The sequence below is a fragment of the Nocardioides sp. CPCC 206348 genome, assembly GCF_048654705.1.
Classification (GTDB): domain Bacteria; phylum Actinomycetota; class Actinomycetes; order Propionibacteriales; family Nocardioidaceae; genus Nocardioides.
This window is the reverse complement of sequence record NZ_JBMCZA010000215.1, coordinates 29453-85886: the sequence shown is the minus strand read 5'-3', so window position 1 is coordinate 85886 and position 56434 is coordinate 29453. Positions and strand designations below refer to the sequence as shown.

Annotated in this window: 55 protein-coding genes (1 of these 55 only partly in view); 10 read left to right on the top strand and 45 right to left on the bottom strand. The window is 68.7% G+C overall.

What is annotated here, in order from left to right:
* The 4 genes in view from ACOADB_RS23215 to ACOADB_RS23200 are tightly spaced (at most 13 nt apart) and all read right to left on the bottom strand, a layout consistent with a single transcriptional unit that may run on beyond the window.
* Window positions 1–1101, bottom strand: the 5' portion of a protein-coding gene (locus ACOADB_RS23215; protein ID WP_378604282.1) for a pyruvate, phosphate dikinase. The gene continues 342 nt to the left of window position 1, outside the view; 1101 of the gene's 1443 nt are visible here — the first part of the coding sequence; it begins with the start codon at window positions 1099–1101; its stop codon lies off the left edge, out of view.
* Window positions 1098–1715, bottom strand: a complete 618-nt coding sequence (locus ACOADB_RS23210; RefSeq protein WP_378604279.1) for a hypothetical protein — start codon at window positions 1713–1715, stop codon at window positions 1098–1100. Before ACOADB_RS23210 ends, ACOADB_RS23215 begins: the two co-directional genes overlap by 4 nt.
* Before the next feature lie 13 nt (window positions 1716–1728).
* A complete protein-coding gene (locus tag ACOADB_RS23205; RefSeq protein WP_378604276.1) occupies window positions 1729–2658 on the bottom strand; it encodes a DUF7065 domain-containing protein in 930 nt (309 codons plus the stop codon).
* Entirely contained in the window at window positions 2655–4307 is a 1653-nt protein-coding gene (locus tag ACOADB_RS23200; protein ID WP_378604273.1) for a PEP-utilizing enzyme, read from the bottom strand. The genes ACOADB_RS23205 and ACOADB_RS23200 overlap by 4 nt, the downstream gene beginning before the upstream one ends.
* A gap of 100 nt (window positions 4308–4407) precedes the next feature.
* Here ACOADB_RS23200 and ACOADB_RS23195 point away from each other — a divergent pair, with 100 nt between their 5' ends.
* The gene (locus tag ACOADB_RS23195; RefSeq protein WP_378604270.1) at window positions 4408–5022 is read left to right on the top strand and encodes a TetR/AcrR family transcriptional regulator; all 615 of its coding nucleotides are present in this window, start codon (window positions 4408–4410) and stop codon (window positions 5020–5022) included.
* A gap of 54 nt (window positions 5023–5076) precedes the next feature.
* On the opposite strand, the gene ACOADB_RS23190 is transcribed toward ACOADB_RS23195, so the two are convergent.
* The 13 genes from ACOADB_RS23190 to ACOADB_RS23130 all read right to left on the bottom strand — a co-directional run bounded on the left by ACOADB_RS23190 (window position 5077) and on the right by ACOADB_RS23130 (window position 18979).
* Window positions 5077–5694: a TetR/AcrR family transcriptional regulator gene (locus ACOADB_RS23190; protein WP_378604267.1), complete on the bottom strand. Its 618-nt coding sequence runs from the start codon at window positions 5692–5694 to the stop codon at window positions 5077–5079.
* Window positions 5691–6734: a spirocyclase AveC family protein gene (locus tag ACOADB_RS23185; protein ID WP_378604264.1), complete on the bottom strand. Its 1044-nt coding sequence runs from the start codon at window positions 6732–6734 to the stop codon at window positions 5691–5693. The genes ACOADB_RS23190 and ACOADB_RS23185 overlap by 4 nt, the downstream gene beginning before the upstream one ends.
* On the bottom strand, window positions 6731–8362 hold the full coding sequence (locus ACOADB_RS23180) for a phytoene desaturase family protein (protein WP_378604261.1): 1632 nt from the start codon (window positions 8360–8362) through the stop codon (window positions 6731–6733). The genes ACOADB_RS23185 and ACOADB_RS23180 overlap by 4 nt, the downstream gene beginning before the upstream one ends.
* 5 nt (window positions 8363–8367) lie before the next feature.
* Entirely contained in the window at window positions 8368–9501 is a 1134-nt protein-coding gene (locus ACOADB_RS23175) for a spirocyclase AveC family protein (RefSeq protein ID WP_378604258.1), read from the bottom strand.
* Window positions 9498–10340 carry a CbbQ/NirQ/NorQ/GpvN family protein gene (locus ACOADB_RS23170; RefSeq protein ID WP_378604255.1) on the bottom strand — a complete coding sequence of 281 codons (843 nt, stop codon included), beginning with the start codon at window positions 10338–10340 and terminating at the stop codon, window positions 9498–9500. Before ACOADB_RS23170 ends, ACOADB_RS23175 begins: the two co-directional genes overlap by 4 nt.
* Window positions 10340–12079, bottom strand: coding sequence for a nitric oxide reductase activation protein NorD (locus ACOADB_RS23165; RefSeq protein ID WP_378604252.1), 1740 nt, complete (start codon window positions 12077–12079; stop codon window positions 10340–10342). Before ACOADB_RS23165 ends, ACOADB_RS23170 begins: the two co-directional genes overlap by 1 nt.
* Before the next feature lie 173 nt (window positions 12080–12252).
* Window positions 12253–13530 (bottom strand): NAD(P)/FAD-dependent oxidoreductase, encoded by a 1278-nt coding sequence (locus ACOADB_RS23160; RefSeq protein ID WP_378604249.1) that lies wholly within the window; start codon window positions 13528–13530, stop codon window positions 12253–12255.
* Window positions 13527–13730 carry a ferredoxin gene (locus tag ACOADB_RS23155; RefSeq protein ID WP_378604246.1) on the bottom strand — a complete coding sequence of 68 codons (204 nt, stop codon included), beginning with the start codon at window positions 13728–13730 and terminating at the stop codon, window positions 13527–13529. Before ACOADB_RS23155 ends, ACOADB_RS23160 begins: the two co-directional genes overlap by 4 nt.
* A 99-nt stretch (window positions 13731–13829) precedes the next feature.
* Window positions 13830–15140, bottom strand: coding sequence for a phytoene desaturase family protein (locus tag ACOADB_RS23150; RefSeq protein WP_378604243.1), 1311 nt, complete (start codon window positions 15138–15140; stop codon window positions 13830–13832).
* A 14-nt stretch (window positions 15141–15154) separates the two neighbouring features.
* Window positions 15155–16321 (bottom strand): acyl-CoA dehydrogenase family protein, encoded by a 1167-nt coding sequence (locus ACOADB_RS23145; RefSeq protein WP_378604240.1) that lies wholly within the window; start codon window positions 16319–16321, stop codon window positions 15155–15157.
* Window positions 16322–16323: 2 nt separating this feature from the next.
* The gene (locus ACOADB_RS23140) at window positions 16324–17022 is read right to left on the bottom strand and encodes a hypothetical protein (RefSeq protein ID WP_378604237.1); all 699 of its coding nucleotides are present in this window, start codon (window positions 17020–17022) and stop codon (window positions 16324–16326) included.
* Between the two features lie 16 nt (window positions 17023–17038).
* Window positions 17039–18259, bottom strand: coding sequence for an enoyl-CoA hydratase-related protein (locus tag ACOADB_RS23135; protein ID WP_378604234.1), 1221 nt, complete (start codon window positions 18257–18259; stop codon window positions 17039–17041).
* 120 nt (window positions 18260–18379) lie between these two features.
* Window positions 18380–18979, bottom strand: coding sequence for a TetR/AcrR family transcriptional regulator (locus ACOADB_RS23130; RefSeq protein WP_378604327.1), 600 nt, complete (start codon window positions 18977–18979; stop codon window positions 18380–18382).
* 108 nt (window positions 18980–19087) lie between these two features.
* On the opposite strand from ACOADB_RS23130, the gene ACOADB_RS23125 reads away from it, so the two are divergent.
* On the top strand, window positions 19088–20236 hold the full coding sequence (locus ACOADB_RS23125) for a phosphotransferase (protein ID WP_378604231.1): 1149 nt from the start codon (window positions 19088–19090) through the stop codon (window positions 20234–20236).
* 10 nt (window positions 20237–20246) lie between these two features.
* Here the strand turns inward: ACOADB_RS23125 and ACOADB_RS23120 are convergent, their stop codons facing one another.
* The 14 genes from ACOADB_RS23120 to ACOADB_RS23055 are packed head-to-tail and all read right to left on the bottom strand — an operon-like array spanning window position 20247 to window position 34402.
* The gene (locus tag ACOADB_RS23120; protein ID WP_378604228.1) at window positions 20247–21437 is read right to left on the bottom strand and encodes an acetyl-CoA acetyltransferase; all 1191 of its coding nucleotides are present in this window, start codon (window positions 21435–21437) and stop codon (window positions 20247–20249) included.
* Window positions 21437–22789 carry an OB-fold domain-containing protein gene (locus tag ACOADB_RS23115; RefSeq protein WP_378604225.1) on the bottom strand — a complete coding sequence of 451 codons (1353 nt, stop codon included), beginning with the start codon at window positions 22787–22789 and terminating at the stop codon, window positions 21437–21439. The genes ACOADB_RS23120 and ACOADB_RS23115 overlap by 1 nt, the downstream gene beginning before the upstream one ends.
* On the bottom strand, window positions 22786–24006 hold the full coding sequence (locus ACOADB_RS23110; protein WP_378604222.1) for an acetyl-CoA C-acetyltransferase: 1221 nt from the start codon (window positions 24004–24006) through the stop codon (window positions 22786–22788). Before ACOADB_RS23110 ends, ACOADB_RS23115 begins: the two co-directional genes overlap by 4 nt.
* Window positions 24007–24017: 11 nt before the next feature.
* Window positions 24018–25280: an acetyl-CoA hydrolase/transferase family protein gene (locus ACOADB_RS23105; RefSeq protein WP_378604220.1), complete on the bottom strand. Its 1263-nt coding sequence runs from the start codon at window positions 25278–25280 to the stop codon at window positions 24018–24020.
* Window positions 25277–25498: a hypothetical protein gene (locus tag ACOADB_RS23100; RefSeq protein WP_378604217.1), complete on the bottom strand. Its 222-nt coding sequence runs from the start codon at window positions 25496–25498 to the stop codon at window positions 25277–25279. The genes ACOADB_RS23105 and ACOADB_RS23100 overlap by 4 nt, the downstream gene beginning before the upstream one ends.
* A gap of 10 nt (window positions 25499–25508) precedes the next feature.
* Window positions 25509–26069 carry an aromatic-ring-hydroxylating dioxygenase subunit beta gene (locus ACOADB_RS23095; protein WP_378604214.1) on the bottom strand — a complete coding sequence of 187 codons (561 nt, stop codon included), beginning with the start codon at window positions 26067–26069 and terminating at the stop codon, window positions 25509–25511.
* Window positions 26069–27376: an aromatic ring-hydroxylating oxygenase subunit alpha gene (locus ACOADB_RS23090; protein WP_378604211.1), complete on the bottom strand. Its 1308-nt coding sequence runs from the start codon at window positions 27374–27376 to the stop codon at window positions 26069–26071. Before ACOADB_RS23090 ends, ACOADB_RS23095 begins: the two co-directional genes overlap by 1 nt.
* The gene (locus ACOADB_RS23085) at window positions 27373–29157 is read right to left on the bottom strand and encodes a class I adenylate-forming enzyme family protein (RefSeq protein ID WP_378604208.1); all 1785 of its coding nucleotides are present in this window, start codon (window positions 29155–29157) and stop codon (window positions 27373–27375) included. The genes ACOADB_RS23090 and ACOADB_RS23085 overlap by 4 nt, the downstream gene beginning before the upstream one ends.
* A 30-nt stretch (window positions 29158–29187) precedes the next feature.
* Window positions 29188–30819, bottom strand: a complete 1632-nt coding sequence (locus tag ACOADB_RS23080) for a class I adenylate-forming enzyme family protein (RefSeq protein WP_378604205.1) — start codon at window positions 30817–30819, stop codon at window positions 29188–29190.
* The gene (locus ACOADB_RS23075) at window positions 30819–31619 is read right to left on the bottom strand and encodes an enoyl-CoA hydratase/isomerase family protein (protein WP_378604203.1); all 801 of its coding nucleotides are present in this window, start codon (window positions 31617–31619) and stop codon (window positions 30819–30821) included. Before ACOADB_RS23075 ends, ACOADB_RS23080 begins: the two co-directional genes overlap by 1 nt.
* On the bottom strand, window positions 31616–32419 hold the full coding sequence (locus tag ACOADB_RS23070; RefSeq protein WP_378604201.1) for an enoyl-CoA hydratase/isomerase family protein: 804 nt from the start codon (window positions 32417–32419) through the stop codon (window positions 31616–31618). Before ACOADB_RS23070 ends, ACOADB_RS23075 begins: the two co-directional genes overlap by 4 nt.
* Entirely contained in the window at window positions 32416–33207 is a 792-nt protein-coding gene (locus ACOADB_RS23065) for an enoyl-CoA hydratase/isomerase family protein (protein ID WP_378604199.1), read from the bottom strand. Before ACOADB_RS23065 ends, ACOADB_RS23070 begins: the two co-directional genes overlap by 4 nt.
* On the bottom strand, window positions 33204–33953 hold the full coding sequence (gene fabG, locus ACOADB_RS23060; RefSeq protein WP_378604196.1) for a 3-oxoacyl-ACP reductase FabG: 750 nt from the start codon (window positions 33951–33953) through the stop codon (window positions 33204–33206). The genes ACOADB_RS23065 and fabG overlap by 4 nt, the downstream gene beginning before the upstream one ends.
* Window positions 33950–34402: a MaoC family dehydratase gene (locus ACOADB_RS23055; RefSeq protein ID WP_378604193.1), complete on the bottom strand. Its 453-nt coding sequence runs from the start codon at window positions 34400–34402 to the stop codon at window positions 33950–33952. The genes fabG and ACOADB_RS23055 overlap by 4 nt, the downstream gene beginning before the upstream one ends.
* Before the next feature lie 91 nt (window positions 34403–34493).
* Here ACOADB_RS23055 and ACOADB_RS23050 point away from each other — a divergent pair, with 91 nt between their 5' ends.
* Genes ACOADB_RS23050 through ACOADB_RS23035 form a run of 4 tightly spaced genes read left to right on the top strand, consistent with a single transcriptional unit; the run spans window position 34494 to window position 38530 of the window.
* Window positions 34494–35645, top strand: coding sequence for an acetyl-CoA C-acetyltransferase (locus ACOADB_RS23050; RefSeq protein ID WP_378604190.1), 1152 nt, complete (start codon window positions 34494–34496; stop codon window positions 35643–35645).
* Between the two features lie 14 nt (window positions 35646–35659).
* Complete coding sequence (locus ACOADB_RS23045; protein ID WP_378604187.1) at window positions 35660–36817, top strand: acyl-CoA dehydrogenase family protein; 1158 nt, start codon at window positions 35660–35662, stop codon at window positions 36815–36817.
* A gap of 25 nt (window positions 36818–36842) precedes the next feature.
* Window positions 36843–37541, top strand: coding sequence for a nitroreductase (locus ACOADB_RS23040; RefSeq protein WP_378604184.1), 699 nt, complete (start codon window positions 36843–36845; stop codon window positions 37539–37541).
* Window positions 37538–38530 carry an MBL fold metallo-hydrolase gene (locus ACOADB_RS23035; protein ID WP_378604182.1) on the top strand — a complete coding sequence of 331 codons (993 nt, stop codon included), beginning with the start codon at window positions 37538–37540 and terminating at the stop codon, window positions 38528–38530. Before ACOADB_RS23040 ends, ACOADB_RS23035 begins: the two co-directional genes overlap by 4 nt.
* Window positions 38531–38539: 9 nt before the next feature.
* Here the strand turns inward: ACOADB_RS23035 and ACOADB_RS23030 are convergent, their stop codons facing one another.
* Window positions 38540–39403 (bottom strand): SDR family oxidoreductase, encoded by an 864-nt coding sequence (locus tag ACOADB_RS23030; RefSeq protein WP_378604179.1) that lies wholly within the window; start codon window positions 39401–39403, stop codon window positions 38540–38542.
* Between the two features lie 144 nt (window positions 39404–39547).
* Window positions 39548–39952 carry an SCP2 sterol-binding domain-containing protein gene (locus tag ACOADB_RS23025; RefSeq protein ID WP_378604176.1) on the bottom strand — a complete coding sequence of 135 codons (405 nt, stop codon included), beginning with the start codon at window positions 39950–39952 and terminating at the stop codon, window positions 39548–39550.
* A 156-nt stretch (window positions 39953–40108) separates the two neighbouring features.
* Between ACOADB_RS23025 and ACOADB_RS23020 the strand changes: the two genes are divergently transcribed.
* Complete coding sequence (locus ACOADB_RS23020; protein ID WP_378604173.1) at window positions 40109–40666, top strand: TetR/AcrR family transcriptional regulator; 558 nt, start codon at window positions 40109–40111, stop codon at window positions 40664–40666.
* Between the two features lie 28 nt (window positions 40667–40694).
* On the opposite strand, the gene ACOADB_RS23015 is transcribed toward ACOADB_RS23020, so the two are convergent.
* The 3 genes from ACOADB_RS23015 to ACOADB_RS23005 are packed head-to-tail and all read right to left on the bottom strand — an operon-like array spanning window position 40695 to window position 44911.
* Window positions 40695–42086, bottom strand: a complete 1392-nt coding sequence (locus tag ACOADB_RS23015) for an aldehyde dehydrogenase family protein (protein WP_378604169.1) — start codon at window positions 42084–42086, stop codon at window positions 40695–40697.
* Between the two features lie 24 nt (window positions 42087–42110).
* Window positions 42111–43373 carry a cytochrome P450 gene (locus ACOADB_RS23010; protein WP_378604166.1) on the bottom strand — a complete coding sequence of 421 codons (1263 nt, stop codon included), beginning with the start codon at window positions 43371–43373 and terminating at the stop codon, window positions 42111–42113.
* Between the two features lie 2 nt (window positions 43374–43375).
* Window positions 43376–44911 carry an acyl-CoA synthetase gene (locus tag ACOADB_RS23005; RefSeq protein ID WP_378604163.1) on the bottom strand — a complete coding sequence of 512 codons (1536 nt, stop codon included), beginning with the start codon at window positions 44909–44911 and terminating at the stop codon, window positions 43376–43378.
* Window positions 44912–45094: 183 nt separating this feature from the next.
* On the opposite strand from ACOADB_RS23005, the gene ACOADB_RS23000 reads away from it, so the two are divergent.
* Both ACOADB_RS23000 and ACOADB_RS22995 read left to right on the top strand, forming a co-directional pair.
* On the top strand, window positions 45095–45937 hold the full coding sequence (locus ACOADB_RS23000; protein WP_378604160.1) for an SDR family oxidoreductase: 843 nt from the start codon (window positions 45095–45097) through the stop codon (window positions 45935–45937).
* A gap of 2 nt (window positions 45938–45939) precedes the next feature.
* Window positions 45940–47475 (top strand): acyl-CoA carboxylase subunit beta, encoded by a 1536-nt coding sequence (locus tag ACOADB_RS22995; protein WP_378604157.1) that lies wholly within the window; start codon window positions 45940–45942, stop codon window positions 47473–47475.
* Between the two features lie 434 nt (window positions 47476–47909).
* On the opposite strand, the gene npdG is transcribed toward ACOADB_RS22995, so the two are convergent.
* Genes npdG through ACOADB_RS22980 form a run of 3 tightly spaced genes read right to left on the bottom strand, consistent with a single transcriptional unit; the run spans window position 47910 to window position 50816 of the window.
* Window positions 47910–48575, bottom strand: coding sequence for an NADPH-dependent F420 reductase (gene npdG / locus ACOADB_RS22990; protein WP_378604154.1), 666 nt, complete (start codon window positions 48573–48575; stop codon window positions 47910–47912).
* A gap of 28 nt (window positions 48576–48603) precedes the next feature.
* On the bottom strand, window positions 48604–49638 hold the full coding sequence (locus ACOADB_RS22985) for a phosphotransferase family protein (protein WP_378604151.1): 1035 nt from the start codon (window positions 49636–49638) through the stop codon (window positions 48604–48606).
* Window positions 49638–50816 carry an acyl-CoA dehydrogenase family protein gene (locus tag ACOADB_RS22980; RefSeq protein WP_378604148.1) on the bottom strand — a complete coding sequence of 393 codons (1179 nt, stop codon included), beginning with the start codon at window positions 50814–50816 and terminating at the stop codon, window positions 49638–49640. The genes ACOADB_RS22985 and ACOADB_RS22980 overlap by 1 nt, the downstream gene beginning before the upstream one ends.
* Window positions 50817–50965: 149 nt before the next feature.
* On the opposite strand from ACOADB_RS22980, the gene ACOADB_RS22975 reads away from it, so the two are divergent.
* Window positions 50966–51712, top strand: a complete 747-nt coding sequence (locus tag ACOADB_RS22975) for an SDR family NAD(P)-dependent oxidoreductase (protein WP_378604145.1) — start codon at window positions 50966–50968, stop codon at window positions 51710–51712.
* On the opposite strand, the gene ACOADB_RS22970 is transcribed toward ACOADB_RS22975, so the two are convergent.
* The 6 genes from ACOADB_RS22970 to ACOADB_RS22945 all read right to left on the bottom strand — a co-directional run.
* A complete protein-coding gene (locus ACOADB_RS22970; protein ID WP_378604142.1) occupies window positions 51700–52968 on the bottom strand; it encodes an NAD(P)/FAD-dependent oxidoreductase in 1269 nt (422 codons plus the stop codon). The genes ACOADB_RS22975 and ACOADB_RS22970 overlap by 13 nt on opposite strands.
* A 3-nt stretch (window positions 52969–52971) precedes the next feature.
* Window positions 52972–53298 carry a 2Fe-2S iron-sulfur cluster-binding protein gene (locus ACOADB_RS22965; RefSeq protein WP_378604139.1) on the bottom strand — a complete coding sequence of 109 codons (327 nt, stop codon included), beginning with the start codon at window positions 53296–53298 and terminating at the stop codon, window positions 52972–52974.
* Between the two features lie 74 nt (window positions 53299–53372).
* Window positions 53373–54617 carry a cytochrome P450 gene (locus ACOADB_RS22960; protein WP_378604136.1) on the bottom strand — a complete coding sequence of 415 codons (1245 nt, stop codon included), beginning with the start codon at window positions 54615–54617 and terminating at the stop codon, window positions 53373–53375.
* A gap of 176 nt (window positions 54618–54793) precedes the next feature.
* On the bottom strand, window positions 54794–55561 hold the full coding sequence (locus tag ACOADB_RS22955) for an SDR family NAD(P)-dependent oxidoreductase (protein ID WP_378604132.1): 768 nt from the start codon (window positions 55559–55561) through the stop codon (window positions 54794–54796).
* A gap of 105 nt (window positions 55562–55666) precedes the next feature.
* Window positions 55667–55999 carry a thioredoxin gene (trxA, locus tag ACOADB_RS22950; RefSeq protein WP_378604324.1) on the bottom strand — a complete coding sequence of 111 codons (333 nt, stop codon included), beginning with the start codon at window positions 55997–55999 and terminating at the stop codon, window positions 55667–55669.
* 68 nt (window positions 56000–56067) lie between these two features.
* Window positions 56068–56434 (bottom strand): FAD-dependent oxidoreductase (locus ACOADB_RS22945; protein WP_378604129.1); only part of this gene is annotated, 367 nt, incomplete at its 5' end.

Genomic DNA, 56434 nt, shown 5'->3' with positions numbered 1-56434 from the left:
GGCGTCGGTGACCAGCACACCGGTCGCGATGCCGGGGCAGGCCGGCTTGCCGACCGCAACCGGCGGTGAGGCGAGCAGGTCGGCAGCGGCAAGATGCGGCTGGAGAAGGGCGCTGACGTCCTCGGGACGGATCCGCTCGAGCGCCTCCTCCCGCGTGATGACGCCAGACTCGGCGAGGTGCACGGCCGAGCGAACCGCGGCCTCGGGCGAGCGCTTCGCCGGACGTGACTGCAACAGCCACAACTTCCCGGACTGGACGGTGAACTCGATGTCCATGACGTCACGGCCCTCGGCTTCAAGGGTTGCGGTGGCCTCCATCAGCTGCGCATGCACGACAGGCTGGGACGCGGCCAGCGCGCCGAGCGGCAGCGCGTCGGACCGACCCGACACGACGTCCTCGCCCTGCCCGCGGGCCAACCATTCGCCGTACACCTCGGGGCTGCCGGTGAGGGGGTCACGCGAGAACAGCACCCCGGTGCCGGAGTCGTCATCGAGGTTGCCGAAGACCATCGCCTGCACCGTGACGGCCGTGCCGCCGGTGTCCGGGATGTCGCGCGCGGCGCGGTAGGCGACCGCTCGCTTCGAGAACCAGCTGTCGAGCACGGCGCAGACCGCGAGACGCAGCTGCTCCCACGGGTCCTGCGGCGCCGTCGTACCGACGACCTTGACGAACTGCTCCTCGAAGCGGTGCCGGGTGTCGGCGGCGTACGACGGGCTGCCGGTCTCGGCCGCGAGACGCTCCTCGATGGCTTCGTTCATGCCGAGGTTCAGGACCGTGTCCATCATGCCGGGCATGCTGTTCGATGCCCCGGAGCGCACGGAGACGAGCAACGGCAGCGCGCCGCCGAAGGTCCGACCGACCGCAGTCTCGATGCCGGCGACCGCGGCCACGACCTGCTGCCAGATCTGCTCGTCGAGGCTCCGCCCGGCGCGGTGGTAGTCACGACAGACGTCGGTGGTGACCACGAACGCCGGCGGCACCGGGATGCCCAGGCCGAGCATCTGCTGGATGCTCCATGCCTTGCCGCCGATCTCCTCCCGCGTGTGACTGCCGCCAGCGGCGAGCGCGACGACAGAGCTGGTCAGGGTCGGCGCGTTCACAGCGCCCTCCCGGCGGCGGCCTCGTCGGCGCGGGTAAGCCCGGCCAGACCGATCAGGTCTTCGTGGAGCTCGAACCACACGGTGTGATAGCTGTCGGCAAGGGGCCGCGCGAACCAGCTGTGGTCACCTTCAGCGATCTGTGCGAGCGCGTGACCGAAACGGGCGGGGTAGTGCCCCAGCCGCGGGGCGAGCTCGACGAAACGCGCCAGTAGCGGAGCGAACGCCGCGTCCAGGCTCACGAGGTCATCCACGACGGCCTGGTCGTAGGCCGGGTCGGTGTGGTCGTTCGGGGTCGTCGCGTCCTTGAGCTGCCAGCGGGTCATCAGCCCCTTGAGCGCGTCGTTGTGCTCGTCGAACTCGTGGTAGCCAGCCACGAGTGCCGGGGCGTCCACGCCGGCCCGCTCCTCGGCAAGCCGCGCGTCGAGGGCTGCCCGTCCGCCGGCGGTGAGCTTGAGGCGCTCACGCGCCTCCTCGACGTGCCCGGCGTCCTGCAGGTCGGCCAGGATCGGCGCGGCCGCGTCGGCCGACAGGCCTGCTGCGGCGGCGAGGTCTTCGGGCTTCGCACGGCCCTTGAGCCGGACGGCCTGGAAGAGCCGGAGTGCTTCGTGGTTCATGGGTGTCTCCTGATCAGTACACGCGGTGGACGATGCCCTGCTCGAAGAAGCCGGCACCGGTCCCTCCGTCGAGCTCGAGCTGCATGAAGTCGTCGTAGGTGCCGAAGGCCGGTCCGTCGGTCTCGGCGCCCATCGGCACGAAGAAGCCGGCGAGGCGGTCGGTCAGCGTGACCACCCGCACCGAGCCGTCGGCCAGGGTCAGCGTCCCGGCGAGGAACTGCGCCGCCGCCGTACGACGGAAGCCGATCTCCGTGATCGAGTGCGACCCGTCCGCGTCGATCACGAACCCGTCGGCCTTCATGACGCCGTCGGTGCCGAGGAACTTCATCGCCGTCACGAACACCTGGTCGTCGCCACCGTCGAAGACGCCGACCAGGCCGGCGTACTCGGCCCACTGGGCCGACTCGTCGCGGAAGCCCCAGGTGCGGTCCCGCATGCCGAAGCCGTCGACGTCGTACTGCACGCCCACGGCGTCGAAGGTGCCGACCAGGCGGCAGGCCTGCTGGAAGTGCTGCAGGGGCTTCCCGGGCACGAGCGCCGGGATCAGGTCGGTCGTCGAGTAGTCCGCCGGCTGGTGGATCGGTGAGTTCTGCAGTCGTGCAACCAGGTCAGGGTGGTCAACAGTGATCGTGCCGTCCAGGCCGAACGAAATGCTCTGACTGGTGAAGGTGCCCGGCTCGAGATCCTCGATCACCTCGACGACACGGCCACCCTCGCCTCCCAGCAGGACAGAGCAGCGTGCGCGGCGGGCGCCGGTCCCGTTGGGCGACGTGGACACGTGGAAGGTGCCGAAGACCTGGCGCTCGACGTCCCAGAAGGACAGATAGCCGTTGTCCTTCCACACCGGATCGCCCGGGCCGGCCTCGTCGTTGTGGATCGGCTCGGCGAGCGGTCCCCAGAGGGTGGCGGCGGGACTGGCCGTCGTGGCGGTCGTGGCGGTCATGCGAGTGCTCCTTCTTCTTCGGTGGTGGTCAGCGAGGCCCGTTCGAGGACCTCGACGGTGCCGGCCCGGCCGTCCACGCGGACGACGTCGCCGTCACGCAGGGCGCGGGTGCCGTTGCCGGTGTTCATGACGCAGGGGATGTCGAGCTCGCGGGCGACGACGGCCGCGTGGCTCATCAGGCCGCCGATGTCGACGACGAGGGCGCCGGACAGGAACATCAGTGACACCCAGGCGGGGTCGGTGGTGTGGGCAACGAGGATGTCGCCCTCCTCGATCTCGACATCCGACGGATCGTGGGCAACGACGACCTTCCCCTTGACGATGCCCGGGCAGGCGCCGATGCCGGTCAGGGTCAGCGCTCCGAACGACTCGTCCGCCAGAACGACCGCCTCGGGCTCCGGCTGCCCGGTCCACGCCGACGGCACCGTCAGCTGCTGGAACTCGTGCCGCTGCGCCTTGCGCGCCTCGACGGTTGCCCGGAGGTCGGGTCGGTGGCGGAGGAACGGATCACCGAGCTCCTGGACGGTGAGGTACGTCGTGTCGTCGGCCTCGTCGAGCCGGCCAGCAGCAACCAGGTCGGCGCCGACCTGGCGAGCAGCCGCACGGAGGACGTCGAGGCTCTGCAGGTAGGCCACCTTGCCGACTCCCCGCAGCGGGATGAAGCGCCGTGCCAGGCGCAGGACGAGGCGTGCCCTGAGCCGACCCGTTGCGCCGCCGGCCGCGGCCATCACGGCGGCCTCGGCGCGGGCGCGCCCGGCCCGGTGGTCGGCATCGCGAGCGTCGGGCGCCTCGTGGTCGGGCTTGCCTGCGTACTGGGCAACGATCCGTCGTACGGGCTCTGGGTCCTCACGCCAGACGCGGGTGGCGACCTCACCCTCCCCCGGCCCGTGGTAGCCGTGCCGGCGGAGGAATTCAGTCAACGACAGCGACCCGCGCGAGACCCGCCAGAGGTCCATCAGGACGACGTTCTCCTCGTGCGGCGTGCCCCGCAGCAGGGTCGACGCGTCAACACCTGCGGCATCGGCGAGCTTGTCGAGCTGCTCCTGGACCGGCTGGATCGCAGCCGCGCTGATCAGGGCCTGGGCCGCGAGGTTCTCCGCGAACCGGCGGTCCGCCTCGATGACGAGGCGCTGGCTCGCCGCGAGATCCAACCCGTTCACCCGGGCGATCTCGACCCGCCACCATGCGTCGGTCCGCGCGCGCAGCTCCTCGATGCGGCGGGCGATCGTGGCGAAGGTGCGGGGGTAACGCGCCAGGATGAAGGGGACCCGGCGCAGCGACGGGTTGCTCTCGTAGCCGGGAGGCACGTAGCCGAAGAAGTCGCGGGACAAGGCCTCGCCACTCTGTCCGGGCACGAGGTCGCCGATCTCGCACAGGAAATCGACACGGACGGCCATCCGCCCGAAGAAGGCGTTGGTGATCCGGTCGGCCGGGTCGGCCGGGATCTCCTTGCGCGCCGTTTCGAGCACGCCCATGGCGTGGAACGGCAGGCGCAGTCCGGTCTCGCTGGCCGGGACCCAGGCGCTGGCGGTCAGCGGTGTCATCACGCCCGGCACGGCCTCAGCGAGGTTGACCGAAGACCAGGACGAGCCCGGCTGTGCGATCGCGTGGAGGACGGCGACATCCTCGTCGGCGGAGAGTTCCAGCATCTGACGCATCCTTCGTTTTTAATAACCTCTAAAAACGAATGTACGCTGTACAGTTGGCCTTGGCAAGCAGATTCTGAGACCAGGGTCACGAGAGGAAGTCATGGCACGCATTGCAGGGCTCGACGTCCCAGGGATCGTGAAAGCGGCGCTGACCATCGCCGACCGCGACGGCCTCGACAAGCTCACGATGCGCCGACTCTCGGCCGAGCTCGGGGTCACGCCCATGGCGACGTACCACCACGTCAGCGGCAAGGAGGAGCTGCTCGACCTCGTGATCGACGAGTCGATCGGCCAGCTCGGCTTCGACCATCGCAGCGACGACCCGGAAGCAGCCATCATCGACTGGTTCGTGCGCCTGCACGACCTGCTGATCGAACACCCGGCGATCGCACAGGCGTCAGCGGGTCGCCAGATCGTCGGCCCGCAGGCGAGCACGGCAGGCTTGGCCCTGAGCCGGATGGGAGAGCAGGTCTGCCACGACCTCGACCGCGCCGCCCAGATGGTGGTCGCCGCTTTCTGGCTCACGCTCGGCAGCGGCCTGCACCGCGCCTCCCGCTACCCCGGCGGCTACGGCGCCGAGGACCTGTCCGATCCCGGCGACCCGGGCTCCGAGACCGAGACCGCCCTGCGGGCGCGCGTGATGGCCACCGCCGGCAGGAGCGACCAGTTCCGCCACAGCCTCACCCTGCTGATCCGCAGCCATCTCCACCCCTGATGCGGCCCGCGTCTCATGGGCGAACCCACCAACCGGGTCGGTGCCGATGTCAGGTCAGGGGCGTTCGCGGTAGTCGATGACCCGCCAGACGACCTCGGTCACGGCGTCGACGACCCTGACCTCACTGTCGGGGTCCTCGATCATCTGGCGCGCACAACGCTCGAACATCCACGACAGGACACGTCCCAGGGTCTCGACGTCCCCGACGGGTCGCCCTTCGAGCTCCCACCGCGTGCGCATCAGCGCGGCGCCCATGTCACCCACCTCGTCGATGGCGTGCACCCACACCTCCCGCATCGCGGGATCCTGCTCTGCCAGCCGGACGATCGCGTGCAAGAGTGGGGCGTCCTCGGCCCACCGGCGAGCCATGTCGGCGACGATGACCCGCATCTGCTCGCGGCTCATCGTCGGGTCGGAGACGAGATCCGCCCCGATCTCGAAGCGCTGCGCGACGATCCGCTCGGCGAGCTCGGCGATGATGTCGCGCTTGTCCTTGAAGTGGAGGTACAGCGTCGCGCGTGACACCGACGCCGCCTTGGCGATCTCCGCCATCGACATCGCATGGAAGTCCACGCCGTCGACAAGGAGCTGCTCTGCCGCAGCGATGATCAGGGCCCGGGTGGCGCGACGGCGCCGCGCCCCCGCCATGGCCTGCACAGATGTGCTGGTCACTTTCCTCCCGTTCCGTGCTGGAGCTGGTCAAGGTGCTGCGAAGGGCAGTCCGGCTTTCCGTCGACACCGCAGAATGCGCTGGGGCTGAGGTACGACGGCAGGTCGACGTAGGTGTCTGCCGTCATGGTCGCCGCGGAGTACGGCAGGAAGTAGCCCAGGGCCGCGGCCGTGCAGAAACCGGTGACCGCCATGAACGAGGTGGCGTGACGCCGAAGGGGCGAGAAGCCGAGGTCGTCGACGCCCCGCTCGACGGCCGATCGACCCGTCGCGTCGACCGAGTCCCGCAGCCACGTCACCATCGTCGCGAAGACTGCCGCGAAGAGCGCCTGGTAGAGCGGGAACTGGTAGATCTCGCCGGCGAACAACGAGAACTTCTCGGGGACCCCGGGGAACATGTACAGCTGGGGGTAGACGATGAACACCATCTCGACGACGACGTCCGCCAGGGCGAAGGTCACGAAGAGGATCGCGTAGAGAGTGGCGACGCTGGCTCTCCGCATCCGGGCCCTGAGGAGCCTGAGGACCTGGCAACCGCCCATCGCCGCCAACAGCCCGAAGTACATGTACAACGGCTGGGCCCACAGCAGGCCTTCGGCGAATCGTTCCTGCCCAGGGCTCGGATAGCCCGGCATGAATCCCGCCCACGAACCGAAATTGACCGCATGGGCGTTCATGGCGAAGGCGGGGTTGAAGACGTTGAGGATCGGGTCGACGTAGTAGGCGATCATCATGCCGAGCAGGATCTTGCCGTCGATGGGCACTCGCCTCTCCCGACGCCACGGACGCACGACGAACCAGCCGATCATCGCGACGCTGACCACCACGCTCACGACCTCGAAGGTCCGCAGGTACCAGAGGAACCGGTAGTGGTCCTCGCCCGGGTCGACGCGCTGGAAGTCGCCGGAGAAGACCCAACTGATCCAGGCGTACGCCGCGAGTGCGGTCACCAGCACCCCGAAGGCCGACCAGAAGACGAGCGCCCCCGGCTTGCGTTCCAGCACGGCCGGGTCCGACTCGGTGGCGGGCGCGTGGGTCGTCATCGCCCCCACCGGTTCTTGAGTCGCGCAGAGATCGGGCGCCTCAGCACCTCACGGGCCACCATGTAGCCGGGCGCGCCGGTGATGCCCCCGCTCGGATGAGCACCGCTCGCGCCGAGATAGAGACCAGGGACGGGCATCTCGTAGCCGGCCAGGCCGCGCACCGGCCGCCGCGGGCCGCCCCTGCTCAGCACCATGTCCACGTGCGTGATGTTGCCACCTGTCGCACCGACCTCGCGGGCGAAGTCCTCATTGTTGAGGACCTGGCGCCCGATCTCGAGGGTCTCCACGCCGTCGTAGAACTTCGCGAGCTTCGCCACCACCGAGTTGCCCGCCCGCTCGCGCAGGGTGACGCCGTCCGGGCCGGCGGCATCCCACGGCTCCTCCGGCGCGTACGGCGCGACGGCGAGGTAGCAGTAGAAGTTGTCCTGGCCATCGGGAGCCTGGCTCTGGTCGTTGCCGGTGGGAATGACGTTCCACATGCTCCAGTCGTCGTCGTACGGCAGCAGGCCCGCCTTCGAGCGCGCGAACGCCCGCTCGATGCCGTCCTCGGTCGCCAGGACATGCATCGGCAGTCGCAGGTCGAGGTCGTCACCGCGACGCTTCTCGTAGCGTTGGAGCGAGAGTCGCCCGCTGAAGGCCAGGTCGACCTTCATCTGGCCGTAGCCCCCGTTGCGGACGGGGATGTTGTCGACCCGCTTCTCGAGGATCGGCTCCAGCGTTCCCCGCGGCAGCAGACGACCCAGCGCGGTGTGCGGATCGCACGCGGCGACGACCGCTTCGGCCGCATGGAAGGCCTCGCCGCCCCGGAGACGCACCCCCGCGGCCCGCCCTCCGTCGAGCAGGATCTCCTCGACCGGTGACGAGACCCGAACGGTGCCGCCGACCGATTCAAGGCGCCGGGCGAGGGCGTTCGGGAGCGACTGGATGCCACCGACAAGGTGCTGGTGAGCGTGCCGGTGCTGGTTCGCGAGCCAGAGGAACCCGGCTCCACTGCCGTCGGCAGAGTTCGGCGTGGTCGAGCCCGCCGCCGCATGCAGCGCATTGCGGACAACTGGATGTTCGAAACGCTCCGCGATCGCCTCGACCACGGAGCCGGTGGCTAGGGCCGCGACGTCACCGAGGTGCTTCCGGTGACGAGCCGCGTGCCTTGCCGTCCGCGCGAGGCCGGGAAGGTCGAGGCGTCCCGGGTTGGTCACGAAGTAGGACAGGGCCACATCGCTGAAGGCCTTCAGCAGATCGGCGAACTCGAGATAGGCCCGAGCGTCCTTGCGGGAGAACCGGGCGATGTCATCGGCCGTGGCCTGGGGGCTCTCCCAGAAGGCGAGCGACGCGTCCTCGGGGTCGAGATAGACCAGTCCGGGGTCGACCCGAACGCGCTCAAGTCCATGCTTGTCCAACTGGAGCTCCGTCGCGGCAGGGAAGGAGTCCCAGAAGAACGGGTCGAACGAGTAGGGATGCGCCAGGTGATCCGGGGCTCCCGGGATCGACTTCCTTGATGCCGTGAAGCCGCCGATCGTGCCGGCCGCCTCCAGGACCAGGACACGACGGCCCGCGTCGGCGAGGTAGTTCGCCGCCACGAGGCCGTTGTGGCCGGCGCCGATGACGATGACGTCGTACTCAGTGCTCATTGCCGTCACCGGTCCTGGTCCAGGAAGGGCGCCTTGGGGACGTCGATCCCCGGAGGTACGACGAGCTCACCGTCGGGCCCGATGACGATCGACTGGTCACCGCGAGGGAACGGGACTCGCGGGTCCGGGCAGGCGACATCGCTCCACGGACCGCACATCTCGGTGACGAAGTAGGAACGCTCCTGGACGTCGTCGGACCAGGCGTCGCCGCGGAGCGCGATCATCGCGTTGGGCACGTGGTAGAAGACGAAGAAGATGCCGGTGATCGCACCAGAGACTGCGAAGAACCGCAGCCAGCCCTTCGCACCGTTGGAGACCCGCAACTGGTCGATGCCGCGCTCCGCGAAGCTGCGCCCCTGGTCGTCGCGGAAGTAGCGCATCGCACCCCAGGTCGTGTACAGCAGGCTGGCGGTGATGCCCTGGTAGACGGGGAAGGCGTAGTAGTGCCCCGCGTTCAACGTGACCTCGTGGATCGCGGAGGCATACGAGTGCGAGCCCATCACCATGAAGGCGGCTTCCCACAGCGTGCCCACGACCATCATCGGGACGAAGGCGATCAGCCACATGCTGACCGGGCTGATGCTGGGCCACCGCTCGCGCGTCTTCCGGAAGATCCAGTTGACGATGATCACCATCAGGAAGAACGCACAGGTGTAGACGCCGGGCAGCCAGAGGAGCGGTTGCGGGATCTCCGTCGGGTTCGGCGACATCCAGCCGGGGACGTGACCCACCCAGGACCCGAGGTTGATGAAGTACGCGTTGTAGTTGAACCCGGGTGTGAAGTAGTTGTAGAGCGGGTCCGACCACCACATCACCGCGAACGACAGGACCATCAGGCCGTCGAACGGGATCGAGCCCGTCCGCAGGCGCGGGCGGATCGCCTTGAACCAGATCAGGGCCAGCATGCCGGCGAACAAGCCCCACTGCTGGATGCCGAGCACCACCTTCATCCAGGTCGGCACCGGCGTCGGTCCCGTGCCGACACTCTCCGGCTCCCCGGCCGCGACCCAGGCCACGATCAGGTAGGCGGCGAAGGCCAGGAAGGCGAAGCCGAGGCCAGCCCACCAGGAGATGGCACGGTTGCCCTTCGGGGCCTCCGACTCCTCGACTGGTGATGAGCGGAACAGGTCGGTCGTCATCGGGATTCTCCGGTCTCGTAGGTCGTGATGAGTGCGACGAGGGACGCCATGAGTCCCTCGTCGTCGGTGAGTGGCGAGGCAATGGCAGCGGTGCACGCGTCGGTGAACCCGAGCCCCTGGACGATCAGGGTCGCGGCGGACACGAGGGTGCGGGTCGAGGCGACCTCGCGCAGCCCGATGGCGTCGGCGCGACGGAGCGCCTGGGCCAGGCGCACCAGGTCCTCGACAGGCTGCCCCTCGAGGCCCGTTTCGCGACGAACGACCTCCCTCTCGACCTCCGGGGAGGGGAATCCGAGGTCGATGGCCACCATCCGCTGCCGGGTGGACGGCTTGAGGTCCTTGAGGACGCTCTGGTAGCCGGGGTTGTAGGAGACGACGAGCTGGAACCCGTCAGCCGCCGGGACGGTGACACCTCCCAGGCGTTCCAGGCTGAGCTGGCGCCGGTGATCGGTCAGCGAGTGGATCGCGACGATGGCGTCAGCTCGTGCCTCCACGATCTCGTCGAGGTAGCAGATCCCTCCCTCGCGGGCCGCCGTCGTGAGGGGGCCGTCGACCCATCGGGTCTCCCCACCCGTCAGGACGAACCGCCCGAGCAGGTCGGACGCCGTCATGTCCTCGTGGCACGACACCGTGTGCAACGAGCGGCCGAGCCGAGCCGCCATGTGCTCGACCAGACGCGTCTTGCCGCAGCCGGTCGGACCCTTCAGGAGCACGGGAAGGCCAGCCCGAGCGGCGGCCTCGAAGACCAGCACCTCCGTGCCGACCTCTCGGTAGTACGGCCTCGGATCTTCTGTGGTCAGCGCCAGAGCCGGCGGGGTCAGGACAGTGTCGGTCACCATCAGGGCCTCCTTTCGTCGTTCGTCTGGCCAGCGCGGAGCGCGACCTGGCCGAGTGCGTGGGTCAGCAGGGGCGCGATCTCGCCGGCGAGACGGTGCGGGTCGCGCGCGATGCGGTGGCCGTCGGCGCCCCACAGGTCCTGGAGCGCGTACGACGGCCGGGCCGACAGAGCGACGCACGCGACTCCGCGGCGGCGTGCCTCCGCAAGTGCCCGGGCAGTGTCCGCCGATGCGTACCCGCCCTCGTACCCGTCGTCGTACGCGATGCCGTCGCCGATGACGACGAGCACCCGGTGCCGAAGACCTGGCTGGTCGGCGAGCATCGCCGTGCCGTGCCGCAGCGCCGCACCGAGCCGGGTGAAGCCGGACGGTGACAGGCCCCAGAGACGCTGCCGTCCCGCGGCGTCCCAGCGGTCAGAGAACCCCTTGCACCGGAGGAACCGGACGTCGTGGCGACCGCGGGTCCGGAAGGCGTACGTCGCGGCGTGCACGTCGAGCGAGTGGAGAGCACCAGAGAGAACATCAGCAAGGAGGCGGTGCTCGTCGAACAGGGTCGTCTCGCTGCGCGGGCCGCTGGTGGACTCGGTGGCGTCCAGCAGGACCAGGACTCCGATCTCTCCGGCCCGACGCTGCTCACCGACGTGGACCCTGGGGTCGGGGGTGTACCCGGCGGCAAGCGCGACCTGGAGGTCGACAGCCGCCGTCAGGTCGATGTCGGGGCCGTCGAGCGATCGTGGCCGGCGAGCCCAGGACGGCGCGACGCGCATCAGGCTGCGCGCGACCGCTCTCTCCTCGGTGGACATCCGCCTCGGCGCCGGGGCGGCGGTCGCGGTGGTCCCGGACGGGTCGAGCGTCGCGACCGTGCACCACGCCGGGCGGTGGGCCCCACGGACGACGTCCCACTCCGGGTACACGTGCCCGACGACCGAGGTGGTGGCGGTGGCCATCAGCGAGGGAGGCAGGGCACTGACGGGCACGGCACCGACCGGCGGTCGACCCGAGCGACGGCTGACACCACCTCCAGTTGCGAAGCCAGTCACCCCCGAGCCTTCCGAGCGGCGTGCGCCGAGCATGTTCTGGAACGCGCGACCGACGGGCCCGGAGAACGGGCCGGCGAGCTTCTCCAGCAACGTGCTGCGCTCGCCTTCCTCGTCGGCGTCGTCCTGCGACGGCTCGGCCTGTTCCCGAAGGGAGACCGCGAGCTCGGCCTGCGACGGCGGATCCGCCGGGTGGGCCCGGGCACGCCGACGTACGGAGTCGAGGTCGAGGTGTCCGCACCAGCGAGGCAGGTCGGGCGCCTGACAGACGGCCAGTGCCCGGTGAGCCGATTCGCGCGACGATGCTGTCGCCGTCGTGACACCGAGGTCGCGGTCGATCAGCATCGCGAGCTTGCCCGGGAGCACCTCGCGGAGCTCGCGCCGTGCTCGTCCCAGCTCGAGCGCCAGGAACTGCCGATGGGCGTCAGGCGACGCGCCCCTGAGCAGCTGGACGACGTCTGGCACGAGGCTGCCGACAGCCACCAGGCTCGCCTGTGCCATGACGAGGAGCTCCACCTCGTGGTTCGACAGCTCGGCAGCGTCCGGGCCGAGCGTGATGCTCCAACCGTCCGAGTGAGTCGGCCTGCGCCCGAGGCGGAGCTCGACGAGGCGGCCGGCCACGGCCGAGGCGAGTAGAGCGACCGAGGTGAGCGGGTCGGCCGGACCCCCGACACGGGGCGGGTGCAGAGCGGTCGTCGTACTCATCGCACCTCCTCCGGAGCCGTTTTGGACGGTGTGTCCAAAGCAGTGTCACCGTAACAGGGGAGAGCGCCGGACCGGAAGAGTTTTTTACGACCTCATCGAAAAAAGAAGAACGGCAGGGATCCGATCAACCTGCTGCTTGATCAGATCCCTGCCGTTCCCAGCCGGGTCAGGAGTCAGACGGCGGCGAGCTTCTCCTCGTGGGCGATCCGGCGCTTCTCGGCGAAGGCGAGGGCGTCGTCCCAGGAGCCGCCCTTCATGATCTGCACGCGGTACTTCATGATCTCGGCCTGGCCGTTGACGGTCAGGGCACCGATCAGGCGGTCACCGCGGCGGTAGAGCGCGACCCAGCGCGACCCCGCACCGGGATCGCCGTCGACCAGCACGACCTCGTCGGCCTCGGGCGAACCCACGAACTGGATCCGGACGTCGTACCAGTCGGACCAGAAGTACGGCACCGTCCCATAGGGCTTGGCGTTCTCGGGGTCCAGCGCGTTGCGTGCAGCGGCGGCGCCCTGCTCGGCCGCAGCCGTCCAGTTCTCCATCCGCTGCCGCTCGCCCAGGGTCGGGTTGACCCAGCTCGCGACGTCGCCCGCGGCGTAGACGCCCGGCACGCCGGTCCAGAGGTTCTCGTCGCAGACGATGCCCCCGATGTTCTTGTCCATGGTCAGGCCCGAGCCCTCGAGCCAGCCGACGGACGGGATGACACCGATGCCCACGACGACGAGGTCAGCCTCGATCGAGGTGCCGTCGGCGAGGACCACCCGCTCGACCTTCCCGTCACCCTCGATGGACGCGACACCCACGCCGCAGCGCAGGCTGGTGCCGTTGAGCTCGTGCAGGGCCGCGATCGCGGCGCCCATCTCGTGACCCGTCGCACGCACCAGTGGCGTCGGCAGGGCTTCGATGATCGTCGCCTCCAGCCCACGCTTGCGGGCCGTGGAGGCCAGCTCGGAGCCGATGAAACCGGCGCCGATGACGACGGTACGAGCGCCGGCCTCGAGCTTGTCGCGTACGGCGAGCGAGTCGTCGAGCGTGCGCAGGGGGTACACACCGTCGAGACCATCGGTCCCCGGCAACAGGCGGGCGTGGGCGCCGGTGGCGATCACCAGGGCGTCATAGGCGATCTGGTCGCCCCCGACGGTGACGCGACGGGCGACGGTATCGAGAGCCGTGGCCGGTGACCCGAGCCGTACGTCGACGCCGAGCTCGTCACGCAATGTCTCCTCGGTGCGGAAGAACGGCACCTCGGCCAGCTCACCGGACTCGTCCGCCGCACCAAGGAAGGCCTTCGACAGCGGCGGCCGGTCGTACGGCAGGTGCTCCTCGGCGCCGATCAGCACGATCTCGCCGTCGAAGCCGGTCTTGCGGGCGGCCTCGACCGCGCGCAGGCCGGCAAGCGAAGCGCCCACCACGACCAACCGGCGCGGGTCCGTGCCCACTGCCAGGCTCACAGCGAGACGATCTTCAGCGCCTCGGTCGGGCAGCCAGCGACGGCCTCCTCGACCTCCTGCAGCTCGCTGTCGCTGATCTCCTCCTTGAGGACGAGCAGCTCACCGTCGTCGTTGACCTCGAAGAAGTCGGGCGCGAGCGACTCGCAGATCCCCAGGCCCGTGCACTTGTCGAAATCGACCGTCACACACTTCATCGTCATCTCACCTTCTCGCTGGACTTCCTTGCCACCATCATAACTCGACTTATGTTCGGTGGCGAGACTTCCGTATCGTCTTTTTTTCTGCTCGTTAGAAACAGTTCAGGCAGTGGCAGGGACGAACGCCGCGGCGATCTTGGCGACCACGATCTCGGCGGTCTCCGCGCAGGCGGTCGTCCCGCCGTTGGCGTACTCCTTGACCGCGTCACCGACGTTCCACAGACCGGCGAACGGGGTGTCGTGGGACATGTCGAAGCCCGCCACCGCACGCTGCGGCGGCCAGCCGTCGCGCGTGGTGACCTTGCTCAGGATCCGGGCGCGCTCGTCGAAGCCGGGGATCGTCTCCCGCAGGTCCTCCATCAGCAGGCCGTACTCGGCATCCTCGTCGAAGTCCCCGACCGACGGCTTCGGGACTGCCGTGCCGACATACAGGTGCCAACCCGCGGGGGCCATCTCCGGGCAGCTGTCGGTGAAGTTCGCGATGTACGCCAGGCGGCGCGACGTGGCGAAGCTGAGCATCCCGGGAGCTTCGATCAGCCGCTCCTGGCTGGCGAAGTTGACGGTGATCATGGCCGTCGGACGGTCGTTGCGCTTGACCGTGTCCTGGTAGTCGGCCGGCACGTTGGCCTCGCCGAGCAGCGCCAGGGTCGCGGCCGGGCCGATGTTGCTGACCACGACGGGCGCCGTGATCGTCTCACCGCCCGCCAGCACCACTCCGGTGATCCGGTCGCCATCGAGGGTGATCTGCTCGACCTCGGTCGAGAGCCGCACCGTCCCGCCGTCACGCTCGATCGCGCCGGCCAGTGCCTTCCAGACGCCGATCGAACCCTCGGGGTGGAAGCCGAAGCGCTTGAAGGCGCTCTTGCGGGTGAAGTAGGTCAGGAACACCCGGGCCGGGAGGTCCTCCGAACCAACGGCGAACACCGACGCCGCCATGTTGCGGAAGATGCCGTGCACACCCTCGTTCTTCGTGTACTTCGACAGCCAGTCCTGGAGCGTGATCTGCTCCTCCGGGAGGCCCTCGTCCTTGCGGGCCGCGCCGATGCCGCCCACGACCTTGGCTCCCTGACGGGTCAGCTTCTGGAGCAGGAAGCCCCAGCCGCCACCGGTGACGTCGACGTCCTTGCCCTTGATCCGGTAGAGGATCGGCGGGCTGGGCTCGCGGATCTCCCACGGGATGTCGAGCTCCTCGAAGGTGCGCTCGGTGATGCCGCCACACTCGATGACGATGGCGCCGTCATTGATCTTGAAGCCGTCGACGTCCGTGGTGGACGCGCGACCGCCGACCTTGTCGAGACGCTCGACGACCAGCGTCCTGTACCCCTGGTGCTGCAGGCGAGCGGCGGCGAACAGGCCACCAGCGCCGGCCCCGATGATGATGGCGTCGTACGACGCCGGGTTGGTCTGATTCATTGCAGGACTCCTGATCAGTAGGACCGCGGCAGGCCGAGCGAGGTCTGCGCGACGAAGTTGAGGACCATCTCCCGGCTGACCGGGGCGGTCCGCATGAGGCGGGTGACGAACCAGAGCTCGGAGAGGCCGTACTCATGGGAGAGGCCGTTGCCGCCGTGGGTCTGGATCGCCTGGTCGAGAGCCTTGAGCGCCGCCTCAGCGCCGACGAACTTGGCGATGTTGGCCGCTTCCGCGACCCCGGCATCGCCCTCGTCGTAGAGGACTGCGGCGTTCTTGGTGGCGAGCCGGGCCACCTCGACATCGATGTGGGCAGCGGCCAGCGGGTGGGCGATTCCTTGGTGCTGGCCGATGGGCGTGCCCGCCCAGACCGCCCGGGTCTTCGCGTACTCGGCGGCCTTCTCGATCGCGTAGCGGCCGACGCCGGTGGTGATCGCGCCGACCAGGATCCGTTCCGGGTTGAGGGCAGCGAAGACCTGCCGCAGCCCTTGGCCGGCTTCGCCGACGAGCGACTCGGGACCGACGTACACGTCGTCGAGGAAGACGCTGAACTGCTTGTCGGGCGAGACGATGGAGGTGTCGATCCTCTGGTAGCTCAGACCCGGGGCATCGGTCGGGATGACGAAGATCGAGAGACGCTTCTTCTCCGGTGTCGACAGGTCGGCGTCGCGAGCCACCAGCAGGAGGGCATCGGACTGGTCGATCGCGGAGATGTAGTACTTCGAGCCACTGATCCGCCAACCGTCCCCGTCGCGGGTCGCCGTGGTGGCGACCTCATGGCTGTTGGAGCCGGCGTCAGGCTCGGTCAGCCCGAAGGCGACCTTCTTCGTGCCGTCGGCGATGCCGGGGAGCCACTCCTGCTTCAGTGCATCGGACGCATGGGTCGCGAGGATCGAGCCGATCATGGCGGGCGAGATCACCCACACCAGCATCGGCATGCCGTGGGCGGCGAGCTCCTCGACCACCACGACGGCTTCCTGCATGCCGGCTCCCCCGCCGCCGTACTCCTCGGGGAGGTGGACGCCGAGCAGGCCGGCCTGGCCCAGCTCGGCCCAGAGCTCGGTGATGTCCTCGTTGTTGCGGGACTTCTCGAGGAAGTACTGCTGGCCGTAGCGGGCGCAGATCTTGGCGACGCTCTCGCGGATGGCGCGGTGGTCGTCGCTGTCGCGGATGAGTCCGGGCACGGTCAGGCTCCTTGCAGGGTGGGCTCGAGGACGAGCGTGTGGTTGGCGCGACGGCACGCCCAGGACATGACGAACAGGAAGACGGTGTAGGTCGTCAGAGCCAGCCAGAACACGAAGATCCCGTTCCAGGCGAAGGGACCCGTCTTGAAGAAGAAGGCGAGCACGTCGGGGATGAAGGAGAACGCGACGAAGAAGTTCAGCCACGCGACCCAGCGCGGGAAGGTGGCCGTCGTGTCGCGCAGGATCGCGATCCCGATGGCGACGTTCTGCACCATGAACGGCGCGATGCCCGTGAAGAGCATCAACCACGCGAGGTCGTTGAGCAGCACGATGTCGCCGGGATCGCGGTCGGTCCGGAACGCAGCGATCGCGAAGATCAGCTGCGGGAACATGTTGATGACCATCGTGGCGGCGGCCGTGACGAGCTGGAGGAACGCCAGCAGGGGATTGGCCCGGTCCATCCGGTAGAGGTGGAGGGAGATGAGCGCCAGCATCGGCAGCATCAGCACGACGCCGATGGAGGAGATCACGAACCCGGCCTTCACGCGGTTGGCGTCGTCGACGAAGAACGCCACGATGTCGGCGGTCGACTCGCCCGGGCCCATCGGCAGGGGCAGCATTCCGGCGACCAGCCACCCGGTCAGCGTGACCAGGACGGCGATCGGGCCGGTCACGGCGGCGTAGTCAGCGAGCTTCTTCAAGGGTTCTCCTGGATGATCAGAGGCCACGGAATGCCGGGCGCTGCTTGGTGAGAAAGGCGTCGATGGCGCCGCGGGCGTCCTCGGTGCGGGCCGAGGTGACGAGAGCTTCGACCTCGGCGTTCAGTTGGTCAGGGAGGCTGCGGTCCCACGATGCGCGCAGCAGGGCACGCATCTGCGCAAAGGCGCGCGTGGGTCCAGCCGCGAGACGGCGCGCGATCTCCTCACCCCGAGCGCGGGCGTCAGCGGTCGGCGCGATCTCTGAAACCAGGCCCCAGTCGTAGGCCTGTTGTGCGGTGATCGGCTCATTGAGGAGGTAGGCACGAGCGGCGCGGGCCGGGCCGATCCGGCGCGGCAGGTGCCAGGTGCCGCCGCCGTCGCCGCTCAACCCGATGGCAGCGAACGCGGTCACGAAACGTGCGTCCTCGGCCGCGACGACGATGTCGGCTGCATAGGCGAAGCCGATGCCACCGCCGGCCACCGCACCTTGCGCCACCGTGACGATCGGCGCGTCCAGAGTGGCCAGCACCTGGAAGGCCAGGTGGAAGGGCGTCGTCATCTGGCGCAGGGTCGCACCGAGGTCGTCGCCGGCCTGCTCGGTGAAGTACCCGATGTCGCCGCCGACCGTGAGGTCCGGCCCCTCACCGCAGATGAGTACGGCGCGGACGCTGGTGTCCCCGGCGATCCGGACGACAGCCACGAGGAACTCGTCGGCGAGACGCTGGTCGATGGCGTTGCGGTCGTCAGGCCGGGCCAGGCAGAGCGTGGCGATGCCGTCGGCGACGGTGAGGTCGATCGTCTCGAGGTCGTCCTGGCTGGCCGATTCGCCCAGAGCGGCGAGGAATCGGGCTGAGTCGGTCAACTGGGTCAGGCCGCAGATCAGGCCGTCACGGAGCTCCCAGAGGTGGATGAACCACGCCTCGAAGGGCGTGCCGCTTGCTCGGCCCTTGCCACGGTAGGTGCCCTGCACCTGGAGCCGACCATCGGCCAGCTCCGTGAAGACCTGGTCTGACGCCCGCACCCGCCAGTGGGTGCCGATGGCGAACCAGCCCTCACGAATCATCGCGTCGGGACCGTGGTGTTCGCCGCCGATGCCGAACGGCAGACCCGGCGTCAGCCGGCCGACGAAGTCCGGGGTGAGCGCCTTCTCGATGCCGGCACGATCTCCGGACGCCAGGGCGTCGTACAAGCGCTCGACCAGGGCACGGGCCGCCTGGGGCGCCACGGAAATCTCGCTCACCTAATTGAATATAGATTAAATACGCTGACCGCGACAAGCCCCGAGGCGCACAACACAGGGACGCCGGTGCTTCGCACCTGACGAATCGGCTGCGGAACCGGCGAGCTCGCGACAGTCTCGTCAGGTGCGCGGAGCGGGCGCCACGACCCGCGCCCACACGAACGTCAACGTCGCCGAGATGCCCGGGGTCGGCACCCCGGACTCGACGATGCGACGGACATCGCGCCGCATGGCCTCCACCGTTGCTCCCACCATGAACTCGGCCAACGCCTCGACCGAGAGTCCCTCGAGTCCGAGTTCCGGGCCGACGTCGCGGCGCAGGCGATCGGCTGCGCGAGCAGTGAGCTCTTCGACCCACGAAGCCATCAGGTCGGCCGCCTCGGCATCGGCGGCCGACGCCCTCACCACCGCGTCGAGGAGGCGGGCATGCGAGCGCCACAACGCGATCGTCGCGTCGAGCGCCTCCGGGATTCCCGCCGCAGGATCGCCCCCGGCGTGGTCGTACCAGGCGGTGGCGACCGCGATGAACTCGTCACGGAGCTCGTCGAGCGCGGCCCCGAGGACGGCCCCCTTGTTCGGGAAGTGGAAGTAGAACGCTGGCCGGGTGATCTCCGCGCGACGCGTGATCTCGGCGATGGAGATCCGGTCATACGACTCGGCCTCCAGCAGGTCGGTGACGACCTCGAGGATCCGCTGGCGCGTCCGGTCGCCCTTGGTCATCACGGCCCTTGTCTACCGGAGAGACACTCTCCAAGTCATAATTGACGCGCGTAAATTCTTGACCTATGTTTTTGAACACACATTCAAGAACGTCGCTCAGGAGGACCCGTGCTCTCAGCAGTCACCGCTCTCAAGGACGCCGCACTCGGTGCGGCTCCATGGACGCCCGGACACGGGCGCTACGGCCTCGACTCGTTGCACCCCGCGGAGTTCACCGCCGCCCTCGGCGCAGCGACTCCGGACGCTCGCGTCCAGGGGCTCCGGGTCGAGATCGACTCCCGCGGCACGACCGACCGTGCCCGGATCCATCTCGACTGGAACACCGCCGGCCGGGACGCCGGACTGCCCCCGACTGCGTTCGCGAAGGGCACGTCGAGTCAGCTCGCACCGCGAGTGATCGTGTCCGGGTTCGGCTGCCACACCTATGAGACCCGCTTCTTCGAGCAGATCCACCCCGCCGTCGCCGACCTCACCATCACGCCGTACGTCACGCGCTCCGGTGCGGGTGGCCGCTACGTGCTGGCCTTCGAGGACCTGGCGTTGCGCAAGGGAGGCGTCACCTTCTACAACGCCGATGACGAGGCCCCAAAGCAGCACGCCGAAGCGGTCGTCGACCTGCTCGCCACCCTGCACGGCAGGTTCTGGCGCTCACCGCGCTTCGCAGGTGACCTGGCCTGGCTCGAGACCTACGCCCGCCGTCCCGGAGGGACCCTCATGAAGCACTTCTTCACGTGGAGCGAGAAGCGGTTCATGAAGCAGGACCGCGTCGTCCCCGATCCGGTACGCCGCCTGACGAAGACGTACGTCCAGAACCAGCCCGCACTCACGCGGCTGTGGGAGTCGATGCCCCAGACGCTGTGCCACGGCGACACCCACCTCGGCAACACCTACGCGAACGCCGACGGCTCTGCCGGCATCTACGACTGGCAGGTCTTCCACAGGATGAACGGCCTGCGCGACTTCGCGTACTTCCTCATGCACTCGATCCCCACCGAACTGCGCCGCGCGGAGGAGAAGAACCTGCTCGAGCGCTACCTGCAGGTCCTCGCCGACAGCGGCGCCGGAAGCGACGTGCCGTCCTTCGCCGAGGCGTGGGACACCTACCGGCTGCTGACCATCGACGGCTGGATCGCCATCGTCTTCACGCTGGCCGCGGGCGGCATGCAGCCCGATGACCGGATGGAGGTCACTGCGGTGCGCGCGATCAACACCCTCACCGACCTCGACGTCGAGCAGGCGCTCTCCTCGGCCCTGTGACCGTGGGGCGTCAGCCGCGCTCGTTGCCCACCACGGAAACGAAGGAAACGCACCCACCCGGGCGTCCGCCGAGGTTGTGGGTCAGCGCGAGGCGGGGGTCGGCGAGCTGCCGCTCCCCCGCTTCGCCGCGCAGCTGCAGCCAGGCCTCATAGAGCATTCGGAGACCACTCGCGCCGACCGGGTGACCGAACGACTTGAGGCCACCGTCGACATTGACCGGCATCCGGCCGTCCAGGTCGAAGTCCCCGCCGAGCACGTCCTTCCAGGCCTGACCGCGATCGGCGAACCCGAGGTCCTCCATCAGCACGATCTCGGTCGGGGTGAAGCAGTCGTGCACCTCCGCGAGCGACAGCTCCGAGCGCGGGTCGGTGATGCCCGCCTGTGCGTACGCATCGGCGGCGGAGTGGACGACCTCGGGGAAGGTCGTGAAGTCGTACGCCGGGTCGAGCCCGCCGCGCATCGGGCCGGAAGCCAGGGCGAGCGCCTTCACGAAGATCGGGCGGCCCGTGTAGTCGTAGGCATCCTCGGCGCGGACGATCATCGCCGCGGCCGCGCCGTCGGAGACGCCGGAGCAGTCGAAGATGCCGAGACGACCGGCGACCTTCAACGCTCCTTCGATCGTCTCGCGCGAGACCTCCTTGCGGAACTGCGCCTTCGGGTTGCGGGCGCCGTTGACGTGGTTCTTCCACGCGACGTGGGTCATCGCCTCCCGCATCGCGACCGGGTCCACGCCGTACTTGGAGGTGTAGGCCGGGTCGAGCAGCGAGAACGCGGCAGGCGCGGTCAGGGAGAGCTCCGCCGCGGTGCCGTCCGAGGGCGGGTCTGCGCGCAGGAGCCCCGAGAATCCGGAGTCCTTGAGCTTCTCGACACCGACGGCCATCACCCGGTCGTAGGCGCCGGAGGCCACGGCGTAGCAGGCGTTGCGGAAGGACTCGGAGCCCGTGGCGCAGTAGTTCTCGACCCGGGTCACCGGCTTGTAGTCGATCCCCAGGGGCCGGCTGAGCGTCAGCCCGCTCTGGCCCGAGCCAAGGGTTCCCAGCCACCAGGCGTCGACGTCGTCGCGCTGCACCCCCGCAGAGCCGAGCGCCTCTCCCACGGCTTCGAGCAGCAGGTCGTCGGTGGAGGACTCCCAGCGCTCACCGAACCGGGTGCAGCCCATGCCGACGATCGCGACGGCATCCTTGATCCCCTTGCTGGCCATCAGCGGACCCGTGCCTTCCAGAAGTAGTTGTGCACGGCACCGGCAGTGAACAGGCGCCGGAACACCAGGTCGACCTCGGAGCCGACGTCGACCCGCTCCGGATCGGCATCGGCGACCTCGAGGGTCGTGCGGCCACCACCGTCGAAGTCGACGACCACGTCGATCACCGGCGGAGACGGCGAGAACGCCAGCCGGTCGATGGTGAACGTCGCCACCGAACCGGTGCGATCCGCCAGCGACACCGTCTCCATCGCGTCGACGGCACTGCAGGACCGGCACACCCGCAACGGCGGCACGTGGAGGAACCCGCACGCCGTGCACCGGGTGCCGGCGAAGCCGAACTTCCAGGCCCCCGCGCGCGCCGACGGCGGCCCGGCGGGCCGGTCCGGTTCAGGACGGCGGGGCAGCTCGCGATCGAGCAGTCCTCGCCAGGAGAGGTACGTGACGTACGGAATCGCCCGTCCCTCCGACAGCTGCTCCGCCACGGACCGCGCGGCCCGACGGGTCGCGAGCAGGTCGGTCGTGCGCAGCAGCAGTCCGTCACAACCGTCGACGGCCGAGAGCACCAGCACCGTCTCGTCCGGACCGGCGACATCGAGCACGGCAGCCAGGCCGAGCAGCGGATCCACGGCACCGGAAAAACCGATCGGCGACCCGCCCGAGGACAGGGCGCCCTTGACCAGAGCCCCGGCCCGCTTGGTGATTCCCGAGTTCCCGCTCGTCACGACGACGTGGTCGGCCTCCGCGAGACCAGCGGCATCGAGCAGTCGGGCAGCAACGACACGGACCAGGTCGGCGTACTGCTCGAAGCCGAAGCGCTCCTCCCACTGCTCCCCCGTCGTCCGCTGCGGGTCACGCCAGCGGTCGAGCACCTCGAGGGTCTCGCTGGCGACGCCGAGCACGTCGGCGATCGCTTCGCCGTCACCGAACAGCAGGGCTGCGGCGCCGTCACCACCGGCCTTCTCGTCAGCGGAACCGGGCTTGCCGACGCGGACGTCGGCAGCGACCACCAGGCCACCCGAGGCCAGCGCGGCGCGGACACCCGCGAAGGTCGAGCGTGCCGATCCGACGAGGTCTGCTGCCGGGACGGCGGAGGGCAGTCGCAGAGCGGCGTGGACCGCAGCGGCGTTCGTCTTGTCGAGGTACGGCGGCGACGTGCTGGCCCACCACAAGGACCCCGGCACGGTGTCGGTGAGCCCGCGCGCAGCTTCCACGGCCATCGTCGTGGCGTCCTCGTCGAAGGACGCGACGACTCGCGTCCCACGGACCCCGCTGTCGCTCCCGAGGCGGTACGACGGCAGGTAGGTGCCGTAGCCCAGCAGACCGACTGCGGGCCTCACTGCGGCGTTCATCCGTGGACTCCCCGGAACAGGGCGGCGATGCCCTGGCCGCCACCGATGCACATCGTCTCCAGCGCGAGGCCGCCCCGGCGCCGGTCGAGCTCGTGCAGCATCGTCGTGAGGATCCGTACACCCGTGGCGCCGATCGGGTGGCCCAGCGAGATTCCGGATCCGTTGACGTTGAGGCGGGAGTCGACCTCGTCGAGCTTCACGCCCCAGCCGGCCAGCACGGCCAGCACCTGCACGGCGAAGGCCTCGTTGACCTCGATCAGGTCCAGGTCGTCGAAGCCGACGCCGGTGCGTGCGAACAGCCGCTGCACGGCGGCGACGGGACCGATGCCCATCATCGAGGGCTCGACGCCGGCGGCGGCCCAGCCCTCGAACCAGGCCATCGGCTCGAGGCCGAGCTCCTCGAGCCTGTCCTCGGCGACGACCAGGCAAGCGGCCGCAGCGTCGTTCTGCTGGGCCGCGTTGCCGGCCGTGACGGTGCCGCCGGGGCTGATCGCCCGGAGCCGACCGAGCGTTTCCATGGTCGATTCCGGACGAATGCCCTCGTCCCGGTCGAACACGACAGCGTCCCCACGGCGCTGCGGGACCGAGACGGGAACCACTTCGTCCGCGAAGACCCCGGACTCCCACGCCGCAGCGGCGAGCCGATGGCTGCGCACGGAGAACGCGTCCGCCTCTTCGCGGCCGATTCCGTAGTGGGCGGCAAGGTTCTCGGCCGTCTCGATCATGCCGCTGATCGGACCGAAGCGCTCCTCGGGCTGCGAGCGTTCGCGGCCCCGGTCGAGCCGGTCGTAGAGGGTCTGGTTTCCCGAGCGCGAACCCCAGCGTGCCGTGGTCGTGTAGTGCTCGATGTTGCTCATCGACTCCACGCCACCAGCGATGACGACGTCGGCCGCACCGGTCTGCACGGTCATCGCTGCGGTGATGACAGCCTGCAGCCCACCGCCACAGCGGCGATCGACCTGGAAGCCCGGCACCTCGATCGGCAGCCCCGCCGCGAGGGCAGCCCAGCGGCCGATGCACGGCGCTTCGGAGTTGGAGTAGGACTGCGCGAACGCGACGTCCTCGATGACCGTCGGATCGACGCCGGTGCGCTCCACGAGCGCACGGATCACGTCAGCGGCGAGCTCCTCGGCGCGGACCGGCCGCAACGTTCCACCGAAGGTGCCCACTGCCGTCCGCACGGGACCGACGATGGCGACGCGTCTCAAGCTGGTCATGGTTGCTGCTCCTAGGCCGATGCCAGCACGCTGTCGGCGCGGGCATCGAGCTCTGCTCGGTGGGCCGGGTCGGCGACGGCGATCATCCGCTCGACCCGCTGGCTCAGAGTGGCACCGCGGAGGTCCGCGATGCCGTGGTCGGTGACCACGACGATGCCTTCGGACCGGGGCGTGGAGACCGGTCCGGACAGCCGGCTGACGATCCGGCTCTGCCCGCGGGCGAGGGACGGCAGTGCCACGATCGGGATGCCTCCGGCGGACCGGTCAGCCCCACGGAGGAAGTCGACGGCGCCACCGACAGCGCCGACGTACCGGCCCCCGGCGAGCTCGGCGTTGACCTGGCCCGTCAGGTCCACCTCGATGGCCGCGTTGATCGCGACGAGCTGGTGGGAGGAGGCCAGGACGGCGGGGTCATGGGTGTACGACGTCGGCCGCAGCTGGACGGCCGGGTTGCGGTGGGCCCAGCGGAACAGCTCGTGGGTGCCGCCGAAGAGTCCACCCACGGCAACTCCGGCGTCGTTGGTCTTGCGGGATCCGTTGGCCACGCCCGCCTCGACCAGCCGCATGGCGGTGTCATTGATGATCCCGGAGTGGATGCCGAGATCGCGGTGGCCGTGGAGCTCGGCGAGCACCGCCTCCGGCAGCGCCCCGATGCCGAACTGGAGGGTGGCGCCGTCCGGAACGAGCTGCGCCACCCGACGGGCCACTACACGGGTGTCGTCACCCACCTCAGGCATCGGCAGCTCTCCCGGCGGCCGGGACGTATGGATCGCCGCGGTCCACTGGTCGGCCCTCAGCGTGCGGGCGCCGTACGTGAAGGGCACCTGGTCGTTGATCTCCGCGATCACCGTTCGCGCGGTGTCGAGCGCGGCCGAGAAGTAGTCGTCCGCGAGCCCCAGGCTGTGCCGCCCGTTGTCGTCGGGCGCTGAGACCTGGACGAACACGACGTCGCAGTGGAAGTCGCCTCCGGACAGCAGATTCGGAAGCGTTGAGTAGTGCACAGGCCAGATCTCGAGCCGCTCCGCGGCGTGCAGCCGGGCATTGGTCCCGGCACCGCAGTAGGAGTGGACGGTCAGCGCGTCCGGGACGGTCTCGGAGGTCAGCGCACTCTGCGCCGGGATGCCGACGAAGCAGCGGAGGTCTCCGATCCGGTCGGCCTGCCGCACCAGCTCCTCCACCAGTGTCGTCGGCTCCGCGCAGGTCTGACCCCACGTGATCGTGTCACCGGGCCGGATCAGCCCGGTCAGGTCGATCGTGGAGGCGAGTCCGCTCACCCGCGCCACCGTTCATGCGATGGATCGAGCAGCTGGGCCAGGTGCCCCTCGGCCAGCCAGACCAGGGACTCCAGCTCCAGCGCGTCGAGGAAGCGGACCCGTCCGGTGCGCAGGTCCTCCACCCGCAGCCGGACGGAGTTCCCTTCCTTGTCGAGCCTGACGGCCACCGAGGCGAACTCGCTCTCGATGATCTCGCCGGCAGGGTGGATCTCGGTCATGGCACGCGCCTCAGATCAGGAAGCCGAGAGTGGGGACGGCCTGCTCGTTGTCGACCAGGACGACCTTCTTGTAGACGAGCCGGATCTGCCCGTCCACGCGACGCAGGCGGTACGTCGTACGACCGCCCCACAAGGTGTTGCCCCGCGGACGCGACTCGAAGGCCAGCACGTTCGCGCTGATCTCGAGGTCGACGCCACCGTCGGAGTTGGCCCGGCCGCCGATGAGCTCGACGTTGCCGATGATCCGGCGCAGGTTGGACGGCGGTGCCTGCGCGTAGCGCTTGCCGGTCTTGACCTGCTTCATCCGGGTGGAGATGCGGTTGCGGTTGTCGAAGATGATCGACACGGTCGCCCGGGGGTGGTCTCCCTCGCCATCCACCGGCACCCAGTAGATGGCGTCATCGGTCCACAGCGCCTCCCAGCCGTCGTAGTCGTTCTCGTCGGCGAGCCGCGCTTCGCGATACAGGAACTGCTCGACCTCCCGGGCCTCCCACCCGTCCGGGATCTCGAGCAGCTCGGTGCCCGTGTCGGGGCGCGGCGGCAGCCCCTGCTCCGTCGTCAACTGCGTCATCAGTCCTCGGCCTCCATCAGCGACTTGTAGTGGTTCCAGAACCCGCGCATGCCGGTCTCGTCGGTCGCGGACCCGATCGTGAAGCCGTTCTCGTCGAGGCTCTCGCGCAGCAGTCCGCGACGCACGTCGAGCCATTCGGGATCCGCCATCTCGACCCCGCGCTGGTTCCGCTCGTACATCTCGGTGTCGTCGGCCAGCAGCATGCCCGCGGGGCCGACCGAGCCGATGGACTGCGACACCATCCGCTGGTTGAGCTCGTGACCACCGTCGAACTGCACGGCGGTGGCGTACTGCACGCACTCGCCGACCGCGACGGGCTGGATGTTGAAGACCTGGATCTCGGCGATGAACAGGTTCGGGAAGATCATGACGTGCGGTGCGCCCTCGATCATCCGGCGCTCGGCGTCGTCGCCGTAGGTCTCGTTCATCGCGTCGACGTAGTTCGGCACCCGCTCGGGGGTCGTGCCGAACCAGCGCATCGGCTCGGCGAAGCCGCGGAACTCCGGGCGCAGGTCGTTCTCGCTGTGCCCGTTGCCCAGGTTGCGGGTGACCGCCGTCGAGTTGTCGCTGTACAGGGCGCCGATCGGGCTGCCCGTCACACCGAAGATCGACCCATGGACGAACTGCGGGTGGTAGCCGTCGGTCTCGTTCTCGGCGAGGAACTTCCAGTTCGACCGGGTCTTGTGCCGCAGCCATCCGGCGTCGAGCGACACCTTGCCGTCAGGCGCCAGGCCGACCAGGCGGTCGATCTCACCCTTGGCCGCGCCGAGGTGCTCGTCGAGGCTGGGGCCCTCCTCGGCCATGCTGCCGAAGACGAAGCCCTGGTACGACGCGACGCGCGCCACCTTGCCCATGCCCAGCGGCAGCTGCTTCTTGCCGCCGTACCCCTTGTTGTAGGGGTAACCCAACAGCTCACCGGTGTTCCGGTAGGTCCAGCCGTGGTAGGGGCAACGGAACGAGCTGGAGTTGCCGGACTTGTCGTCGCAGACCTGGAGGCCACGGTGGGCGCACCGGTTGATCAGCAGGTGCACCTCACCTTCCTTGTCGCGGGTCATCACGACGTCCTGGTCAGCGAGCTGCTTGCGCACGTAGTCGTTGGGCTGCGGGACCTCGCTCTCGTGACCGACGAAGACCCAGGTCTTGTGCCAGATCTTGCGCAGCTCCTCGGCAAAGATCGACGGGTCGGTGTAGAGCGTGCCGTGCACCCGGGCGGGCTGGATCAGCCGGTCGTAACGGCTGCCGCCTTCCTGGACCTCGGCCTCGACATCGACATCGGAAGGGGAAGGGGACGGGACCACAGCGGTCATGACTTCTCTCCTTGGGGCGGGACGGACTGGGCGACCAGTTCGACGAGCCGGAACTTCTGGACCTTGCCGGTCGCAGTCGTGGGCAGCTGAGTGGCGTCGAGGAACTCGACGCGCTTGGGGACCTTGAACCGGGCGAGGTGCTCGCGGGCGTGGGCGATGACGTCTTCCGCAGTGAGTGCGTCGCCCTCGGCACCGGGCGCCCGGACGATGACGGCGCAGCCGATCTCACCCCAACGGTCGTCCAGCACTCCGACGGCGTAGACCTGGCTGATGGCGGGGTGCGCGCCGAGGACCTCCTCGACCTCCTTGGGCATGACCAGTTCGCCACCGGACTTGTAGACCTCCTTGCTCCGGCCGGTGAGGACGAGGTAGCCGTCCTCCCGCACCTGGCCGAGGTCTCCGGAGTGCAGCCAGGTGGTGCCGTCAGCCGAGGAATGCAGCGCTGCGGCGGTCTCCTCGGGCTTGGCGAAGTAGCCGAGCATCGTCGTCGGTCCCGAGGACGTCAGCTCACCGACGGCACCCTCGGGCAGCACGTCGCCGGAGGTCGGATCCACGGTGCGGTAGACGCACAGCGTGCCGTGGCTCGCCACGCCGGCGGAGCCCGCCAGCTTCGGCCGCCCGACGGTGGTGGAGGTCAGCACCAGGTCGTCCTCGGGAAGGGTGAGTGTCATCGCACCGCCGCACTCGGTCATGCCGTAGCCGGTGACGATCTCGCTGACGCCGAATTCGCGCTCGACCTGTTCCCACAACCAGACCGGCGCCGGCGCGGAGCCGCAGAGGATCGCGGTCAGGCTGGACAGGTCGGCACCGGTCCGGAGCGGCGACTCGACCAGGGCAACCGCCATCGTCGGCACACAGAGCATGTCGGTGGCGCGGTGCTTCTCGATCGCGGTGAGGTAGGCCTCGGCACTGAAGGACGGCAGCATGATGATCGCGCCGCCGACGTACGTCGCCGACAACAGGCCCTCGACGTAGCCGAACATGTGGTAGCAGGGCAGTGAGAAGAGGATCCGCCGGCCGTCCTCGTAGGCACGGGTCAGCGCAGACGCGTAACCGGTGCGCAGGACGGCGTCGTGGGTGACCTGGACGCCCTTCGGCGAGCCGGTGCTGCCCGAGGTGTAGAGCAGGTCGGAGACGTCGTCCGGGTGGTGGCCGGCACCGGCAGACGCGCCCTCGTTCTCAAGAGCGATCTGGACCAGCGTGGTCGCCGTGAACGCTCCGGGACGGACGGGGAGCTCGGGGCGCTCCACGAGAACCACGTGGCGCAGCCCATCGGGCGCGCTTCCTCCGACCATCGGGCGATCAGGGAAGTCAGGGGTGTCCCAGCCGGGCACGATCTCGTCGAGCATGCCGGCGTGGTCGAGGTGCCCGCTACCCGTTCGATACCCGGCATTGGTGACCAGGACCTTGCAGTCCGACTGCTTCAGGACGTAGCGCAGCTCGTCGGTGCGGTAGAGGAAGTTGAACGGAATCGCGACGGCTCCGGCCCGCGCGATCGCGAACTTCCAGGTCACGAACTCGGCGTAGTTGGCCATCAACAGGCCTACCCGGTCACCCCGGCGGACACCGAGAACGGTCAGCCCGTCAGCCAGTCGGCGCGATTCGGCGGCCACGTCGGCGTAGCTGAGGACACGTTCGTCGGTGACCACGAAGTCCCGCTCGGGGTACTCCTCGGCACAGACGTCGAGCCACGCGTCGAGGGTCCGCGGGGTCCACTCGCTGAACCGCTCACCCAGGGCTGCACGACGTTCGTTGATGGTGCCGGTGTTCGAGAGAGTCATGATGTCCTCCGTTCTTTAATCTAGATTAGATTAAGAGATGACCTCGCGCAACGCCCGGGTCCCGATCAGGTCGGGAAGCCTGAACTTCTGGACCTTCCCGGTCGGTGTCGCCGGCAGCTCGCCGGCCACGAACCACCGCGTCGGCACCTTGTACGGCGACAAGCGCTCGCGACAGTGCGCGACGAGCGCGGCCACCAGCGCTGCCGGGTCCTCCTCCAGACGCGCGTCCCGCAGGTGGACCGCCGCAGCGACGATCTCGCCCATGCGCTCGTCGGGCAGCCCGAAGACGGTGGCATCGAGGACCGCCGGATGCTCGGCCAGGCAGGACTCGACACCAGCAGGCGCGATGTTCTCGCCGCCACGGATGATCAGCTCCTTGAGCCGTCCGGTGAGCGTGATGTAACCGCGTTCGTCCATCGCGCCCAGGTCGCCCGTGTGCACGAACCCGTCAGCATCCACCGTCGCCGCAGTGGCGGCGGGGTCATGGAGGTACTCGATCAGCTGCTGGTAGCCACGGGCGCAGATCTCTCCGGGCTCCCCCAACGGCTGCACGGCCCCGGTGACCGGGTCGACGACCTTCACGTCCACGCGAGGTAACGGGTGGCCCACTGTCACGAGCTTGTCCTCGCGCGTGTCACCGGGACGGGTGGCCGTGAGCACAGGCGCCAGCTCGGTCTGGCCGAAGACATTCGTCACGGCCGCGCCGAAGATCTGTTCAGTCGCCTCGATCAACACTGCGGGCACGTTCGCTGCTCCACCGAGGGCGACCTTCAGCCGGGGCGCCGGCTGATCCGAAGCACGCTGCGCCTCGACCAGCGCGCCAAGGACCGCCGGCACGAAGAAGAGCACGTCGACGTTCTCGCGACGCATGGTCTCCAGCACCGGTGCGGGCGCGAACTGCTCGACCAGCACCTCGGTGCCACCGAGCCACAGCGGTCCCAGGGTGCCGATGACACAGGCCGCGGTGTGGAACATCGGCAACGGGTTGATCGTCACCGCACCGGCCGGCATGTCGACGTACTCCATGGTCAGCTTCGCGACGTTGACCAGGGAACGGTGTCGCAGCAGTACGCCCTTGGGGTTGCCGGTGGTACCCGAGGTGTACTGCAGCATCACCGGAAGATCGGGGTCCGACGGCGCCTCGGCAACGACCGTCGGGTCGATCGCGTCGGCGCGCCACTGGTCGCCGTCGGCGAGGCTGATCAGTCGCAGGTGCGGGCGATCGGAGGCCACCTCGCGCGCCACGGCCGCCATGTCGTAGTCACGACTGCGGTCAGCGTGCAGGAGCACGGTGCAGCCCGAGTGGTCGACGGCGTAGGCGAGCTCAGGCACGCGCAGCACCGGGTTCAACGCCACCAGGACGACACCCGCCAACGCCGCGCCATGCTGGATCAGCACCCACTCCACGACATTGGGGGCCCACAGTGCGACGTGGTCGCCGGGGCGTGCGACCCGTCGAAGAGCCGTCGCGATCCGCTGCGCGTCGTCGTAGAGCTCGGCGTAGGTCAGACGGACCTCGAGACCGTCGCCGTGTCGAGAGCCGACCAGGGCCAGCCGAGCGGGGTACGCCGCCGCACAGTCCGCAAGCAGGGCGGGGACCGTGAGGTCGCTGAGCTCGACGCTCGTGTCGGCCGGCAGGTAGGACGTCGTGATGAGCGACATCAGTTCTCCTGGGAGGACGTGGCACCGAAGACCGGGCGACGCTTCTCGGCGAATGCGGCCACGCCCTCGGCGAAGTCGTCGCTGTCCCAGAGCATGGTCTGGTTGCGGACCTCGAGGTCGAGCACGGCGAGCGGGTGGCGCGGCTCCCCGGAGAGCATCTGCTTGATCACCCCGAGCGCCAGGGGCGGGCCGACGGCGAGCACCGCTGCGTCCTCGAGGGCGGCGTCCAGTGCCTTGCCCGGCTCCACGACCCGATCGACGAGGCCGATGACGCCGGCCTCGACGCCCTTGATCCGCGATCCCATCATCAGCATCTGCCGGGCGCGCGGTGCCCCGACCCGGGCGGGCAGGGAGGCGAACACGCCCATGTCGCCGGCCAGTCCGACGCCGGTGAAGGTCGTGGCGAAAGTGGCGTCGCTCGCCGACACCACGCGATCGCAGGCCAGTGCCAGGGCGACGCCGGCCCCGAACGCAGGGCCCTCCACGGCAGCGACGACGGGCTTGGGCGTGTGCCACAGGGCCCGGATGATCCGCTGGGCGGCCTGTGCCCGAGGGGTCGTCTCGTGGCGTGGCTGCCGCTCCATCGTGGACACGTCGCCTCCGGAGCAGAACGCGCCGCCAGCGCCGGTGAGCACGATCGCCCGGACTCCGGCATCAGCGTCAGCGGCCTCGATCGCCTCGGCCAGCGCGTAGCGCAGCGGCAGGTTGACGGCGTTCTTCAGGTGCGGCCGGTTGAGGGTGATGATGCGGACGGCGCCGCGGTCCTCGACCAGGACCGGGTTGTCCTCGACGACGCTCATCGTCCCTCGTAGGTGCCGGTCCGACGCTCGATCACGGCGGCGAGCGCCTCGCGGCTGTCGGCGGTGCCGGACAGCTCGGAGACGACGCGGGCCTCCTCCGGAAGCCGCTCTGCGACGGTGGACCCGAGCCCGTCCCACACCAGGCGCTTGGTCGCGGACAGCCCGAGCGGCGGCTGCGCGGCGAGCTCGGCAGCGAGCTGGTCCACAGCGGCAGCGAGCTCGGCGTCAGGCACCACCCGCGAGACGATTCCGATGTCACGCGCCTCGGCCGCGCCCAGCGTGGGGTTGGTCAACAGGATGTCCATGGCCCGGCGGAGGCCGACGATCCTGGCCAGGGTGACCGTCGTACCGCCATCGGGCGCCATCCCGACACGGACCGCACCGGAGAAGAACTTCGCGCCCTCGGCAGCGACGACCAGGTCGGCGGCGCAGACGAACCCGAAACCCGCTCCACCGGCTGCGAATCCCTGCACCTGCGCGATGACCGGCGCCTTGAGCTGGATCAGCGCAGCCGTGGCGAGCTGCAGCCAGGCGGTCGCCTCCCGGAGGTAGTCGGGAAGGTCCTCGCCCTTGCTGGCGAAGGTCTTGACGTCGCCACCGGCACAGAAGTTGCGGCCCTCACCGCTGAGGATCACGACCCGCACGGACGGCTCGGCGTGGCACCGCAGCACGACCTCGTGCAGGACGCGCAGGAGATCGGCGTCGACCGCATTGGCCGACTCCGGCCGGTTGAGCCGGATCCGGGCGATGCCGTCGGCGATGTCGAGGAGCACCGGGCCTTCGGAGACGAGCGAGGTCACGAGGGGCCTTCCTTCCGGCCGGCGAAGGCCGACACGCTGGCACCACCGGCGTCGCCGGCGATGTGGGACACGACGGCTTCGAGCTCGAGGTCGAGCCCTGCCGCCAGATCAGTGGCGAGACCCTCGCGGACCAGCCCCTTGATGGTGCGTACGGCGTCCGGCCGGCGCGCTGCGAGGCGACCCACGAACTGCTCCACCTCGGTGTCGAACGCCTCCGCAGGGAAGGACCGGTAGGCGAGGCCCCACTCGACGGCGTCGACGCCGGTCAGCCGGTCGCCGGACAGCAGCAGGCCGAGCGCACGCTGGGTGCCGACGATGCGCGGAAGCCGCTGCGATCCGCCGCCTCCAGGCACCATGCCGAAGTTGACGTGGTTGTCGCTGATCCGGGCGTCGTCGCGCACCAGGACGACGTCGCAGGCCTGCATCAGCTCGAAGCCGCCAGCCATCGCGATGCCCTCCACGACAGCGATCACCGGCTGCGCGATCGCGGAGACGGCCTCGCAGGCACCCCGGAACGCCTCGAAGAGGCTGCGCAGCGCTTCAGGTCCTTCGTCGCGCAGTCGCTGCACCTCGGCAAAGTCGCCGCCGGCACAGAAGTTGGCGCCGGCACCGCGGATCACGACCACGTTGACCGACGGGTCCTCCCCGGCGACGCGGATGGCCTGCTGCAGCGCAACTGCGAGTGCCGTGGTCACGGCGTTCATCGCGTCGGGTCGATCGAGCGTGATCCGCGCGATCCCGTCCGCGATCTCGAGCCGCACGGGCGGCGTCCCGGTCGCGGCTGTCACATGCCTCTCCCGCCGGAGACCTCGAGGACCGCGCCGGTCATGTAGCTGGAGAGGTCGGAGGCAAGGAAGGCGACCACGTTGGCGATCTCCTCGGGTTCGCCGGCACGACGCATCGGGATGGTCGCCTCGGTCGCGGCGTACGCCTCCGGCGTCATCGCCTCGGTCATCGGCGTGCGGATCAGGCCGGGCTGGATCGCGTTGACGCGGACGCCGTGGTGGGCCAGCTCCTTGGCTGCCGCCTTGGTCATGCCGACGATCCCGGCCTTCGCCGCGCTGTAGTTGGTCTGGCCCGGGTTGCCGCTCTTGCCCGACATCGACGAGATGTTGATGATGCTGCCGCGCTTCGCCTCGCGCATCACCTCGCTGGCGGCGCGGATCCCGAGCCAGGTGCCCTGCAGGTGCACGGTGATGACGGCCTGGAAGCTCTCGAGCGTCATCTTCTTCAGGGACGCGTCGCGGGTGATGCCGGCGTTGTTGACGATCACGTCGAGGCCGCCGTACGCCGCGACGGCGCCGGCGACGAGCTCAGCGACGCTCTCCTCCGAGGTGACGTCACAGGCCACGCCGCGCGCAGCAGGCCCGATGCCAGCAGCGGCAGCTTCGGCCTTCGCGCCATCCAGGTCCGCGATGGTGACCCGCGCCCCGTGTCCGGCCAGTGTGGTCGCGATGGCCAGCCCGATCCCCTGGGCGGCACCCGTGACGATCGCGGTCCGACCCTCGAGCAGGCCGCTTCCCTGGGCGGTCATGCGATGTACCGCACGATCGAGTGGACGACGGCCGCAGGCTTCTGGGTGCCCTCGATCTCGAAGGTGCTCTCGAACGTGGCCTGCACGGCACCGTCGAGCGGCGTCACCGCGAGCACCTTCGCGTTCAACCGGATCCTGCTCCCGACGGGGACCGGAGCCATGAAGCGCACCTTGTCGAGGCCGTAGTTCACCGCCATCCGGACGTTGTCGACCCGATAGAGCTGGTTGAGCAGGGGCGGGAGCAGGGAGAGCGTGAGGAAGCCGTGGGCGATGGTCGCCCCGAACGGTCCCTCCGCGGCCCGCTCGGCGTCGACGTGGATCCACTGGTGGTCGTCGGTGGCGTCGGCGAACCTGTCGATCCGTGCCTGGTCGATCTCCAGCCAGTCCGACGTTCCCAGCACGTCGCCCTCTGCGTTCGCGAAGCCCGTCACGCCGTCGTACACCTTCACCTGTGTGTCCTGTCTCGCTCGGTCAACCATAGATTTTGAATCCAAACTAAATTATAGTCTGGATTCAAGAACGTCAACACAGGAGGAATCCATGTCCGAGGCCTACATCGTCGAAGCCGTGCGCACGCCCGTTGGGCGACGCAAGGGCGGATTCGCCGACGTCCACCCCGCCGACCTCGCCGCGCACTCGCTCAAGGAGCTCGTCGCGCGCGCCGGAGTCGACCCGGCGGCCGTCGAGGACGTCGTCCTCGGCTGCCTCGACAACATCGGCGCCCAGGCCGGCGACATCGCCCGTACTTCCGCCCTCGCGGCTGGCTTCCCCGAGACCGTGCCCGGCGTGACGATCGACCGCCAGTGCGGTTCCGCGCAGCAGGCGGTGAGCTTTGCCGCCATGGGCGTCAAGAGCGGGATGCAGGACCTCGTCATCGCCGGCGGCGTCCAGAAGATGAGCCAGTTCCCGATCCTCTGCGCCTTCGCTGCAGGAGAGCCCTACGGATCCATCGACCCGTGGACCGACAACCAGGGCTGGCAGGCGCGCTACCCCGGCGAGGAGATCTCCCAGTTCCGCGGCGCCGAGATGATGGCCGCCCACTGGAAGCTCACCCGCGACGACTGTGAGGAGTGGGCCTTCCAGAGCCACCAGCGCGCGCTGGCCGCGATCGACGCGGGCTACTTCGACAAGGAGATCGCCGCGTTCGCCGGCGTCACCACCGACGAGGGCCCGCGCCGCGACACCACGCGCGAGAAGATGGCGACCCTCCAGACCCTGGTCCCGGACGGCGTCCTGACCGCCGGTGTCGCGTCCCAGATCTCCGACGCCTCGGCTGCCCTCCTCATCGCTTCCGACGCGGCAGTCAAGGAACACGGCCTCACGCCGCGGGCCCGGATCCACCACGCCTCGGTGCGCGGCGACGACCCGGTGATGATGCTGTCCGCGCCGATCGCGGCGACGCAGTACGCCCTGAAGAAGGCCGGCCTGACCATCGACGACATCGACGTCGTCGAGATCAACGAGGCATTCGCCCCGGTCGTCCTCGCGTGGAACCACGAGCTCAACGCCGACCCGGCCAAGGTCAACCCCAACGGTGGCGCGATCGCCCTCGGCCACCCGATCGGCGCCACCGGCGCCCGGCTGATGGTCTCGATGCTGCACGAGCTCGAGCGCACCGGCGGCCGTTACGGCCTGCAGACCATGTGCGAGGGCGGCGGCCAGGCCAACGTCACCATCATCGAGCGTCTCTGAGAGCGGGCAGGACGATGGAACGCACCCTCTTCAACGAGGACCACGAGTCCTATCGCGCCACCGTGCGGGAGTTCCTCGCCCGCGAGGTGATCCCGCACAAGGACCAGTGGGACGACGAACGCTGGATCCCGCGCGAGGTCTTCAAGGCGGCGGCCGAAGCCGGCCTCTACGGCCTCCAGATCCCCGAGGAGTACGGCGGCAGCGGGGTCAGCGACTACCGCTACCGCCTGGTCGTCGGCGAGGAGGTCGCCCGCGCCAACGCGATCTCGTTCAGCGTCACGCTGGGCCTGCAGGACGATCTCTTCCTCGCCTACCTGCTGGGCCGCGCCGACGACGAGCAGAAGAAGCGCTGGCTCCCCGGCTTCGCCGCCGGCGACCTGATCGGCGCGCTGGCCATGACCGAGCCCGGCACGGGCAGCGACCTCCAGGGCATCCGCACCTCGGCTCGCCGCGACGGCGACCACTTCGTCGTCAACGGCCAGAAGACGTTCATCTCCAGCGGCATCATGGCCGACCTGATCGTGCTCGCGGTCCGGACCGACCCCGAAGGTGGCTCCAACGGCTTCAGCCTCCTGATGGTGGAGGCGGACAAGACGCCCGGGTTCGAGCGTGGCCGCAAGCTCGACAAGATCGGGCTGCCCGCGCAGGACACGGCCGAGTTGTTCTTCACCGACGCCCGCGTGCCGGTGGAGAACCTGCTGGGCGAGGAGGGCCAGGGCCTGAAGTACCTGATGAGCCACCTGCCCCGCGAGCGCCTCGGCGTCGCCAACCAGTCGATCACCACGGCGCGGGCGACGCTCGACCAGACGATCGCCTACCTCAAGGACCGCACGGCCTTCGGCAAGCGGCTGATCGACTTCCAGAACACCCGCTTCGAGCTGGCCGAGATGGACACCGAGCTCGACGTCGCGCAGGCGTACGTCGACGCGTCGGTGCTCGCCTTCAACGCGGGCACGCTCACGCCGGTCGAGGCCGCCAAGGGCAAGTGGTACGTCAGCGAGCTGCAGAAGCGCGTCATCGACCGCTGCCTCCAGCTCCACGGTGGCTACGGATTCATGCGTGAGTACGCCGTCGGCAAGGCCTACATCGACACCCGGATCCAGACCATCTACGGCGGAACCACCGAGATCATGAAGGAGATCATCGGCCGCGACATCGCCGGTGGTCGCTGACAACCCTCGATACCCTGAGGACCTGATGACCACCGACACCACGACCGCCGACACCACGACCGCCGACACACTCGAAGTGGTCCTCTCCTCCCGCTACAGCTGCCGCGGATTCCTTCCGCAAACCGTCGACCCCACCGACCTGCGCCGCCTCTTCACGATGGCCCAGCGCACGGCTTCGTGGTGCAACTCGCAGGCCTGGCAGGTCGAGCTCCTCGACGGCGACGCCGTGACCGCACTGTCCGAGCGACTGCTCGCCCACGTCCCCGTTTCCGCCGAGTCACCGGACATTCCGGGGCCCGAGCGCTACGAGGGGGTCTACCAGGACCGCCGCCGGGCCTGCGGATTCGAGCTCTACAACGCACTCGGCATCGCACGTGAGGACCAGACCGGACGCCTGATGCAGATGCTGGAGAACTTCCGGTTCTTCGGTGCACCGCACGTCGCCATCATCACCAGTCCGAAGGCGCTCGGCACGTACGGCGTCATGGACTGTGGCGGCTACGTCGCCACGTTGCTCACGGCGGCCGAGTCGCTCGGCATCAACGCGATCGCCCAGGCGGCCATCGCGATGTACGCCGACGTCGTTCGCTCCGAGCTCGGCATCCCGGAGGACCGGTCGGTCGTCTGCGCGGTCTCGCTCGGGTACGCCGACCCGGACCACGCGGCCAACACCTTCCGCACCGCGCGAGCCGACGTGGACATGGCCGTCACTGGCCTGCCATGACACTGACTCGCATCACCGAGCGGGTCACTGCGATCGATCTGCCGCTGCCACTGGAGGGGCTCACCAGCGTCAACTGCTACGTCCTGCGGGGTGATCAGGAGACGGTGCTGGTCGACCCCGGCTGGGCGTCTCCTGAGTCCGAGCGGGCCCTGCTCGACGCCTTGGCGGAGCTCGGCCTTGCGCGCGCGGACATCGGCCGCGTCCTGACGACCCACCACCACTGGGACCACTACACGCAGGCGATCACCTGGCAACGCAGGCACGGGATCCCCGTCCACCTCGGCCGTGGCGACGAACCCAGCATCAACGCCTGGCACACCCTCGAGGGCGCGTTCCCCCGTCAGGTCGACCTGCTCCGGCAGGCCGGAGCGGCAGCGATGGCCGCAGAGGTCCTGGCCATGCCGGCCGAGGTGCACGAGCAGGACATGGCCTTCGACCTGCCCGCGGGCTGGATCGACGACGGCGACGGGTTCGATCTCGGTGGCCTCACGGTCCGCGCCCTGGCCACCCCGGGGCACACGCGCGGCCACGTCTGCTTCGAGATCGTCGGCGAGGACCTGCTGCTGAGCGGCGACCACGTCCTGCCGCGGATCACGCCATCGATCGCCTACGAGCGCGAACCGTCCGCGGACTCCCTGACGTCGTACCTCGGCTCGTTGCGGCTGGTCGCCGACCTCTCCGAGGCCCGCCTGCTCCCCGCGCACGGCGCCATCGGCGACAGTGCGGCGCTCCGCGCCAAGGAACTGATCACCCACCACGACGAGCGACTCGACGTCATCCGCGACCTGGTCGACCGTGGTCACTCGACCGCGCACGACATCGCCGCCGCGATGACGTGGACCCGACGCGAGCGCCGCCTCGAGGAGCTGGAACTCATCCACCGGATGACCGCCGTGCTCGAGGTCGCCGCCCACCTGACGGTGCTGCGACAAGACGGCCACGTCACCCTTGAGGCGAACTCCGGCGTCGAGCACCACACCGTGGCCTGACCGGCCGGGTCAGCCGACGGGGTTCTTGCCCACCGTCACGTCGTCGAGGTCGGCGATGTCGCTCCACCGCTCGGACACCTCACGCAGCGTGGGCGGCTCGGTGAAGACTGCGCCCTTGTTCTGGAACTGGGCGACCCGATAGACCTGCCCGCCTCCGGCCACGAAGACCGCGCCGGTGTCAGTGGACTCCTCGGTGAGCAGGTAGGCCACCACCGGCGAGACGTACGACGGCGGGAGCTTGTCGAGCAGCTCTTGCGGCGCAATGTCCGCGGTCATCCGCGTGGCGGCCATGGGGGCGATCGCGTTGACGTGGATTCCGTCGCGGGCGCCCTCGATCGCGAGCGTGTTGAGCAGACCGACCAGTCCCGCCTTCGCGGCGCCGTAGTTGGCCTGGCCGAAGTTGCCGAACAGGCCACTGGTGGAGGTCGCCATCACGATCCGGCCGAAGCCCTGCTCCCGGAAGTACGGCCACACGGCCTTGCTCATGAAGTAGCCGCCATCGAGGTGCACCGCCTGCACGAGCTTCCAGGCATCGGTGTCCATCTTCGAGAACGACGTGTCGCGCAGGATCCCGGCGTTGTTGACCAGGCCGTGCACGGCGCCGAAGGCGTCGATGGCGGTGGCGACGATGGCCGCAGCACCCTCCTCGGTGGCGACGCTGTCGTAGTTGGCGACGGCCTCGCCGCCGGCGGAACGGATCTCCTCGACCACGACGTCGGCCATCGTCGTACCGGCGCCACTGCCGTCCCGGGAGCCACCGAGGTCATTGACCACGACCTTCGCCCCCACGCTCGCCAGGAAGAGCGCGTACTCGCGCCCGAGTCCGCCGCCTGCGCCGGTCACGATGACGACCCGGCCTTCCACTCCTGCCACTGTCCACCCCTCGGGTTACGATTCATTTTTGAATACAGATTAAGAATACTGGAACGGCAGCCCGTCCGCCACCGCGGGCAGGGTCGAAAAATGGAAATCCTGCGGCCCGGGTTTCCCCCACCGGGCCGCAGGATGCTGGATGGGTCAGACGACGACGAGGTCGTCGCGACCGGCCGCCTGCAGGGTGGCGACGTACTTCGGGAAGAGCTTCTTGCCGAGCGGGGCCAGCTTGAGCAGGCTCGCGACGTTGCCGTCGACCTTGATCTTGCCGCGCGCCATCGAGAGGGGCAGGTTGACCTTGCCCTGCCAGTAGGCGCTGCCGAGCTCGGCCGTCATGCGCATGGTCGCCACCGGGGCGGCCATGCCTTCACCCGGGCCGATCTCCTGCTTGCCCATGTCGATCACCAGGTCGGTGTCCGGGTCGGAGAAGACGAACTTCACGACGATGCCGGTCGCTTCCATCTTCGGCCCGATCTCGGGGTCGTCGAACCCAGCCTGGAACACGCTGCCGATGTAGTGGCGAACCTCGTCCGCATCCTTGAAGGCCATCACTGGGCCCCTTCCCCTTCGGGAGCCACCCGGCGTGCGCTCCTTCACGGGAACAACCGTAACATAAGTTAGGTTATGGTGAAAGCGTTGCGCCCCACCCGGTCCGCGGCGTTGTGGAACCACCTACGATGACCGTCGACAGTCGAGGAGAATCCGATGACCGAACGTCCGGTCCGCCGCAACGAGGCACTGCGTGCTTCCTGGTTCGAGGGCGCCAACGAGATCCTGGCGACCGATGGCTACGGCGCCTTGAAGCTCGCCCCCCTGTGCAAGAAGCTCGGTGTCACGACCGGCTCGTTCTACCACTCGTTCGACAACTGGCAGGACTTCACCGACGCGCTGCTCGACGCCTGGCTGCACGACCGCACCCAGCAGACCGTCGAGATCGTCAGCAAGACCGAAGACCCGGTCGACCGTCTGCTGCAGCTCGCCGACGCCACCACTGAGCTCCTGCACCAGAGCGAGGCGGCCATCCGGGTCTGGGCGGGCACGGACGAGCGGGTGGCGATCGTCCAGCGCAAGGTCGACGAAGGCCGCTACCAGGTGGTCCTTGAGGCGATGACGCAGATCGTCGGCCCCGAGCGCGCCGAGAGGTACACGCTCTGGGGCCTGAGCACCCTGATCGGCTACGAGATGATCTCCGCCGAGCACGGCAACGAGCACCTGCTCTGGTCGCTGCAAAGCGTTCTGGCCGCCGCCCAGGCCGACGCCTGAGCGGCGGCCAGGGCCGACCACATCGGGCTCAGAACAAACGGCGCATGAGCGCGCGTGCCTTCGGGCCGTACGGCGGGTAGACCAGCGACGGATCCGGCCGGAAGCCCTTCACGGCCACCGACTTGCGGTGACTGAGGGCCTGGAAGCCCCACTCGCCGTGGTACGCACCCATGCCGCTCGCTCCGACGCCACCGAAGGGCAGGCTCGGAATGAGGTAGTGGATCGCGCAGTGGTTCACCACGGCTCCACCCGCAGGGACCTGCTCGACGATCCGGTCAGCGATCGCACGGTCCTTGCTGAACACGTACAGGCCAAGCGGCTTGGGCCGTGCGTTGACGAAGCCAATGACCTCGTCGATGGACTCGAAGCTGCGCACCGGGAGGATCGGACCGAAGATCTCCTCGGTCATGGCCGGTTCGTCGGGGTCTGGATCGACCAGGATCGTCGGCTCGATGGTGAGCGCCTTCGCGTCCGTGCCTCCACCCGCGACGACCGTGCCCTTGGTGCTCGCCAGGTATCCGGCCAACCGGTCGAACTGGCGCTGGTTGACGATCCGCTTCGGACCCTCGTCGGCGGTGAAGGTCGCGATCGTGTCGCGGATCCTCGCGACCAGTTGCTCCTTGACCGACTCGTGCACGAGCACGTAGTCGGGCGCGATGCAGGTCTGGCCGGAGTTCATCAGCTTGACCCAGGCGATCCGGCGGGCGACGACATCGAGGTCGGCGTCGGCGGTCACGATCGCGGGGCTCTTGCCGCCGAGCTCGAGGATGACCGGCGTCAGGGTGTCCGCTGCTCCGGCCATGATCTTGCGACCGATCTCGGTGCCGCCCGTGAAGAAGGCGTGGTCGAAGCCGAGCGCGAGGAGCGCCTGGGTGACGACCCCGTCGCCCTCGACGACCGCGACGGCGTCCTTGTCCAGGTACTCGGGCAACGCCTCAGCCATCAGGCGCGATGTCGCTGGCGCAACCTCTGACGGCTTGAGGACCACGCAGTTGCCAGCGGCGAGTGCCGCGACCATCGGGCCGAGCGACAGGTTGACCGGGTAGTTCCACGGGCCGATCACCAGGGCCACGCCGAGCGGCTCGTACTGGATGCGTGCGCTCGCCGGCATCTGGGTCAGCGGAACCCGGCGACGCTGCGGGCGCATCCACCGCTTGAGGTGCTTGATGGCCAGCTCAGCCTCACCCTTGGGCGGTGCGATGTCGCCGAACCATGCCTCGAACGAGCTCCGGCCCAGGTCGGCGGCCAGCGCCTCGGCGATGTCGGTCTCGCGCTCGGCGCAGAACCGCAGCAGGCCTTCGAGCTGCGCCTTGCGCCACTCGTAGGTGCGGGTGCGTCCGGTCGCGTACGTCGCGCGGAGCCGGCCCATGAGGGCATCGAGCTCGGCGGTGTTGCCCTTCACGGAAGGGGTGGCAGTCATGGCGATTCTCCGATCACTGCAGGATCATTTGAGGGTGTAGGGCATCCGCTTGACGGCGCGGACGAAGTTGCCGACGAGGTACTCCGGCTCGCCCAGCACCAGGTTCGGAGCGCGATGCAGGAGGTTGTCGAAGATCTCGCGCAGCTGGATCTTGGCGACGAAGTTGCCCATGCAGAAGTGCGGCCCGCCGCCACCGAACCCGACATGCGGGTTGGGGTCGCGCAGGATGTCGAAGACGTCGGCGTTCTCGAAGACGTTCTCGTCCCGGTTGCCCGAGGAGTAGATCATCGCGATCCAGTCTCCTGCCTTGATCTGCTGGCCGCCGAGCACGGTGTCCTGCGTCGCCGTACGACGGAAGGTCATCACCGGGGACGCCCACCGGACGAACTCCTCGATCGCCGTACCGATGCGGCCCTCGTAGTCCTCCAGGAGCAGCGCCTTCTGCTCGGGGAACTGCTGCAGTGCCCGCATGGTGAGGCTGATCGAGTTGCGGGTCGTGTCGTTGCCCGCCACCGAGAGGAGCACGAAGAACGCGCCGATCTCGTCATCGGTGAGCTTCTGCCCGTCGACCTCGGCGTTGACCAGTCCGGTCATCAGGTCGTCCTGCGGGTTGTTCCGGCGCTCCTCGGCCAGCTCCATCCCCATCATGAGCAGTCCGACGAGGGACTCGTTGAGGACCTCGCCCGGCTCGCGACCTGCGGCCACCTCCTCGTCCGCCCAGGAGACCATGCCGTCGGCATGGTGGGCAGCCTCGAGCCGCTTCTCGACGTCGGTCAGCCCGACCATCTCGTAGATGGTCCACATCGGCAGCCGCTTCGAGACCATCTCGACGAAGTCACCCTCGGGGTGCTCGAGCAGGTTGGTCACGATGTCGTGGGCCTGGCGCTTGATCTGGTCCTCGATCGCCTTGACCCGCTTGGGCGTGAAGGCGGAGCTGACCAATCGGCGCAGCACCGGGTGCCGCGGAGCGTCCATGCCGAGGAAGCTGCCTGCCGCCTCATTGACGTCCTCGGGAACCTCTTCCATCTGGAATCCCTGACCAGAACAGAAGAGCTGGGTGTTCTTGCTGACCTCCTGGATCAGCGCGTGGCTGGTCACCACCCAGACGCCCTCGTTCTCCGAGGGGATGAGGGCGCCCTCGATGGGCCGGTGCCAGCTGATCGGCGCCTCGGCGCGCAGCTTCTGGAAGGTGAGCTCACGCTCCTCGGCCGTGCCGGCCCAGAAGGCCAGCTCGGAAATGCTGTCGGGGTGGAAGGTGCGGGCAGCGCCGCCGTCGGTGATGGTCATGTTCAGACTCCAGAGGGAACGTAGAGCTTCTCGAGCTCGCGCTTGACGAGCTTGCCGGTGGGGAGCCGAGGGATCTCGGCGATGAAGTCGACGGTGCGCGGCGCCTTGAAGCGGGCGATCCGTTCACGGGTGTAGTCGATGAGTTCCTGGGCCAGCTCATCCGAAGCAGCGGACGGGTCCTTGAGCTGGACGACCGCCTTGACCTGCTGGCCCATCTCGTCGTCGGGCACGCCGATCACCGCGACGTCGTAGATCGCGGGATGCAGGGTGAGCACGGCCTCGACCTCGGCCGGGTAGATGTTCACGCCGCCCGAGATGATCGTGAATGCCTTGCGGTCGGTCAGGAAGAGGTAGCCGTCCTCGTCGAGGTAGCCCAGGTCGCCGACCGCGGTCCACGTGTCGTGCTGTGGGTGCGTCGCCTCGGCCGTCTTCTCGGGGTCGTTGTGGTACTCGAAGGGGCGGAAGTCCCGCTCGAAGTAGACCGTGCCGACCTCGCCGGCGGGGAGCTCGTTGCCCTCGTCGTCACAGATGTGAGCGACGCCGATCATCGCCTTGCCGACCGTCCCGCGCTTGTTGAGCCACTCGGGCGAGGAGACGAAGGTGATGCCGTTCTGCTCCGTCGAGCCGTAGTACTCGAAGACCACGGGGCCCCACCAGTCGATCATCGCCTGCTTGACGTCGGGCGGACAGGGAGCCGCGGCGTGCACCGCGAGCCGCAGGGTGTCGTGGGCGTACTTCGCGCGGGCCTCCTCGGGGAGCTGGAGCATCCGCACGAACATCGTGGGGACGAACTGCGCGCAGGTGACCCCGAACTTCTCGATCGCGGCCAGGGCTCCCTCGGCGTCGAACTTCTCCATCATCACCACCGTGCCGCCCAGTGAGTGCACGGCGCCGCTCCACTTGAGCGGGGCTGCGTGGTAGATCGGGGCCGGCTGGAGGTAGACGTCGCCGGGGCCGACCTTGAAGGGGCCACCGAGCAGGCCGGCGATCGGGTCGCCGGGCTGGTCGACCTGGATCGGCAGCATGGCCTGCTTGACGCCCTTCGGGCGTCCGGTGGTGCCGGAGGAGTACATCATGTCCGAGCCGCGGGGCTGGTCGGTGAGCCGCTCCCCCGCGCCCGCGATCAGGTCGTCGTACGACGCGAAGCCGGTGACCTCTCCGCCGAAGGCGAACGCGTGGGCGACGTCGGGGACGAGCTCCCGGACGCGGCCGGCTACCGGCACGGCCGCGGAGACGATCAGTGCGGAGGCGCCGCTGTCCTGGACGATGTAGGCGACCTCGTCGGCAGAGAGGCTCCGGTTGACCGGCGTGATGTAGAGCCCGGAGCGCATGCAGGCCCAGTAGATCTCGAAGCACTCGACCGCGTTGTCGGTGAGCATCGCGACGACGTCACCCTTGCGCAGGCCGAGGCCATGGAGGGCGCTGGCGAGAGCCGCCGAGCGGTCGTCGAGCTGGCCGTAGGTCAGCGTCCGACCCGAGCCGGCCATCACGACAGCCGGGTGGTCGGGGTTGGTCGCGGCGTGGACTCCTGGGTACATCGGGCACCTTCCGAATTCGCATAGAGATCAGGTTCCAACCTCCACTCCGGCGACCGACCCGGGAATCAGCGGCCTGTGTGAGGTGTCACAAAGTACCGTAACCTGAGTTATGCTGGGCGTCCAGAGTTCGCCTTGTCACATCGCGACTTTTCTGATTCTCTTTTAAAAACCACTGGAGGCGACATGAGCTCATCGACCGGAATCCGCACCCTGGGCGGGAAGCGGATCGCGATCACCGGCGCGGGCCGCGGCATCGGGCGCGCCACTGCCGCGGAGCTGCACCGCCGCGGCGCGCTCGTGGCGATCGGCGACATCGACACCGACGCCGCCAAGGACGCGGCCACCTCCATCGGCAGCGACGTGACGGCGCACCACATCGACGTCACCGACAGCGAGTCGTTCGCGAGCTTCCTCGCCGACGCCAAGCAGGCGATGGGCGGCCTCGACGTGCTCATCAACAACGCCGGTGTGATGCCGATCGGCCACTTCCTCGACATCCCCGAGGCGACCGTGCGCCGCGCGACCGAGATCAACCTGCTCGGCCCGACCCTCGGCATGCGCGCTGCACTGCCCGACATGATCGCGAACGGCTCCGGTCACATCGTCAACGTCGCTTCGGTCGCCGGCAAGGCCGCCGTCCCGGGCGGTCTCTACTACTGCTCCCACAAGGCCGGGATCATCGCCCTCACCGAGGGTGCCCGTCTCGAGTTCGGCGCCCGGGGCATCGACTTCACCTGCGTCATGCCCTCCTTCACGAACACCGACCTGGTGGCCGGCACCAAGGGCACCAAGTTCCTCAAGAACGTCGAGCCCGAGGACGTCGCGAAGGGCATCGCCGACGCCATCGAGAAGAAGCACAAGGACATCTACCTTCCGAAGTCGCTGCGCCAGATCACCTTCACCCAGACCCTGACCGGCCGGCGCGTCCGGGACTTCCTCAACCGCCGCCTCGGTGCCTACGACACGTTCCTGGACATCGACCAGTCCCGCCGGGCGGCCTACAACGAGCGGGTCAACAAGAGCTGAGCATGCTCCCGCACGAAGCCGCGACGGCGGCGCTGTACGACGCTGCCCGCCCGGACGCCGTACGCCGACAGCACGCACGCGGCAAGCGGACCGCACGGGAACGGATCGCCCTGCTCGTCGACGACGGCACCTTTCGGGAGATCGGCGCCCTCGCCCGGCCGGAGGCACCGGGCCCCGACGGGCAGCCGATCCTCGCCGACGGCGTCATCATCGGCACGGCACGGATCGACGAACGACCGGTCGTCGTGGTGGCGACCGACTTCATGTCGGCCGGTGGAAGCAACGGCCTGATCGGCAACGAGAAGCAGCGCCGGGCGATGGAGATCGCGGCAACCCGGGGGCATCCGCTCGTGATGCTGTTCGACGGCGGCGGCCACCGGATCCACGAAGGCCTGGACGCCCGCGACTTCGCCGGCGGCTTCGACATCCAGCAGGCGCAGACCCGGCTGAGTGGCTGGGTGCCGATGGTGGCGGCGATCCTCGGGCCGGGCTATGGCCAGCCCACCATCGCCGCGTCGCTGTGCGACTACGTCGTCGCGGTCCGCGGCATCGCGTCCCTCGGGATGGCACCGCCCGCACTGGTGCGAGCGGCGACGGGCGAGGCGACCGACGCGGAGGCCCTCAACGGCCCGGATGCCCAGGCGTCGTACGGCACCATCGACGCGGCCGTGGACACCGAGGAGGAAGCGCTCGAGGCCCTGCGCTGGTACCTCGACCTGCTCCCGTCCAACGCCGAGGCCGAGCTTCCCCGGGAGGTGCCGGCACTCCCGCGGAACGACGCTGCAGCAGCACTCGACGACGCCGTGCCGGCAAACCTGCGGGTCGGCTACGACATGGCCGAGGTGATCGCGGGGATCGTCGACGACGACAGCGTCGTGGAGCTGAAGTCAGCCTTTGCGCCGAACCTGCTCACCGCCCTGGCTCGCATCGAAGGGCGCCCGTTCGGCATCGTCGCCAACCAGCCGCTGTCGAAGGCCGGCATGCTCGACGCTGCGGCCGCGGACAAGGCGGCCCACCTGGTGTCGCTGTGCGACGCATTCGGCCTGCCGATCCTGGTCCTGATGGACCTGCCCGGCATGGCCGTGGGTGCCGAGGCGGAGCATTCCGGCCTGGCCCGCTCCAGCGCCCGGCTCTCCCTCGAGCTCGGGTCCGCCACCGTGCCCACCTTCACCGTCGTCGTCCGCAAGGGGTACGGCGGCGGCTACGTGATGATGTCCGGCGGGCGAACCTTCCACCCCGAGCTGGTCGTCGCCTGGCCACAGGCCGAGACCGCGGTGATGGCCGTCGAGACCGCCGTCGAGCTCGTCTTCCAGCGCGAGCTCGCCGCCGCCGACGATCCCGCTGGTCGTCGTACCGAGCTGATCGAGCAGTACCGAGGACAGCTCGGTGCCGTACGTGGCGCCGAGGGATTCGGGTACGACGCCGTGATCCGCCCGAGCGAGACCCGGGCATGGCTGGCTGACCTGCTGCCCGTCCTCCCGCGCCATCGGCTGATGGACACCTTCACGCCACGCCGCCACGGCGTGGCCCCTCTGTGACCGGGGCACAGCTCGGGAGCAAGTGCAGAAGGCCCACGTCATGCGACGTGGGCCTTCGTGTCTGAACCGATCTGCGCGCCTGTAGGGATTCGAACCCCAAACCTTCTGATCCGTAGTGCGAATCAGAATGTTTTCGAGGTGTCTGGCGCCGACCCGGCACGCTTTCAGCCGACGACCTGATGAGAACAAAATAGCAGGTCAGGGGCGGTTTTCGATCGGCTGGCGAGATGAGTCGACACCAGTCGCCGTGAGTCGCGAGCGACAGCGTCTCGAGAGTTTTTGAGCCGGCGTTGAGCCAGCCGATCTGCTATCTGATCGAGCTCTCGACGTGGGCACCCCCGCGGACCCATCCCGCAATCTCCAGCACGACGACCACACCGAACGCCACGACCGAGCGAAGATCCACTAGGGCACGGCAGTGCTCCTCAGCCGGCTCAGACATCGGTCACCCGAAGGCTCGCGTGAGCCTTGTACCGCTTGTTGATGGCGATCAGGTTGGCCGTCATCGCTTCCACCTGATGGGCATTGCGCAGTTGGCCGCCGAAGATGCCGCGCACGCCGGGCAGGACTCCGGCCAGCGCGATGACCGTCTCCACCGCGTCGTTGTCATCTCCCAGCACGAGGACGTCGGCATCCAGGCTCTGGACGGTCGGATCCTCCAGCAGGGCGGCGCTGAGGTGGTGAAAAGCGGCAACCACAGAACTCTCCGGGAGGAGGGCTCGGGCCTGCTCAGCGGCCGAGCCCTCGAGCACCGGCAGGGCATAGGGACCGCGCTTGTCGAAGCCCAGCGGGTTCACGCAGTCGATGACGATCTTGCCTGCCAGGACACGACGCAACTCCGTCAGCAGCTGGGCATGGCCGTCCCACGGCACGGCGACGATCACGATGTCGGCGGCGACCGCTGCAGCTCGGTTGTCGATTCCCACGACGCCGACGCCGTCGGCCCGCATCTCCTTGGCCACCATCTCTGCCCGAGCCGCGTCGCGACTGCCGAGCACGACCTTCACCCCGCCCATCGCCAGGCGCCGCGCCAGGCCGCGACCTTGCGGCCCGGTCCCGCCGAGTATCGCGATGACGGTCTTGTCGGTGAACTGAGACATGGGGTTCTCCTTTTGCGATGGTGCCCGATCAGACAGCTCGTCTGTTCAGGTAGGTGGAGGCCAGTTCGAGGTAGGGCTCGACGGCCTGTCCTGCGGTGTCGAAGCCGGCGCCTGACCCACTGCCGGCTTGGCGTCGGTGCTCGATCCCGGCGGAGATCACTGCGACCTTGAAGCAGGCCAGCGCTTGGTGGAAGTCCCAGTTCTCGAGCGGGACCCCGCCTGCCTTCTCATAGCCGGCAGCAAGGACTTCTGCGTCGGGCAGTCGGTTGCTGGTCCAGGCGCTCGGGGCGCCGATGACGAGGTCGAACGTCTCGTGGCGGTAGGCGCACATCATCGCCACGTCGGCGATCGGGTCGCCGATGGTCGACAGTTCCCAGTCGATGATGGCCGCAACAGAGCCCGCGGCGGCGGAGTCCGACGCCAACAGGGTGTTGTCGATGCGGTAGTCGCCGTGCACCACGGACGTGAACCGTTGCTCCGGAACCGTGGCCGTCAGTTGCTCGACGACACTGCTGGCCAACGGGCGCAACCGCTCGTCACCCACCGTGTCCCACTGTCCCGACCATCGCCGCAGCTGACGTGCTGCGTAACCGTCGGGTCGGCCGAAGGAACCGAGACCGGCCGCGACGTGGTCGACGCGATGCAGCATCGCGAGCGACTCCAGGAGGCTGTGCACCACCGATGCCAGGGCCTCGTCGTCGTACGTCTCCAGGTCCTCCTGGGTTCGTACGGCGGCGCCGTCGACGAATCCGGACACCGTGAACGGCACACCCAGCACAGACTCGTCCTCGCAGAGGAGTACGGCAGGCGCAACGGGCACCTCGGTGGCCATGAGAGCGGCCGTGACGCGGTGCTCGCGGGCCACGTCATGGGCCGACGCGGTGCGACCGGTGCGCGGCGGTGTCCGCAGGACCCATCGCGACACGTCGTCGGTGATGGCGTAGGTGAGGTTCGAGCGTCCACCCGCGATGAGCACCGACTCGAGGGCTCCGGCGAGGTCGACACCGACCTCGCTCAGCTGCCGGCCAACCGACTCCAATTCGGGAGCAGTCAGGTCACTCATCAGACGTCGCCAGCCAGCCGCCGCACAGCCCGTTTGGCGATCGACCAGCGGTGGACCTCGGACGGACCGTCATAGATGCGGAACGGCCTGATCTCACGGGCGATGCGCGCGACCGGCAGGTCCCGCGAGACGCCGAGTCCGCCACACATCTGGGTGGAGCGGTCCACGACGCGGTGCAGGGCTTCGGCTGCGAAGGTCTTGGCGATCGACGTGGATTCGGATGCACGGCCGCCCTCGTCCAGCTCGCGGCAAGCCACCAGGAGCAGGGCGTTGGTCGCGGCGAGGTCGATCTCGTTGTCCGCGATCATCTGCTGCATCATCCCCAGATCGGCGAGCCGTCCACCGAACGCCTCACGGCCGGCGACATGTCGTACCGCGACCTCGTGAGCACGACGAGCGGCACCCGACCAGCGCATGACGTGGGTCATCCGGGCAGGGCCGAGCCGGACCTGCGCGTAGCGGAACCCCTCGTCGACACCACCCAGGACGTCCTCGTCAGGGACGAAGACGTCAGTGAACCGCATCTCGCAGTGCCCACCGAGCATCGACCGGTCGACCGTCCCGATGTGGCGCCCCACCTCAAGGCCGGGCGCTTCGACAGGCGCGAGGAACATCGTCGCACCACCAAGACCGCCCACCTCACCACTGGTCCGGGCCATCACGATGAAGAACCCGGCACCGTCGGCACCGGTGATGAAGTGCTTGTGACCATTGATGACCCAGCCCCCGTCGACCTTCGTCGCCCGCGTGGCCAGCATCGAGGGGTCAGAGCCAGCACCCGGCGCCGGCTCGGTCATCGCGAACGCCGAACGCACCTGCCCACCGACCAACGGCGCCAGGAAACGCTCACGCTGCGCCGCAGTCGCGACATGGTCGAGCAAATGGATGTTGCCCTCATCCGGGGCGTTGATGTTCAGGGCCATCGGGCCGAAGAGTCCGTAGCCGGCCGCCTCGAAGACGGGGGCACGGTGCACCATGCCGAGACCGAGTCCACCGCAGTCGACCGGGCCGTGCGGCGACAACAGGCCCTCGGCACGCGCCTTGGTCTGGAGTTCAGCGCGAAGACGCTCGCCCCCGGCGAGCTCGACGTCGCCGTCGTGCAGGTCCTCGACAGGCAGAACCTCCCGACGCACGAACTCCTCGGTCGCCGTGACCAGGTCGGTGATCTCGGTGCGCATCCAGCGGCCCCCTCATGTCCAACCGAGCGCTCGCTCGATCCGGGCAAGCGTGACATGGGACCGGTGTAATTACTAGTCACCTGCCGTACTCTAATGTTTCGGTCCCGTCCACAACCGCTGCGACGGGCACAGAGAGGAACGTGACGTCAGTGACGAACCTGATTCCATCCGCACTCGTGACCGGTGCTTCACGAGGTATCGGCCGGTCGATTGCCCTCAGCCTTGCGAAGGCTGGATTCGCACTCACCATCACGTCGCGCCGGGACGAGGCACTCGCCGAGCTCGAGCAAGAACTCCTCGCGGCCGGCGCGCCCTCGGTCTCCAGGAGCCCCGGAGATGTTGCCGATCGCGAACACCTGGCCCACCTCGTCGACTTGCACAGAGCAGAGTTCGGAAGCATGCATGCGCTGGTGATCAATGCTGGCGTCGGAACTGCAGGAAGCATCGCGGACTTCCCACTCGAACGGACGCAGAAGCTCCTCGACGTCAACTTCATCGCCGGTCTGGTCCTGATCCAGCACTCGTTGCCGCTGCTTCGGGCGGGCGCGGCCGAAAGACCTGAGACAGGCGCCAAGATCATCGCTCTGTCGTCCATCACGGGCGCCTACGCCGAGCGCGACCTGGCGACGTACGGAGCCTCCAAGGCGGCACTGCTCTCTCTCGTCGAAACGTTCAACCTCGAGGAGTGCGAAAACGGCGTCACCGCCACAGCATTGGCGCCGGGATACGTCGACACCGAGATGGCAGCCTGGGTGACCGATCGCATCCCCGCATCGACGATGATCCCCGTCGCTGACGTGGTGCGCGTCGTCGACATGTTGCTCTCGTTGAGTCCCGCGAGCGTCATCTCGCGGATGGTGATAGCACGAAGCGGCTCCGGCGGTTACACAGCCTGAGCTCGTGCCGCCTCGAAGATTTCCTTGAGCGGCAGCGACGGATTGCCCAGCAGCTGCGGATCCACCATCACTCGCTCGGTCACCATCTTCTTCGCGACCGCGAAGTCGCGGGGGTTCGACACCACCTCAGCCGCGCGGACCCGGCCGTCCCTCAGGTAGAAGACGGAGATGCTTCTGTCCCGAGTCGGATCACCTCGAGTGATCACTTCATCCTCGGGCCGCGAAAGCCCCACCACCTGCAGTTTGAGATCGAACTGATCGGACCAGAACCACGGAACGGCGGTGTAGGGCGTGGGATTTCCTACGAGCGTCTGTGCCAGGGCGCGCGCCTGCTCACTGCAATTCGGTATGGACTCGAGCCTGCGCGTGCCGCCGACCTCAGCGCACGGATGGCGCGCGACGTCACCGATCGCGAAGATCGAGGGGTCATCTGTCCGCAGGAGATGATCGACGACGACTCCGTCGTCAGTAGTGAGACCGCAAGCCTCCGCAAGGCCGACATCGGGCTCGAGACCGATACCGACGAGACAGAGATCCGTCTCGATCGTCGTGCCGTCGTCGAGCGTGAGCGAAGCCACCCGATCGTCCGACACGTCGAATTCCGCGACGGACCGTCCCGTGAGCACGCGAGTCCCCGCCTCACCGTGCACCCGGGCGAAGAACGACGAGGTCACTCCGGACGTGACGCGAGCAAGGAGACGCTGCTCCCGCTCGACGATCGTCGTCTGCACCCCTAGTGAGCTGGCGACCGCCGCAACCTCGAGTCCGATGTACCCGCCGCCAATGACGGTCATCCGGGCTCCCTGAACGAGATGGGGCCGCAGCTTGTCGGCGTCCTCGAGCGTTCTCAGGTAGTGGACATTCGAGGCCTTTACCAGCTCGCCGCCCGGGTACGACCGTGCTCTTCCCCCGGTTGCCAGCACGAGAGTGTCGTAATCGAGGTGCTGGCCGCCGCTGATTGAGATGCGCTTCCGTGCCCGGTCGATGGACTCGACCTCCGCGTCGTGCACGGCGATGCCGAACCGCTCGTAGGTGTCCGCCGACCGAAGCAGCAGGTCGGACCTCGACTTCTTCCCGAGGAGGTAGGCCTTCGAGAGGGGCGGCCTCGAGTACGGGACGGAGTGCTCACTGCCGATGAGGGTGATCGCCCCTTCGAACTCCGCTTCGCGCAGGTGGGCTACCAGGTCGCCGCCGGCCTGTCCTGCACCGACGACGACGACGTTCCCGTACGGCCGTCCGGGCCGATCGACGTCCATTCGTCACTGACTTTCAGGGATGTGCAGGACGATCCCGTCCGTGTCGGCCGTGCACGTGAGCTGGCAGCTCAGCCGGCTGTGCTCCGTGGGCTCCTCCGCAGTGGCGTCGAGCATCGCCCGCTCGTCCTCGCAGGCCGGCTCCAGACGCGAGGACCAGGACTCTTCGACGAAAACGTGGCACGTCGCGCAGGACAGGTCGCCACCGCACTCACCGACCACTCCGCTGATCAGGTTGTCGATCGCCGCCCGCATCATCGTTGTACCGACCGGCACCTGCACCGGCGTCTGGTGACCGTTCTGGCTGAACACCACGGTGGTTTGGTCGCTCATCAGCTCATGTCCTTGATTTCCAGCCCTGTCCCGATCGTGGTCCACGCGGATCTCGCCGGCGGCCTCCAGCTGCGTCATGGGAGCGACACCGCGACCGGCACCCGCATCAGCTGGTTGACCACGCCACTGGCGCCGCGCTCCGCTTGACCGTCCATCGTGATGGTCACCTGGCGGGCTTGGAGCTCCTCGAGCAGTACACGGAGCTCCAGCTTCGCGAGCATGTGCCCGATGCAGCGATGCGGACCCGCACCGAAGGTGAGCCCGGCAGCGCCGGTCCCGGGGAGTGGCTTGCCGCCCTCCCGGAACGGGTCGAACTCATCGGGGCGCGAGTAGGCAGCGGAGTCGCGATTCGCTGCAGCGAGTACGACGAGGACGGTGTCGCCCTCCTTCACGGCCTGACCGGCGATCTCGGTGTCACAGGTCGCCACGCGCGCGAACCTCATGGCCGGCGTGACGTAGCGAAGGAACTCGTCGACCAGCGCCGCTGACTGTCCCTCCTCCAGGGCCCGCGCAGCGGTGGCTGCGATGGAGGGATCGGTGGCGAGGAGGTGTCCGATGTGGGCGATCGTGGTGTGCGTGGTCTCGAAGCCTGCGCTGAACATCGACGCGCAGTACTGCTGGTACTCGGCGAGGTCGATGTCCCCAGCCTGCCGGGCCTGCGCCAGGACCGTGGTCATGTCGTCAGCCGGGTCCTTGAGCTTGTCCTCCCCCAGGTGAGTCATGAACTCGCCCACCTTCATGAACTCCGCCGTCAGACTCGCGCCGGCGTCCTCGGCGGTCTGGGCGCGGAAGATCGCATACGTGGCCTCGACGATGTAGTCGCGCTGGGCGACGGGGACGCCGAGCACCCGGGCGATGACCTGGGAGGGGATGACCCGAGCCACCTGCTCCACCCACTCAAAGGTTCGCAAGGGGAGAGCGTGGTCGAGCGCCTCGTTGACAACCTCGCGGATCCAGGGCTCGAAATTGGCGACGACCCGCGGGCCGAAAGACTTCGCCGCGGCCCGTCGAACCCGGCTGTGCTCGGGGGGGTCCATGAAGACGATGTTCTTGCCCATCGGCCCCTCCCCGGACGGATTCGGGAGCGGGAACACCGAACCGAACCGCGAGCTGAACCGCCCGGCATCCTGAAGGACCTCGACGACATCGTCGTAGCGAGTGACCAGCCAGAAGCCGTCCTTCAAGGTGCCGGACTCTGCCGGGTGCCAGGGGATGCCGGGAGTTGCTCGCATCTGCTCGTAGAGCTCGTAGGGAACTCCTGCCCGGAACGTCTCGGGATCGGCGAGGTCCGGCATTCCGCTCAGCGGGGTGGTTGTCATGGCGAGGTCCCATCGGTGAAGTAGGCGTTGACTGTCGAAGCTCTGGTGCGCTCCCCGCGGCCGCCGAAGCGACCGCCCGTGTGGCGTAGGTCATACCTTATGCTGACGACTGGCGTCTAGCAATAGGTCGGCCCGGCGGAATCGAACGGCTCGCGGCCCACGAAGCGCCCGCTGGCTCAGACGATCGTGTAGCCGCCGTCGACGACGATGTTCTGGCCGGTGATGAACGACGCATCGTCTGATGCGAGGAAGAGTGCTGCGGCGACCACGTCCTCCTCACGCCCGGTGCGCTTGATGATCTGGTGGTCGAGGTGCCCCTCGATGCCGCCCGGAATCTCCTTGAGGAACTCGGTGACCCCAGTGAGGATGAACCCGGGGCTGATCGAGTTGACGCGGATGCCATTCGGGCCGCCGTCGTTGGCCAGCTCCCGCGTCATCCCGATGACGGCGTGCTTGGTCGCTGCATGCGCGAACCCGCCGGGCGAAGCACGGAGCGCATTGATCCCGTGCGTCGACGCGATGTTGATGATGACGGAGGTCTCCGCAGCTGCCAGGTGGGGCCAGGCCGCACGGCAGGCGTAGAAAACGAGGTCCAGCTCGTTCCTGATGTTCGACCGCCACTGCTCATCGGTCATCCCGGTGATGGATCCGAACTGAGGGGCCGATGCATTGTTGTAGAGGATGTCGATCTTCCCGTACTTGGCACCCGCCTCGTCGACCCAGGAGCTGACGGCGACGGGATCACCCAGGTCCAGAGGAGCGGTGGAGGTCATACTGCCCCCTGCTGCCCGTACCAGCTCGACCGTCTCGGCTGCGCCCTCCACCTTGAGGTCGCAGCCGACGACCATGGCGCCCTCCGCTGCGAAGCGGAGAGCGGCACATCTGCCCTGCCCACCGCCCGTTCCCGTGATCAGTGCAACTTTGCCATCCAGTCGTCCAGCCATGACGCCGTCCTTCCTTGGAATGAGGGTTGATGCGCCGCACCGCTGACCGTCGGAGAATCGGACGGTCAGGTGAGACGCGCGCGGGAGCCTGCGCCTGCCCGCTCGTCAGGCGGTGATGAAGTCCTTGAGCTCTTCAAGCAGGCCAGCCTTCGGCCGGGCGCCGACGATCGATCGCACGACCTGGCCGCCCTGGTAGATCTGGATCGTCGGGATGCCGGTGACGCGGTACGAGGCCGGGGTAACCGGGTTCTCGTCGACGTTCAGCTTGAAGAATCGCATCTGCTCGCCGACCTCAGCAGCGATCTCGTCAAGGATCGGCCCGACCTGACGGCACGGCCCACACCACTCCGCCCAGAAGTCGACGAGCACCGGGAGCTCCGACTGCAGGACCGCGGTCTCGAACTCCGCGTCGGTCACGGCTTGCATGTTGCTCATCAGGATCCTCATCTTCGTTCTCGGGACAGACGTCCCCTTGGCTGGTTCTTTGCCTGGCCGCAGCGGTGCGGTCAGGCGCCCAGGTCCGCGACCACGGCGCCGCGGGCCTGGGCCTCAAGCGCGGAGTGGGCGGCGTGGTCGAGGAAGCCGATGTAGCGCTCCGCGTCGAGGGCGGCGGCACAGCCGGTGCCGGCGGCGGTGATGGCCTGGCGGTAGACGTGGTCGACCAGGTCGCCGGCGGCGAACACGCCGTCGATGTTGGTCGCGGTCGAGCCGGGCTTGACCAGCACGTAGCCGTTGTCGTCGAGGTCGACCTGGCCGACCAGCAGCTCGGAGCGAGGCTCGTGGCCGATCGCGATGAACAGGCCGGTCGCGGGGATCTCGCTGAGCTCGCCGGTGACGGTGTCCTTGAGGGTCAGCGACTCCAGGGATTCGGTG

Coding starts and splice junctions, on each gene's coding strand:
- ACOADB_RS23210 (WP_378604279.1), bottom strand. CDS start 1,715: ATGAACCACGAAGCACTCCGGCTCTTCCAGGCCGTCCGGCTCAAGGGC.
- ACOADB_RS23205 (WP_378604276.1), bottom strand. CDS start 2,658: ATGACCGCCACGACCGCCACGACGGCCAGTCCCGCCGCCACCCTCTGG.
- ACOADB_RS23200 (WP_378604273.1), bottom strand. CDS start 4,307: ATGCTGGAACTCTCCGCCGACGAGGATGTCGCCGTCCTCCACGCGATC.
- ACOADB_RS23195 (WP_378604270.1), top strand. CDS start 4,408: ATGGCACGCATTGCAGGGCTCGACGTCCCAGGGATCGTGAAAGCGGCG.
- ACOADB_RS23185 (WP_378604264.1), bottom strand. CDS start 6,734: ATGACGACCCACGCGCCCGCCACCGAGTCGGACCCGGCCGTGCTGGAA.
- ACOADB_RS23180 (WP_378604261.1), bottom strand. CDS start 8,362: ATGAGCACTGAGTACGACGTCATCGTCATCGGCGCCGGCCACAACGGC.
- ACOADB_RS23175 (WP_378604258.1), bottom strand. CDS start 9,501: ATGACGACCGACCTGTTCCGCTCATCACCAGTCGAGGAGTCGGAGGCC.
- ACOADB_RS23170 (WP_378604255.1), bottom strand. CDS start 10,340: ATGGTGACCGACACTGTCCTGACCCCGCCGGCTCTGGCGCTGACCACA.
- ACOADB_RS23165 (WP_378604252.1), bottom strand. CDS start 12,079: ATGAGTACGACGACCGCTCTGCACCCGCCCCGTGTCGGGGGTCCGGCC.
- ACOADB_RS23155 (WP_378604246.1), bottom strand. CDS start 13,730: ATGACGATGAAGTGTGTGACGGTCGATTTCGACAAGTGCACGGGCCTG.
- ACOADB_RS23150 (WP_378604243.1), bottom strand. CDS start 15,140: ATGAATCAGACCAACCCGGCGTCGTACGACGCCATCATCATCGGGGCC.
- ACOADB_RS23130 (WP_378604327.1), bottom strand. CDS start 18,979: ATGACCAAGGGCGACCGGACGCGCCAGCGGATCCTCGAGGTCGTCACC.
- ACOADB_RS23120 (WP_378604228.1), bottom strand. CDS start 21,437: ATGGCCAGCAAGGGGATCAAGGATGCCGTCGCGATCGTCGGCATGGGC.
- ACOADB_RS23115 (WP_378604225.1), bottom strand. CDS start 22,789: ATGAACGCCGCAGTGAGGCCCGCAGTCGGTCTGCTGGGCTACGGCACC.
- ACOADB_RS23110 (WP_378604222.1), bottom strand. CDS start 24,006: ATGACCAGCTTGAGACGCGTCGCCATCGTCGGTCCCGTGCGGACGGCA.
- ACOADB_RS23100 (WP_378604217.1), bottom strand. CDS start 25,498: ATGACCGAGATCCACCCTGCCGGCGAGATCATCGAGAGCGAGTTCGCC.
- ACOADB_RS23095 (WP_378604214.1), bottom strand. CDS start 26,069: ATGACGCAGTTGACGACGGAGCAGGGGCTGCCGCCGCGCCCCGACACG.
- ACOADB_RS23090 (WP_378604211.1), bottom strand. CDS start 27,376: ATGACCGCTGTGGTCCCGTCCCCTTCCCCTTCCGATGTCGATGTCGAG.
- ACOADB_RS23085 (WP_378604208.1), bottom strand. CDS start 29,157: ATGACTCTCTCGAACACCGGCACCATCAACGAACGTCGTGCAGCCCTG.
- ACOADB_RS23080 (WP_378604205.1), bottom strand. CDS start 30,819: ATGTCGCTCATCACGACGTCCTACCTGCCGGCCGACACGAGCGTCGAG.
- ACOADB_RS23075 (WP_378604203.1), bottom strand. CDS start 31,619: ATGAGCGTCGTCGAGGACAACCCGGTCCTGGTCGAGGACCGCGGCGCC.
- fabG (WP_378604196.1), bottom strand. CDS start 33,953: ATGACCGCCCAGGGAAGCGGCCTGCTCGAGGGTCGGACCGCGATCGTC.
- ACOADB_RS23050 (WP_378604190.1), top strand. CDS start 34,494: ATGTCCGAGGCCTACATCGTCGAAGCCGTGCGCACGCCCGTTGGGCGA.
- ACOADB_RS23045 (WP_378604187.1), top strand. CDS start 35,660: ATGGAACGCACCCTCTTCAACGAGGACCACGAGTCCTATCGCGCCACC.
- ACOADB_RS23040 (WP_378604184.1), top strand. CDS start 36,843: ATGACCACCGACACCACGACCGCCGACACCACGACCGCCGACACACTC.
- ACOADB_RS23035 (WP_378604182.1), top strand. CDS start 37,538: ATGACACTGACTCGCATCACCGAGCGGGTCACTGCGATCGATCTGCCG.
- ACOADB_RS23025 (WP_378604176.1), bottom strand. CDS start 39,952: ATGGCCTTCAAGGATGCGGACGAGGTTCGCCACTACATCGGCAGCGTG.
- ACOADB_RS23020 (WP_378604173.1), top strand. CDS start 40,109: ATGACCGAACGTCCGGTCCGCCGCAACGAGGCACTGCGTGCTTCCTGG.
- ACOADB_RS23015 (WP_378604169.1), bottom strand. CDS start 42,086: ATGACTGCCACCCCTTCCGTGAAGGGCAACACCGCCGAGCTCGATGCC.
- ACOADB_RS23010 (WP_378604166.1), bottom strand. CDS start 43,373: ATGACCATCACCGACGGCGGCGCTGCCCGCACCTTCCACCCCGACAGC.
- ACOADB_RS23005 (WP_378604163.1), bottom strand. CDS start 44,911: ATGTACCCAGGAGTCCACGCCGCGACCAACCCCGACCACCCGGCTGTC.
- ACOADB_RS23000 (WP_378604160.1), top strand. CDS start 45,095: ATGAGCTCATCGACCGGAATCCGCACCCTGGGCGGGAAGCGGATCGCG.
- ACOADB_RS22995 (WP_378604157.1), top strand. CDS start 45,940: ATGCTCCCGCACGAAGCCGCGACGGCGGCGCTGTACGACGCTGCCCGC.
- npdG (WP_378604154.1), bottom strand. CDS start 48,575: ATGTCTCAGTTCACCGACAAGACCGTCATCGCGATACTCGGCGGGACC.
- ACOADB_RS22985 (WP_378604151.1), bottom strand. CDS start 49,638: ATGAGTGACCTGACTGCTCCCGAATTGGAGTCGGTTGGCCGGCAGCTG.
- ACOADB_RS22980 (WP_378604148.1), bottom strand. CDS start 50,816: ATGCGCACCGAGATCACCGACCTGGTCACGGCGACCGAGGAGTTCGTG.
- ACOADB_RS22970 (WP_378604142.1), bottom strand. CDS start 52,968: ATGGACGTCGATCGGCCCGGACGGCCGTACGGGAACGTCGTCGTCGTC.
- ACOADB_RS22965 (WP_378604139.1), bottom strand. CDS start 53,298: ATGAGCGACCAAACCACCGTGGTGTTCAGCCAGAACGGTCACCAGACG.
- ACOADB_RS22960 (WP_378604136.1), bottom strand. CDS start 54,617: ATGACAACCACCCCGCTGAGCGGAATGCCGGACCTCGCCGATCCCGAG.
- ACOADB_RS22955 (WP_378604132.1), bottom strand. CDS start 55,561: ATGGCTGGACGACTGGATGGCAAAGTTGCACTGATCACGGGAACGGGC.